Annotated in this window: 52 protein-coding genes, 1 pseudogene and 3 riboswitches (2 of these 56 cut by a window edge); of the genes and pseudogenes, 25 read left to right on the top strand and 28 right to left on the bottom strand. The window is 39.4% G+C overall.

Annotation, left to right across the window (positions count from 1 at the left end):
* Together AC4E8C_RS03410 and AC4E8C_RS03405 are read left to right on the top strand one after the other, a co-directional pair.
* Positions 1–511: the 3' end of an ArsR/SmtB family transcription factor gene (locus AC4E8C_RS03410; RefSeq protein WP_490210262.1), read on the top strand. The gene continues 578 nt to the left of window position 1, outside the view; only the last 511 of its 1,089 coding nucleotides appear in the window; the start codon falls outside the window, past its left edge; its stop codon occupies positions 509–511.
* Between the two features lie 261 nt (positions 512–772).
* Positions 773–1,048, top strand: coding sequence for a GNAT family N-acetyltransferase (locus AC4E8C_RS03405; protein WP_490210260.1), 276 nt, complete (start codon positions 773–775; stop codon positions 1,046–1,048).
* 815 nt (positions 1,049–1,863) lie between these two features.
* On the opposite strand, the gene AC4E8C_RS03400 is transcribed toward AC4E8C_RS03405, so the two are convergent.
* Both AC4E8C_RS03400 and AC4E8C_RS03395 read right to left on the bottom strand, forming a co-directional pair.
* Positions 1,864–3,234 (bottom strand): amidohydrolase, encoded by a 1,371-nt coding sequence (locus AC4E8C_RS03400; protein WP_490212458.1) that lies wholly within the window; start codon positions 3,232–3,234, stop codon positions 1,864–1,866.
* Between the two features lie 105 nt (positions 3,235–3,339).
* Positions 3,340–4,587 (bottom strand): MFS transporter, encoded by a 1,248-nt coding sequence (locus tag AC4E8C_RS03395; protein WP_490210259.1) that lies wholly within the window; start codon positions 4,585–4,587, stop codon positions 3,340–3,342.
* Positions 4,588–4,846: 259 nt separating this feature from the next.
* Between AC4E8C_RS03395 and AC4E8C_RS03390 the strand changes: the two genes are divergently transcribed.
* The 5 genes from AC4E8C_RS03390 (at position 4,847) to AC4E8C_RS03370 (ending at position 10,894) form a co-directional block, all read left to right on the top strand.
* The gene (locus tag AC4E8C_RS03390) at positions 4,847–6,661 is read left to right on the top strand and encodes a helix-turn-helix domain-containing protein (RefSeq protein ID WP_490210258.1); all 1,815 of its coding nucleotides are present in this window, start codon (positions 4,847–4,849) and stop codon (positions 6,659–6,661) included.
* Positions 6,662–6,822: 161 nt separating this feature from the next.
* Positions 6,823–6,923, top strand: a riboswitch (SAM riboswitch).
* A gap of 136 nt (positions 6,924–7,059) precedes the next feature.
* Complete coding sequence (locus AC4E8C_RS03385) at positions 7,060–8,091, top strand: methionine ABC transporter ATP-binding protein (RefSeq protein ID WP_490210256.1); 1,032 nt, start codon at positions 7,060–7,062, stop codon at positions 8,089–8,091.
* On the top strand, positions 8,081–8,731 hold the full coding sequence (locus AC4E8C_RS03380) for a methionine ABC transporter permease (protein WP_490210254.1): 651 nt from the start codon (positions 8,081–8,083) through the stop codon (positions 8,729–8,731). The genes AC4E8C_RS03385 and AC4E8C_RS03380 overlap by 11 nt, the downstream gene beginning before the upstream one ends.
* 17 nt (positions 8,732–8,748) lie before the next feature.
* Positions 8,749–9,591: a MetQ/NlpA family ABC transporter substrate-binding protein gene (locus AC4E8C_RS03375; RefSeq protein WP_490210253.1), complete on the top strand. Its 843-nt coding sequence runs from the start codon at positions 8,749–8,751 to the stop codon at positions 9,589–9,591.
* Positions 9,592–9,682: 91 nt separating this feature from the next.
* Entirely contained in the window at positions 9,683–10,894 is a 1,212-nt protein-coding gene (locus AC4E8C_RS03370) for a M20 family metallopeptidase (RefSeq protein WP_490210251.1), read from the top strand.
* A 35-nt stretch (positions 10,895–10,929) separates the two neighbouring features.
* Here AC4E8C_RS03370 and AC4E8C_RS03365 read toward each other — a convergent pair whose 3' ends face one another.
* Positions 10,930–11,493, bottom strand: coding sequence for an NUDIX hydrolase (locus AC4E8C_RS03365; protein ID WP_490210250.1), 564 nt, complete (start codon positions 11,491–11,493; stop codon positions 10,930–10,932).
* Positions 11,494–11,689: 196 nt separating this feature from the next.
* Here AC4E8C_RS03365 and AC4E8C_RS03360 point away from each other — a divergent pair, with 196 nt between their 5' ends.
* Positions 11,690–12,472: a CPBP family intramembrane glutamic endopeptidase gene (locus AC4E8C_RS03360; protein ID WP_490210248.1), complete on the top strand. Its 783-nt coding sequence runs from the start codon at positions 11,690–11,692 to the stop codon at positions 12,470–12,472.
* Between the two features lie 99 nt (positions 12,473–12,571).
* Here AC4E8C_RS03360 and AC4E8C_RS03355 read toward each other — a convergent pair whose 3' ends face one another.
* Entirely contained in the window at positions 12,572–13,423 is an 852-nt protein-coding gene (locus AC4E8C_RS03355) for a hydrogenase small subunit (protein WP_490210246.1), read from the bottom strand.
* A gap of 400 nt (positions 13,424–13,823) precedes the next feature.
* On the opposite strand from AC4E8C_RS03355, the gene AC4E8C_RS03350 reads away from it, so the two are divergent.
* The 4 genes from AC4E8C_RS03350 to AC4E8C_RS03335 all read left to right on the top strand — a co-directional run bounded on the left by AC4E8C_RS03350 (position 13,824) and on the right by AC4E8C_RS03335 (position 18,211).
* Positions 13,824–14,699 (top strand): DMT family transporter, encoded by an 876-nt coding sequence (locus AC4E8C_RS03350; RefSeq protein ID WP_490210244.1) that lies wholly within the window; start codon positions 13,824–13,826, stop codon positions 14,697–14,699.
* A 413-nt stretch (positions 14,700–15,112) separates the two neighbouring features.
* A complete protein-coding gene (locus tag AC4E8C_RS03345) occupies positions 15,113–16,132 on the top strand; it encodes a DUF3231 family protein (protein ID WP_490210243.1) in 1,020 nt (339 codons plus the stop codon).
* A gap of 64 nt (positions 16,133–16,196) precedes the next feature.
* Complete coding sequence (locus tag AC4E8C_RS03340; protein WP_490210241.1) at positions 16,197–16,322, top strand: hypothetical protein; 126 nt, start codon at positions 16,197–16,199, stop codon at positions 16,320–16,322.
* A 236-nt stretch (positions 16,323–16,558) separates the two neighbouring features.
* The gene (locus AC4E8C_RS03335; RefSeq protein WP_490210240.1) at positions 16,559–18,211 is read left to right on the top strand and encodes a M20/M25/M40 family metallo-hydrolase; all 1,653 of its coding nucleotides are present in this window, start codon (positions 16,559–16,561) and stop codon (positions 18,209–18,211) included.
* A gap of 235 nt (positions 18,212–18,446) precedes the next feature.
* Here AC4E8C_RS03335 and AC4E8C_RS03330 read toward each other — a convergent pair whose 3' ends face one another.
* From AC4E8C_RS03330 to yeiL, 5 genes are all read right to left on the bottom strand, one after another.
* A complete protein-coding gene (locus AC4E8C_RS03330; RefSeq protein ID WP_490210238.1) occupies positions 18,447–18,938 on the bottom strand; it encodes a PTS sugar transporter subunit IIA in 492 nt (163 codons plus the stop codon).
* An 86-nt stretch (positions 18,939–19,024) separates the two neighbouring features.
* Positions 19,025–20,350, bottom strand: a complete 1,326-nt coding sequence (locus AC4E8C_RS03325; RefSeq protein WP_490210237.1) for a 6-phospho-alpha-glucosidase — start codon at positions 20,348–20,350, stop codon at positions 19,025–19,027.
* Positions 20,351–20,412: 62 nt separating this feature from the next.
* Positions 20,413–22,014 carry a PTS transporter subunit EIIC gene (locus tag AC4E8C_RS03320; protein WP_490210236.1) on the bottom strand — a complete coding sequence of 534 codons (1,602 nt, stop codon included), beginning with the start codon at positions 22,012–22,014 and terminating at the stop codon, positions 20,413–20,415.
* Positions 22,015–22,141: 127 nt separating this feature from the next.
* Positions 22,142–22,915 (bottom strand): MurR/RpiR family transcriptional regulator, encoded by a 774-nt coding sequence (locus AC4E8C_RS03315; RefSeq protein WP_490210235.1) that lies wholly within the window; start codon positions 22,913–22,915, stop codon positions 22,142–22,144.
* 194 nt (positions 22,916–23,109) lie between these two features.
* Complete coding sequence (yeiL, locus tag AC4E8C_RS03310; protein WP_490210234.1) at positions 23,110–23,781, bottom strand: transcriptional regulator YeiL; 672 nt, start codon at positions 23,779–23,781, stop codon at positions 23,110–23,112.
* 80 nt (positions 23,782–23,861) lie between these two features.
* Here yeiL and AC4E8C_RS03305 point away from each other — a divergent pair, with 80 nt between their 5' ends.
* Positions 23,862–25,049, top strand: a complete 1,188-nt coding sequence (locus AC4E8C_RS03305) for an MFS transporter (protein WP_490210233.1) — start codon at positions 23,862–23,864, stop codon at positions 25,047–25,049.
* A gap of 80 nt (positions 25,050–25,129) precedes the next feature.
* On the opposite strand, the gene AC4E8C_RS03300 is transcribed toward AC4E8C_RS03305, so the two are convergent.
* The 7 genes from AC4E8C_RS03300 to trpB all read right to left on the bottom strand — a co-directional run bounded on the left by AC4E8C_RS03300 (position 25,130) and on the right by trpB (position 32,501).
* The gene (locus AC4E8C_RS03300) at positions 25,130–25,729 is read right to left on the bottom strand and encodes a hypothetical protein (RefSeq protein ID WP_490210232.1); all 600 of its coding nucleotides are present in this window, start codon (positions 25,727–25,729) and stop codon (positions 25,130–25,132) included.
* A gap of 177 nt (positions 25,730–25,906) precedes the next feature.
* Positions 25,907–26,347 carry a YaiI/YqxD family protein gene (locus AC4E8C_RS03295; protein WP_490210230.1) on the bottom strand — a complete coding sequence of 147 codons (441 nt, stop codon included), beginning with the start codon at positions 26,345–26,347 and terminating at the stop codon, positions 25,907–25,909.
* Positions 26,348–26,372: 25 nt separating this feature from the next.
* On the bottom strand, positions 26,373–27,233 hold the full coding sequence (locus tag AC4E8C_RS03290) for an alpha/beta hydrolase (protein WP_490210228.1): 861 nt from the start codon (positions 27,231–27,233) through the stop codon (positions 26,373–26,375).
* A gap of 283 nt (positions 27,234–27,516) precedes the next feature.
* Positions 27,517–29,016 (bottom strand): malate:quinone oxidoreductase, encoded by a 1,500-nt coding sequence (locus AC4E8C_RS03285; RefSeq protein ID WP_490210227.1) that lies wholly within the window; start codon positions 29,014–29,016, stop codon positions 27,517–27,519.
* 437 nt (positions 29,017–29,453) lie between these two features.
* A complete protein-coding gene (locus AC4E8C_RS03280) occupies positions 29,454–29,591 on the bottom strand; it encodes a hypothetical protein (protein WP_490210225.1) in 138 nt (45 codons plus the stop codon).
* Between the two features lie 163 nt (positions 29,592–29,754).
* Positions 29,755–30,954, bottom strand: coding sequence for a phosphoglycerate dehydrogenase (locus AC4E8C_RS03275; protein WP_490210223.1), 1,200 nt, complete (start codon positions 30,952–30,954; stop codon positions 29,755–29,757).
* A gap of 137 nt (positions 30,955–31,091) precedes the next feature.
* Positions 31,092–31,169: riboswitch (ZMP/ZTP riboswitch) on the bottom strand.
* Between the two features lie 162 nt (positions 31,170–31,331).
* Positions 31,332–32,501 carry a tryptophan synthase subunit beta gene (gene trpB, locus AC4E8C_RS03270; RefSeq protein ID WP_490210221.1) on the bottom strand — a complete coding sequence of 390 codons (1,170 nt, stop codon included), beginning with the start codon at positions 32,499–32,501 and terminating at the stop codon, positions 31,332–31,334.
* A gap of 197 nt (positions 32,502–32,698) precedes the next feature.
* Positions 32,699–32,806: riboswitch (SAM riboswitch) on the top strand.
* Positions 32,807–32,902: 96 nt separating this feature from the next.
* Between trpB and AC4E8C_RS03265 the strand changes: the two genes are divergently transcribed.
* Positions 32,903–34,006 carry a 5-methyltetrahydropteroyltriglutamate--homocysteine S-methyltransferase gene (locus AC4E8C_RS03265; protein ID WP_490210219.1) on the top strand — a complete coding sequence of 368 codons (1,104 nt, stop codon included), beginning with the start codon at positions 32,903–32,905 and terminating at the stop codon, positions 34,004–34,006.
* 57 nt (positions 34,007–34,063) lie between these two features.
* On the opposite strand, the gene AC4E8C_RS03260 is transcribed toward AC4E8C_RS03265, so the two are convergent.
* Positions 34,064–34,771 (bottom strand): DNA alkylation repair protein, encoded by a 708-nt coding sequence (locus AC4E8C_RS03260; RefSeq protein ID WP_490210217.1) that lies wholly within the window; start codon positions 34,769–34,771, stop codon positions 34,064–34,066.
* 275 nt (positions 34,772–35,046) lie between these two features.
* Here AC4E8C_RS03260 and AC4E8C_RS03255 point away from each other — a divergent pair, with 275 nt between their 5' ends.
* Entirely contained in the window at positions 35,047–36,222 is a 1,176-nt protein-coding gene (locus tag AC4E8C_RS03255) for an MFS transporter (protein WP_490210215.1), read from the top strand.
* Positions 36,223–36,289: 67 nt separating this feature from the next.
* Here AC4E8C_RS03255 and fabF read toward each other — a convergent pair whose 3' ends face one another.
* Positions 36,290–37,528 (bottom strand): beta-ketoacyl-ACP synthase II, encoded by a 1,239-nt coding sequence (fabF, locus tag AC4E8C_RS03250; RefSeq protein WP_490210213.1) that lies wholly within the window; start codon positions 37,526–37,528, stop codon positions 36,290–36,292.
* A gap of 221 nt (positions 37,529–37,749) precedes the next feature.
* Between fabF and AC4E8C_RS03245 the strand changes: the two genes are divergently transcribed.
* The 3 genes from AC4E8C_RS03245 to AC4E8C_RS03235 all read left to right on the top strand — a co-directional run bounded on the left by AC4E8C_RS03245 (position 37,750) and on the right by AC4E8C_RS03235 (position 39,758).
* Positions 37,750–38,658, top strand: coding sequence for a Gfo/Idh/MocA family protein (locus AC4E8C_RS03245; protein WP_490210211.1), 909 nt, complete (start codon positions 37,750–37,752; stop codon positions 38,656–38,658).
* Between the two features lie 86 nt (positions 38,659–38,744).
* On the top strand, positions 38,745–39,449 hold the full coding sequence (locus AC4E8C_RS03240; protein WP_490210209.1) for a DUF421 domain-containing protein: 705 nt from the start codon (positions 38,745–38,747) through the stop codon (positions 39,447–39,449).
* A gap of 99 nt (positions 39,450–39,548) precedes the next feature.
* On the top strand, positions 39,549–39,758 hold the full coding sequence (locus AC4E8C_RS03235; RefSeq protein ID WP_490210207.1) for a cation transporter: 210 nt from the start codon (positions 39,549–39,551) through the stop codon (positions 39,756–39,758).
* A gap of 46 nt (positions 39,759–39,804) precedes the next feature.
* On the opposite strand, the pseudogene AC4E8C_RS03230 reads toward AC4E8C_RS03235, so the two are convergent.
* Both AC4E8C_RS03230 and AC4E8C_RS03225 read right to left on the bottom strand, forming a co-directional pair.
* Positions 39,805–40,308 (bottom strand): annotated as a pseudogene (locus tag AC4E8C_RS03230) (PTS sugar transporter subunit IIA); the annotation flags it as partial.
* A 234-nt stretch (positions 40,309–40,542) separates the two neighbouring features.
* Positions 40,543–40,995, bottom strand: a complete 453-nt coding sequence (locus AC4E8C_RS03225; protein WP_490210205.1) for an NUDIX hydrolase — start codon at positions 40,993–40,995, stop codon at positions 40,543–40,545.
* A 288-nt stretch (positions 40,996–41,283) separates the two neighbouring features.
* Here AC4E8C_RS03225 and AC4E8C_RS03220 point away from each other — a divergent pair, with 288 nt between their 5' ends.
* Together AC4E8C_RS03220 and rlmN are read left to right on the top strand one after the other, a co-directional pair.
* Entirely contained in the window at positions 41,284–42,249 is a 966-nt protein-coding gene (locus AC4E8C_RS03220) for an RNA methyltransferase (protein ID WP_490210203.1), read from the top strand.
* A gap of 50 nt (positions 42,250–42,299) precedes the next feature.
* Complete coding sequence (rlmN, locus tag AC4E8C_RS03215; protein WP_490210201.1) at positions 42,300–43,367, top strand: dual-specificity RNA methyltransferase RlmN; 1,068 nt, start codon at positions 42,300–42,302, stop codon at positions 43,365–43,367.
* A gap of 331 nt (positions 43,368–43,698) precedes the next feature.
* Here rlmN and AC4E8C_RS03210 read toward each other — a convergent pair whose 3' ends face one another.
* The 3 genes from AC4E8C_RS03210 to AC4E8C_RS03200 are packed head-to-tail and all read right to left on the bottom strand — an operon-like array spanning position 43,699 to position 46,024.
* On the bottom strand, positions 43,699–45,015 hold the full coding sequence (locus tag AC4E8C_RS03210) for a TolB family protein (protein ID WP_490210199.1): 1,317 nt from the start codon (positions 45,013–45,015) through the stop codon (positions 43,699–43,701).
* A gap of 32 nt (positions 45,016–45,047) precedes the next feature.
* A complete protein-coding gene (locus tag AC4E8C_RS03205; RefSeq protein WP_490210197.1) occupies positions 45,048–45,701 on the bottom strand; it encodes a permease prefix domain 1-containing protein in 654 nt (217 codons plus the stop codon).
* Positions 45,698–46,024, bottom strand: a complete 327-nt coding sequence (locus tag AC4E8C_RS03200; protein ID WP_490210195.1) for a PadR family transcriptional regulator — start codon at positions 46,022–46,024, stop codon at positions 45,698–45,700. Before AC4E8C_RS03200 ends, AC4E8C_RS03205 begins: the two co-directional genes overlap by 4 nt.
* Before the next feature lie 352 nt (positions 46,025–46,376).
* Here AC4E8C_RS03200 and AC4E8C_RS03195 point away from each other — a divergent pair, with 352 nt between their 5' ends.
* A complete protein-coding gene (locus AC4E8C_RS03195) occupies positions 46,377–46,949 on the top strand; it encodes a M15 family metallopeptidase (protein WP_490210193.1) in 573 nt (190 codons plus the stop codon).
* A gap of 44 nt (positions 46,950–46,993) precedes the next feature.
* On the opposite strand, the gene AC4E8C_RS03190 is transcribed toward AC4E8C_RS03195, so the two are convergent.
* Both AC4E8C_RS03190 and AC4E8C_RS03185 read right to left on the bottom strand, forming a co-directional pair.
* A complete protein-coding gene (locus AC4E8C_RS03190) occupies positions 46,994–48,193 on the bottom strand; it encodes a hypothetical protein (protein ID WP_490210191.1) in 1,200 nt (399 codons plus the stop codon).
* 133 nt (positions 48,194–48,326) lie between these two features.
* Complete coding sequence (locus tag AC4E8C_RS03185; RefSeq protein WP_490212457.1) at positions 48,327–49,037, bottom strand: YiiX/YebB-like N1pC/P60 family cysteine hydrolase; 711 nt, start codon at positions 49,035–49,037, stop codon at positions 48,327–48,329.
* Between the two features lie 405 nt (positions 49,038–49,442).
* Here AC4E8C_RS03185 and AC4E8C_RS03180 point away from each other — a divergent pair, with 405 nt between their 5' ends.
* The gene (locus AC4E8C_RS03180; RefSeq protein WP_490210189.1) at positions 49,443–50,207 is read left to right on the top strand and encodes a TraR/DksA C4-type zinc finger protein; all 765 of its coding nucleotides are present in this window, start codon (positions 49,443–49,445) and stop codon (positions 50,205–50,207) included.
* Between the two features lie 24 nt (positions 50,208–50,231).
* The gene (locus tag AC4E8C_RS03175) at positions 50,232–51,302 is read left to right on the top strand and encodes an AI-2E family transporter (RefSeq protein WP_490210188.1); all 1,071 of its coding nucleotides are present in this window, start codon (positions 50,232–50,234) and stop codon (positions 51,300–51,302) included.
* A 65-nt stretch (positions 51,303–51,367) separates the two neighbouring features.
* Here the strand turns inward: AC4E8C_RS03175 and AC4E8C_RS03170 are convergent, their stop codons facing one another.
* Positions 51,368–53,287, bottom strand: a complete 1,920-nt coding sequence (locus AC4E8C_RS03170; protein ID WP_490212456.1) for a catalase — start codon at positions 53,285–53,287, stop codon at positions 51,368–51,370.
* Positions 53,288–53,601: 314 nt separating this feature from the next.
* Between AC4E8C_RS03170 and guaC the strand changes: the two genes are divergently transcribed.
* Both guaC and AC4E8C_RS03160 read left to right on the top strand, forming a co-directional pair.
* Complete coding sequence (gene guaC, locus AC4E8C_RS03165; protein WP_490210186.1) at positions 53,602–54,585, top strand: GMP reductase; 984 nt, start codon at positions 53,602–53,604, stop codon at positions 54,583–54,585.
* A 194-nt stretch (positions 54,586–54,779) separates the two neighbouring features.
* The gene (locus tag AC4E8C_RS03160) at positions 54,780–55,646 is read left to right on the top strand and encodes a YsnF/AvaK domain-containing protein (protein WP_490210184.1); all 867 of its coding nucleotides are present in this window, start codon (positions 54,780–54,782) and stop codon (positions 55,644–55,646) included.
* 124 nt (positions 55,647–55,770) lie between these two features.
* Here the strand turns inward: AC4E8C_RS03160 and AC4E8C_RS03155 are convergent, their stop codons facing one another.
* Together AC4E8C_RS03155 and AC4E8C_RS03150 are read right to left on the bottom strand one after the other, a co-directional pair.
* Positions 55,771–56,343, bottom strand: a complete 573-nt coding sequence (locus AC4E8C_RS03155; protein WP_490212455.1) for an MOSC domain-containing protein — start codon at positions 56,341–56,343, stop codon at positions 55,771–55,773.
* 575 nt (positions 56,344–56,918) lie between these two features.
* Positions 56,919–57,671, bottom strand: the final stretch of a protein-coding gene (locus tag AC4E8C_RS03150; RefSeq protein ID WP_490210182.1) for an oxidoreductase. It continues 1,230 nt past the right edge of the window; the window shows 753 of its 1,983 coding nt (coding positions 1,231–1,983); its start codon lies beyond the right edge, outside the window; the stop codon is at positions 56,919–56,921.

The following is a 57,671-nucleotide window of genomic DNA, read 5'->3' as shown; positions in this document are numbered from 1 at the left end:
GAATGAGGGGACTTTACAGCTGCTGGCAAGTCTCTCGCAAGAAATTGATATTTATCCACATGAAAACAAGGCGGTCATTAGAAGAATTTCAAAAGAGGATCTTTATTTTGATCAAAATGATGAATTACTTTTAACCCCTTCCTATTTCGCATGGCCTCATTTATTTGTCAATCTCCATCGTTTTATAGGAATTAATTACTCCATTATGGAAAACCAGCGAGATGCGTCAAGGCCCATGCCGCCAGAAGATTTACTAAAGTTCTTCAGCTCATTGGGCGATTTTAGCCGGCTTCAGATCGTTAAATATTTAGCACAAAAACCGCGTTCAACCAGGGAATTGGCAGGATTAATGGGCATGACAGAGGGGGCAATTTCTAAACACATCAAACTGCTTAAGGATGCTGGGTTAGTTGCTTCCAAACGTGAAAGTTACTATGTCTTCTATTATTTGCAGGAAAAACCCTTTCGTGAATTTCCGCTGGGATTGTTGGAATATATTCAGGGGACATGAATTTGATAGGGTGATGGCTGTCACCTTGTCTTATTCAAATTTCATTATGCAGTGACTTTTATCTTGATTGCCATGCCCACTTGTTCAATCAGTTTCTTGTTTGCTCCAATACCCCTGCCATATCCGTTTGTGTTTTTTTTATATTCTCGAGGGTAATATATTAGTATTAATATGGAAAAGAAGTAATCGACTTGTGTCCAAGTAACGCGCTCTCTTACAATAGGGATACAGCAAAAATAAATGATATAGGAGAGGATTAATATGACAGACATTCAATCCGGAAAAAATGAATTTTTTATTGAAGAATCAGGGAAGGTAATTGCAAGAATCCAATATGAACCTAGTGGAAAAGATTTAATCACTGTAACCCATACTCTTGTTAACGAAGGTCACAACGGCAAAGGATTGGGAAAAAAATTGGTCGATAGAATCGCACAATATGCAAGGGAAGAAAATAAATATATTGTTCCCGAATGTTCCTATGCAAAAAGTATCCTTCAAAGTAAGGAAGAATATAAAGCTGTTCTAGCAGATTGAAGGGTCAAACTAATTCAACATTACCCTTTTAGGAACAGCTTTAAAAGTTTAAACCATTCCCCCAGATCGCACTCAGCGCTCCTTGTAAAGCAGGCTTGATTCTTTCACTAATTTTAGTGATACATTTTAGAGACAAAAACAGCACCTTCCTGTTATTTGGAGAAGGTGCTGTACTATTTTTCAAAAAGGACATTTTGCAGGTTGCTAAAGAAAAACCTTACCTTGGTGGGAAAAACCAGTGATTCCTATTATATATAAATTTGTTTTAAAGGAAGATTGGTATTTGTTCGGACAAATTCATATTTTTTTTGGGACCCTTGTCCGAAGTTCACTCACCTTCGGACATCACCTCTTCTTTTTGGTCTTACCTTGTCCGATGTTTACTCAGCTTCGGACACCACTTCATCTTTTCGGCCTTGCCTTGTCCAAAGTTCACTCACCTTCGGACATCACCTTTTCTTTTTGGTCTTGCCTTGTCGGATGTTTACTCACCTTCGGACATCACCTCTTCTTTTTCGTCTTGCCTTGTCGGATGTTTACTCACCTTCGGACATCACCTCTTCTTTTTGGTCTTACCTTGTCCGAAGTTCACTTGACTTCGGACATCACTTCTTCCTATTGGACTTACCTTGTCCGAAGTTCACTCGACTTCGGACACCACTTCATCTTTTCAGCCTTGCCTTGTCGATGTTTACTACGCCTTCTAAATCTAAATAACGAACCCCCCCAAGAACTGAAGTTGGAGAACTACTAACAAAAAAGTTTAAAGGGAGATTAGAAAATTCTAATCCCCCTTTTCCCTATTAAAACCTAGCCTAAATAGTTGCTTTATCCTTCATGGTATAAGACTTTAGCTCTTTAACCGGAGGCATCACATCCTCTGGAATTCCTGGTTCATAGGTTTTTCCATTCGTACTTTCCTCAAATTCCTTTTTTGCCTTTTCCAGGACTTGATCTTTATTTAACAGCAGGTCGTAAGCCGACAAGGCCATCGTTTTTGCTGCAAGATGCATCCCCTTAAAACCAATGGAAGAGCCGAAGCTTGCGGTAGCCTGCCAGGTATGAAATTGGACACCGACTGGTGCACACGTTGTAGAGATTTGTCCAACAGGAATTATCCAACAAACATCACCTACATCTGTCGAAGCACCGAATGAAGTTCCTAATTGGAGTTTATTGTTCTGATAAGAGCAAGGCAGCAAATCTTCTATCCTATCCTTTTTTGTTGATATTCTGCTAGGATTTAAGGTTGTGACTATTTCTTTTGCAAATAAGACTTCCTCATCGGTGAACTCCTGGCTTTCCATCTGCAGCATATTCTCATACATCAAATCATTTAATATTTGATTAGGCAGGGTTTCATAGGGATTCGCTAATACCTCCCAATCCACGGTTGTTTCGGTCATCATCGCAGCACCCTGTGCTATTTTCATTAATCTAGTTTGCATCTTTTGGACTAGTTCTTTTGTTGCTCCCCGCAAATAATACCAAACACTTGCCTCATCAGGGACAATGTTAGGGGCTAATCCTCCATTTGTAATAACGTAATGAATTCTTGATCCATCAGGAACATGTTCCCGCAAATAGTTGGATCCCACGTTCATTAGTTCTACTGCATCTAGCGCACTTCTTCCGGTGTGTGGTGCTGCACCGGCATGCGCGGAAATCCCTTTAAAATAAAATTTCATCGAAATCATCGCTTGTAAACTATAATTGGTTACTTCATTTGAAGTACCTGGATGCCAGGTCAAGGCACAGTCTAAATCATCAAAGGCAGCGGCTCTGGCCATAAACGTTTTTCCTGATAACTCTTCCTCTGCTGGGCAGCCATAATAGCGAATCGTTCCACCTAGGCCATCTTGGTCCATGGCATTTTTTAAAGCAAGGACTGCTTCCACTCCGGCAGTCCCGAGCAAATTGTGACCGCATCCATGACCCGGCCCGTTTGGAATCACTTGGTCTCGCGAGCTGCTTACCTTTTGTGATAATCCCGGCAGGGCGTCGTATTCTCCTAAAATGCCGATGATGGGTTTACCGGATCCGTATTCCGCCACAAAAGCGGTGGGCAGGTTACCTATATTTCTTTTAATCTTAAAACCTTCATCCGATAGTTTCTCGATCTGTAATTCTGAAGCAAATGTTTCGCTAAATGCCACCTCAGGGTGCTCCCAGATCTCTTGCGCCATATTGGTGAAAATAAGCTGGTGCTCATTCAACCATTGTAGAATATCCTGCTTACTCAGAACGACTCACTCCTTTTCATGCGAAGGTATTTTTGAACGGACGCAACATTACATTGATTTTCCTCCAGGTACCGTCTCAATCCTTTCGAAGTTAAGTTCCTTTCTAGAGTTAATAAACAAAGCTGCAATAATACTGACTACAGCACAACAGATTAAATAAATAAAAGAAGCGCTATACGATCCATTAAAGGCTTCAATTAAATATCCCATAACCATCGGTGCAAAGAACGCGCCAATCATTCCCCCTAGGTTTATAATCCCGATTGCGGAACCGATATTGTTTTTCGAAATGACTTTATGAGGCAATGCCATGACGGTCGCAAAAACAGTACCGTGGAAGAACAAACAAATGGATTGATAGAAAATAACTAAAGTGACGGAGGGTGCGTTAAATAATAAGTAGAGAAAGAGAATAACTAAAATGGAACTGATAATGGCAACTATTTTTTCCTTTCCACTTAAGTAGGATTGGAAAAGCTGCCCCGCAACTACCGTACCTATCGCTCCCGTTAACGCTGGAATGGAGGTAAGCATGCCCATCGACATCAGATCAAGACCTCTAACTCCTACCAGATAAGGAGGCATCCAAGAAATAAGACCCCAGACAACCGTGCTCATTCCAAACCAAATGACAGCTAATTTCCATGTAATGGGCAGCTTGATTACATCTTTAAACGAAGCTTTTTCAATGACTTCTTCTTCTGAATTGTCTTTAACCATATTCTCCGGCTTAAGATATTTCCAAAGAATCCAGGCAATAAGTACTCCGAAAATACCAATTGAAATAAACAGGTGTTTCCACCCAATCCATACGAGCAATGGAGTTGCGATCAGAGGTGCGATGACGCCTCCAAGTGAATTGGAAGACATCATAATGGTTTGGGCACCAGGACGTTCCTTCTTTGGAAAAACGTTCGCAATTGCTTTTGAGCTTGCTGCCGGATATGCACCTTCTCCAAGCCCAAACAGAAAACGGATGGTAACCATACTCATCAGCGACCAAGCCATTCCCGTTAATACCGTAAATAAAGACCAGAAAATAATAGCAATGGTAATTACTTTTCTAGAACCGAATTTATCCGCAAGAAAACCGCCAGGTACCTGCATCAATGCGTAGCCAGCAAAAAAACTGCTTAGAACAACCCCCATCACAGTCGGACTTAGTTTAAAATCCTTCGCTATTTCCACAATGCCAATATTCATGGCCATTCGATCTAGATAGGATAAACACCAACCAATAAATAAAAACGCCAAAATAATATACCTTTTCTTATTTACATTTATGCTGTTTTGCATACCCTTCCCCCTTATCATGTTCTTGTACAATTTACCGTTCTGGCTAAACACAATGGACAGAAACAAAATGGTTGATGAGTAAAAAAATTTAAATTCCGATCCCTCCTCCTCTACAATGAAAACGCATTCATTAATAGTTTGAATTTTTTAACTATTCAGTACTATGTAAATGATATAAAATATGAAGTGGATAAACAATGTGGATTTCAACACTGTTTATTTAACCTAGTTGTTACAATCCACAGTGGAGGTTTTGTAAATGGAAAAGGGTTCCTTTCTTAAAGAGTTAAAGCTGGAAAATCAGAATGCCCAACATGCTCTGATCAATATGATTGAAAGTTTTCAAGCCATTAACTCTTCACTTGAATTAGACGAAGTTTTGAAAAAAATAATCCACTCCGCCATCAATATTGTCCAGAACGCCGATGCCGGATATATCCAACTCTATGACAAAATTCTAAATAAGCTCGTGATCAAGTCCTTCGTTGGTTTTAACGATCATATCCAATTTTTCAAGGTAAATGTGGGTGAGTCCATTACAGGAAGAGTCTATCGGGACAGTAGTGTAAGTTTGATAGGAACAAAAGCAAAAATCTATGAAAGTATGTTTGACTTAAGAAAAGAGAATATTGACTGTCTTGAGATCGCACATGAGCATCGAAATATTAAGTCTATATTATCCGTTCCCATTTCTTTTAGAAGCAATAAAATTGGCGTCATGACGCTTCACTGCTTTGATAAAGAGGATGGTCTCAACGAAACAGACCTCCTTTTTTTGCAGAGTTTTGCTTCTCAAGCGGCTATTGCCATCCATAATGCTCAATTACATATGGAGGTCCAAAAAAGCCTGGATGAAGTCACGTTTTTATCAAAAAAGCTCACGGATGCCAATAGTTTGTTGGCAAAGAGAACAGACATTCACAATCTCCTAACCAGGTTGTCGATGCAAAACCGAGGACTGGATTCCATTATCGTTGAAATGAATAAATTGATGGATAAGAAACTATTCTTCTTAGATTATCTTTCGGGAGAATGCAAACCCGATCATACTATTTCCTTCCACAAAAGCTTAGACGATCTCTTACTTCTTTTTACCAATAAAACCAAGCCAGCCTATGTTTCCATCTATGATTCCATCCAAACAGACTTCTATATTTACCCGATTAGGTCCGGATCCATTTTTTTAGGATGCCTAATCGTTGAAGCCCCTAGCGGCATTTCACCGCTTGACTGCTTAATCCTTGAACAAGGGGCCCCTATTCTCTCTTTAGAAATTATGAAGCTGCGGTCACAAACGGAGATTATGTATAAAAAGACCTATGAAGCCTATCAACAATATCTAAAGACAAAAAATCTCCAACAATTAGAAATACTTGCAGAAGATTTAGGTATTCAACCCCATTCTTTTCACATGACGGCTTTAATCGAGCTTGATGGCATTCCCGATCTGCAATCACTTGAAAACCACGCCATGCTGCTGCTCACACACCTGAAGAAGAAGTTACCTATAAAAAACAGGCTTCTTTTTAACTATAATAACAAAATTACCATTTTTTCCACCTCACTTAACGGAGACAATGAAGGCCACTTTATTGAGATGGTGGAGAGTGCCATTAGTTGGTGGAATCAGCAGTTTCCAGTATCAGCTAGAGCGGGGCTCTGCACAGGACATTATTATCCAGAACAAGCAGAAGAAAATCACGGAAAAGCCGAAAAGGCCCTTCTTCAATTAAAAAAACAAAAGAAAAAGGGCGTCCTGCATTACAGGGATATCGGGATCAGCCGGCTATTTTTGCATCACCACTCAGAAGAAATCACCTCGTTTCTAGAAGAAACGTTTTCTGAAGTTTGGAAGGATCAACATAAATACGGGGAACTTTTTCATACTCTTTTATCGTTTATCCAAAATAATCGTTCTATGACCAATACGGCTATCGACTTACATATTCATGTAAATACACTCTATAACCGGATTAAAAAAATCGAGGAAATTCTTCAATTAGATTTTAATCATTTTGAAGACTATTTAAAGGTGCAAATGGCCGTCTATCTCTATAAATCCTATATTAAATAAGATCAAGCGCGGCCCCAAAAATAGCCCAAAATATATAGTAAGCCATGCATCAGGGGGCAGGTATCAAAAATATTTTTTCAAAAACACTAGACATTTTTACTATAGTGCGATAAATTAATAAACAAGTTAAATTACTTAAAAAAGTGAATAAATTATAAATTTTCTTATCCAGAGAGGTGGAGGGACTGGCCCTTTGAAGCCTCGGCAGCGGAATCATATTGATTCTGTGCCAATTCCAGCAAGTGTACTTGAAAGATAAGAAGAGGATCTCCAGTTATTTAAATTCGCCCTCTTCTTATGTCTGAAGAGGGCTTTTATTATTTGTTGAATAATATTGGTTTTCACTCCCTGCTTGAAGTTTTACATAAAGGGATACTTCCCTCAAAGGAGATTACAGCATGATCGAATTTCAGAATCTTAAAAAGATTTACAAAAGCAACGGCCAACAAGTTGCCGCGTTGAATGGAATTGATTTAAAAATTAATAAAGGGGAGATATTTGGGGTCATTGGATTCAGTGGTGCGGGGAAAAGCTCACTTATCCGCTGTGTAAACTTACTAGAGCGTCCGACTTCAGGTAATGTGATTGTCGATGGTCATGACCTCACATCTCTTTCCGTAAAAGAAGTGCGGAAGATTAAGAAAAACATCGGGATGGTCTTCCAACATTTTAACCTATTAAACTCTAAAACAGTCTTTGCAAACGTGGCAATGCCCCTCGTGCTTGAAAAGCAGCCAAAGGAAATCATCAAAAAACGGGTTCAGGAATTATTAGAATTTGTTGGCTTGGCTGATAAAGCCGACTATTATCCTGACCAGCTTTCCGGAGGACAAAAGCAAAGAATTGGGATTGCTAGGGCACTGGCAACCCAGCCATCTATTCTCCTTTGTGATGAAGCTACATCAGCTCTCGACCCGCAAACCACGAGTTCAATTCTTCAGCTTTTGAAGAAAATTAATCAGGAATACAACATTACGATTCTCCTCATCACGCACGAAATGGCGGTAATCAGAGAAATCTGCGACCGAGTCGCAGTGATTGAAGCGGGAAAAATTATTGAAGAGGGGACAGTATTTGACGTCTTCTCAGCACCAAAGACACAAACAGCCAAGAACTTTGTCAGCACTGTCATGAACGACCAGCTGCCAGATTCAATCCTAAAAGTCATTGAAAAACATGAAGGAATGAACAAGGTTTTTCGTATCAATTTTGTCGGCAATTCTGCCGGCCAGCCGCTGCTTTCCGAGCTTGCGAAGCAATTTGATATCCATATCAATGTTTTGTTTGGCAACATTACCGAACTTCAAGGTACCCCATTTGGAAACTTAATCGTAGAGTTCCAGGGGGATGACAACGAAGTCATTCGGGCACTAACCTATATCAACGAGAAGAACATCAGTGTGAAGGAAGTGATTGCACATGCTAGTTAGTTCAGATCAAATCATTACAGCTTTAATGGAAACCATTCAGATGGTTGCCTTCTCGCTAGTATTTTCCGCCATTCTTGGATTACCGCTTGGAATTTTACTAGTTGTCACGAGGAAGGGCCACATTCTTGAGAATATCCCGTTTTTCACGATCTTAAGTGGGATTATTAATATTTTTCGCTCAGTTCCGTTCATTATTCTATTAGTGGCGATCATTCCGATTACACGCTTTATTGTCCATACGTCCATCGGAACGGCGGCCGCCATTGTACCGCTCGTCTTCTATGCAGGTCCTTACATTGCAAGATTAGTAGAGAATTGCTTGTTAGAAGTTGATCCTGGTGTCATTGAAGCAGCTGAGGCCATGGGTGCAACCCCGTGGCAAATTATTACGAAGTTTCTTGTTCCAGAGGCACTCGGTTCCCTCGTTCTCGCGCTTACCATTGCGACCATCGGGCTAGTCGGTGCCACCGCCATGGCTGGCACAGTCGGTGGCGGCGGAATCGGTGATCTAGCGATTACATATGGTTACCAGCGTTTTGATACGATCACGATGATTATAACCGTAGTCATTCTGATTGTGATTGTTCAAGGATTACAGTCATTAGGCAATATAGCAGCAAAGAAATTAAGACGTAGATAACGTAGGAGGAAAACAACATGAAAAAATTTTTATTCACCATTATTATTGTTGCATTAGCCGTATTGGGGGCTGGATGCTCTAGTCAATCAAAAGATAAAGCAGCTTCTGGTAAAGAGTCCGTAACGGTCAAGCTTGGGATTAGTGGAACGGATACGCGCCAGTGGGATTATGTAGCCAAGAAAGCAAAGAAAGAGGGCATCAATATTGAAATTGTAAAATTCTCTGATTATGTTGCTCCAAACACCGCTCTTGCTGAAGGTGAGCTTGATGCGAATGCATTCCAGACAGTGGCATATTTCGATGTCTTCATTAAAGAACATAAACTCGATCTTGTACCAATTGCCACAACGGTTCTTGCTCCAATGGGGATCTACTCTGACAAATATAAAGATGTAAAGGATATTCCGGATGGTGCCAAAATTGCTGTACCAAATGACGCATCTAACCAAGGCCGTGCATTACTGCTTCTTCAAGAAGCTGGCCTAATTAAGTTACCTAAAGACTTTGATCCAAATGGCTCACTTGACCAAGTGAAAGAAAATCCAAAAAATATTAAATTCGTTCCAGTGGTTCCGGCCCAAACGCCGCGCGTATTACCAGACGTAGCCGCTTCTGTTATCAATAATGGTGTTGCAAATGATGCCGGTCTTAAGCCTTTAAAAGATGCCATTTTCCATGAAAGTGAAACAGCTACACCATACATTAATATTATTGCTGTAAATAAAAAAGACAAAAACAACAAGACCCTTAAGCGAATTGCAGAACTTTTCCAAGAAGAGGACACAGCGAAATTTATTGAAAAAGAATACGATGGGAATTTAATCCCGACTTTTGTTCCTTTAAAAAATATCGGTTGGTAGGATGATCATACTTTTAAAACTACTAACTAACAATCTTAAGAGGTTTTTGCTCAAGCAGCAGGAACCTCTTTAAAAATGGAGGAGAGACAACATGACCGTATCAGTGCCATCATTCACAGCATTAAAAGAAACCATTATTACTAATGTAGAAAGCAATAAAGAGCGTTACCTTTCCACAAGCCACCAAATTCATGAAAAGCCGGAAATCGGCAATGAGGAATTTTTTGCATCCGGCTTATTAACGGACATTCTTGAAAGCGAAGGATTTGAGGTTGAAAAGGCTGTTGCCGGACATGAAACTTCATTTGTTGCTCGGAAAAAATCCTCCAAGCCAGGTCCTTCCATCGCATTCCTTGCCGAATATGATGCCCTCCCAGGATTGGGACATGGATGCGGCCATAATATTATTGGAACAACCAGTGTCGCAGCAGCGATTGCCTTAAGTAAAGTGTTAGAAGAAACCGGCGGCGAAGCGGTTGTTTTCGGTACACCCGCTGAAGAAGGCGGTCCAAACGGCAGTGCAAAAGGGAGCTTTGTCAAACATGGATTAGTAGAAGGAATTGACGCCGCACTTATGGTTCATCCTCACGGCCAAACCAGACTGACGAGTACATCGCTTGCGGTTGACCCGCTCGACTTTGAGTACATTGGAAAACCGGCCCATGCGGCAGCTTCTCCTCATGAAGGAATTAATGCCTTAGATGCTGTTATTCAGCTTTTTAATGGCATCAATGCTTTAAGACAGCAGCTCCAAGATGATGTCCGTATCCACGGCATTATCACACATGGCGGTGATGCACCGAATATTATCCCTGAATATGCTAAAGCTAGATTCTATATTCGAGCTGCTACGAGAACAAGATTAAATGAAGTCACACGTAAGGTGAAAGCTGTAGCCGAAGCAGCCGCTTTAGCCACAGGCGCAAAGGTCAACATCATCGCTTTTCAAAATGAAGTCGATAATCTTGTATTAAATAAACGTTTTGATTCTGTATTTAAGAAAGTCGTCGAAGAATTGGGCGAAACGATTGCGGTGGATGACAAAGGTATTGGCTCCACAGATGCCGGGAATATCAGTCAAGTGGTTCCGACCATCCATCCTTATATTAAAATTGGTGCAGACGAAATTGTCCCACATACCGTCCCTTTCAAAGAAGCAGCCGCTTCTCCAACAGGCGACCACGGACTGCTCACTGGGGCAAAAGCATTGGCATTAACTGCCTTACACCTTTTAACAGACGCGGATACATTGGCAAAAATTAAAACCGAATTTAAGGAAAGAAAAGCCCTAGAGGCAAAATAAGAAAAAGAGGTGCCATTTCGCATCTCTTTTTCTTATTAATAATCGTTTAGCTTTAGTTTTTCATTCAACTTCTGATATACCACTTTCATTTCGGGCTCTGTACTCGCTTCTATTGCTTCTTGAAGACCCATCCATTTAATAGCACTATTTTCATCAGGTTTGATGTGTGTCTCTTCATCTTCATCTGCTTCTATTAAATAAGTTAGATTCAAATGCACATGGGTAGCCACGTGTTTTCCTTTTTTTACGTGAGCAGGAACTCCTAAAATTTCCACCGAATAAATTTCTTTCGATACAGGCGTAATATTAGTCAATCCGGTTTCCTCTTCCGTCTCCTTCATGGCCACATGCAGTAAGTCCGCATCACCATCAGCATGACCGCCAACCCATGACCAGGATTGGTAAATATTATGATAGGCCATTAACACTTTCGTACGGCTATGATTGACAACCCACGACGAGGAAGTAAAATGAGCAAATTCATTTTCTCTCGTTAATAAGTTATCAAATGTGTCCATATATCGTAAGATTACCTCTTGGTCTTTAGCTTCTTGAGCATTGTATGGAACATAATGAATGATTTGATCTCTCAAATCCATGGCAGTTATCTCCTTTGATCTATTAAAAATATTCTTTATTATATAACAACTAGTGGCTGAACCCTATTTAATTTGCCTTGTCTTATCACAAGTACCCATAGAGGATGAAAAATTTAGTTACAAAAAATAACAATAGTTCAAAATTTTTCTGTAAAATAAAGATATAGTCTTACTTCAAAAGTTTCAGGAGGAGAACATGTTTTTTTTAAAGAAGGGTAATTATTATTATTTTGTTGTAATTTTAGGATATTTTTTGCTGGACATTTATTTAAATGTCTTTATTGCCAAGGCAAGTAATATTGTCCTCCAGCTGCTGCTTGTTATTTTATTTTTCCCGCTATTAAAACTGATTCTCAAAGGAACAAAGTTACATACCTATAAAAGAATTGGTATTGTGTTCCATCAAAAATGGAAGAAAAATGTGATAATAGGATTTAGCATTGGTTTTTCTTTTTGGTTACTAAAGTATATGATTGTCTATTTTTTAAATGGATTTGAAATTGTTGAAGTGAAAAATGTAACGGAATCATTGATATTATTCTTCTTTGTCTTTTTTTCATTTTTTATCGGTTCCTTTTTAAATGACATTATCGTTAGAGGATACGTATTTGGTCATCTAAAAGATAGACTGAATAAAAAATGGATTTTTATGATATCCATCCTATTGTATGCACTGGATGATAGTTGGAATGAAGGCTTTAGCTTTTCTAATCTATTGTTTTCTCTTGTTTTGGGTTTATCGTTAACTTATGCCTTTTATCGTACACAATCGATATGGGCAGACACAGGTATCCATTGGGGCTTAAATGTATGTTATGGAATTTTCAATGGAATGTTAGGGAGTAAAGATGGAGGAATATTTGTAACTGCTGACCATCCGAATCCGCCTGTTTATATAGAACTAATTGGCTATATCTTGCCACTTCTCATGTTTCTATTTCTCTATTTAGTTCGGAGGCATTTAAAAATAAATAAATAGATTCGGATCCTGTTTTGCTTCCTATTTAATAAAAGGCGAGCAGTTACTTTCACTGTTCGCCAAGAAACCCTTAGGAAAGTATCCATATGGTCTTAATATTTACTTTTTCCTATTGCTGCTGCAAAATCCACCTTTATCCCAGAAGCCTTTTTCAGAGCAGCCCATACAGCAGAAACCGGCAGCAATACAACGGTCGTAACCAATCGATTCACATGCATTAAATGCTAGTGTGCCCTTACATCCTAATTTAAACAAGCAATACCCTGCCTTAGCGCCTTCGTCATCGTAAGAGTACGCAAATAGTTTTTGATCAAAAAAGGGCTTTCGGTGACATGTCATATGGACAGTTTTCTGATAGAAAGCTTTGGGCCGAAGTTTTTTGTCAAGCTCTGGGAGCTCTCCATGAAAATGCACATGTAAAAGCGTTCCAATGATTACCTCAGGTATGGGCGGACAGCCTGGTACAATTGCCAAAGGTTTATCTTCGGGAACGACTTTTCTTATCTCAACAGAATTTGTTGGATTACTGCCTGCAGCCGGTATTCCTCCCCAAGCGGAACAGCTTCCCATGGCAATAACTGCTTTCGCATTTCTAGCAGCATGAACAATTTCATCCCTTACAGATTTACCTGCAATCATCAGAAATTCATCACTGCAAGGAATACTCCCTTCAACAACAAGAACATATTCCCCACTATACTTTTCAAAAATTGAGTCTTTATGGCTCTCAGCCTGAAAACCACTCGCCACAGAGAGCAGCTCACTGTATTCTAACGAAATAAAATTCAGAATCGTATCCAATGTAGTTGGTTCAGTGGAACGAGTAAAAGCTTCTTTACAACCTGTGCAATCTAATGCACTTATCCATATGACGGGAAGTCGATGATCCGTTTTTGTAATCATTTCTTCTGTTACATGTAACGTTTCTAACCAATTATAATTCGCCATCATGTTTTCCTTCTTCCTTTAAGAATAAAGAATGAAATGCTACTTCATATTGTTCAGTATTTCACATAACAAACTACTCAGTATCGTAGATAGCTGTGATATTTAGATATTCCGTTCTAAACTCTACGTTACTCTTATGATAATACTATCAACGAAAATATGAAACTAGAAATTGGAATATGGTCCCACTTAACCCATTTAAAATATAAAAATTCATAATATTCTGCTACAATAATTACAGATATTTGTTATTAAATTGGACTAGAGGTGATAGTAACATGTATAGGACTCCCTTATTTGAAAATGATGTACCAGTAGCACACTTCTCTTAATGGAGTGAAGGTGGCTACATCTCTCCGTTAGGGACATTTTGAACTATTTAAAAGACGGAGGGTATATAAAAATGAAAAACACCTTATTAGGTTCTATTTATCTAACTTTGGCCGCCAGTATTTGGGGTGGCATGTACGTTGTTGTTAAGGTTGTCGTGCCAGTCATACCGCCGCTTGAACTTGTATGGATGCGTTATTTAGTCGCTATTGTCGTACTTCTAGTTATTGGCTTCTTAACACGGCAGAAATGGAAAATCGATAAACGTCATATCTTACTAATCATATCCATTGGAATAATCGGTAACGCCATTTCAATTGTTACCCAAGAAACTGGTACAATGCTATCTACAGCACAAATGGGAGCTATTATAACTTCTTCCACACCAGCCTTTATGGTGATCTTTGCTCGCCTGCTTCTTAAAGAACAGTTGACGTTAAAAAAAGTACTCTCCGTTTGTTTAGCGACCATTGGCGTTATTCTCATTGTTGGAGTCGGTGATGTGAATTTGTCCAGTAGACTGGGTGGGATTTCACTTGTTATTGCTGCTTTAACATGGGCACTTATGTCTGTACTTATAAAGCGCGTGCCGAGTGATTATTCACAAATTGTGGTGACCACCTATTCCATATTGGTGGCTCTAATCGTGTTGACCCCCTTTGTTTTGCCACGATTACATGAAATGAACCTCTCCCCATTGACTCATCCGACTATTTGGGGAGGAGTCTTGTATTTGGGGATTATATCAACAGCATGTGGATTTTTACTTTGGAATCGCGGTTTACAAATGCTTAACGCCTCAAGTGGGGGGATCTTTTTCTTCTTTCAACCTGTGGTTGGGACTTTACTCGGTTGGCTTATTCTAGGAGAGAGTATAGGTGTAATGTTTTGGATAGGTTCCATCCTAATTCTTATGGGTGTTTTATTCGTTATGATGGAGAAAAAATAGTATTAAGAGTACCCCTTCAATGTATTTGAAGGGGTTTTACTTGTGTAACAGCATTTACATTGCTAACCTATATTCTTCGCTCTATATAGGAAAATACTACTCCTACAAAATGTTAATACAAGAAATTCTTCCTATAATTTTAATCTTCAACAAAGCATTTTAATATTGGGATAATGGAAGCCTATATTAGCCCTAAATTTAAGCTAATTGGGCTTCGCCTCTTAAACTCTGCCACAGCCTCAAGTAAATGAACTTCAAGCACTTCTTCAATTTCAATGTCATTTTTTCCTTTCAGAGACACACCCATTCCTGTTGACCTCTTTATGGAGAATGCTTTGCCATTAATTCGGATATTCTAGAAATAAATACATATTCGTTTATTTAGATATTTAAATTTATCCGGAGGTTTAGAAATGGTCTTAACAAATCCTATTAACGTATCTGAAGTAGGGTCTCTTTGGCAAACATACCAAGAAAAGACCTTAATTATGAGATTTTTAGAATACTTTATCGAAAAGACTGAAGATACCGAGGCAAGAAATCTTTTAGGAAGCTTGTGGCAGGAGCTCAACTTTTATGTAAAAGAGATTGAAGAAATCTTTTCCGAACAAGGGATGGTTATACCTATTGGTTTTACATCTGATGATGTGAATTTAAAGGCTCCTAAGTTATATGACAATGGATTTGATATCATGTTTGTTCGTATATTAAAGGAAATAAGTATGGGGCTGTACACCCTAAGTATGAATATGACCTACAATAAAAAGGTAATGGCGATCTATGAGGGGCTGACAACTGTTACTCAAAAAATCTATAAGCTCTCGACCCTTTATTTACTTGATAAGGGGATTCTTGCGTTGCCTCCAAAAGTGACCATGCCTAAAAAAAATGAATTTATTACTAGTAAAAAGTTTATGGAGGGTTATAGACTCTCTGGCGATAAAAGGGCTCTAACTGACCTTGAAGTTGGGATTCTTCATCACAACCTGGAAGCAAATAATATTGGAATGCAGCTTATTACAGGTTTTGCACAATGTGCCCAAAACAAGGATGTGAAACAATATTTTATCAAAGGGAAAGAACTTGCAAAGAAGCAAATTAAAATAATGGAAGAGTTACTTCTAGAAGCCGATGTTCAACTTTCCGCTACATCAGGAGCTACGGTAACTTCATCTACAGTGCCGCCTTTTTCTGACCGGTTAATGATGCATTGTATCTACATCCTAAATGGCTTTTCAATTGTTGGCTCTGGAACCGGTACATTTTTTAGTTTAAGAAATGATTTGGTGATGAAATCGTTGTTAATAGCAAAGGATATCTATTTCTATGCTCAAGAAGGAATTGAAATTAAGATTAAACATGGCTGGTTCGAACAACCCCCACAAATGGAGGACCGCTCCCAGCTCATCAAAGGAAATGAATATAGTGATTAACTTTAGCTAAAATTAGACATAGTGTCGGTTTCCGAACACTAATTTCAATGTGGAGGGATACACTTTGAGTGCACTTACCATCTTTGTTAAAACTATTATTACCTTAATGATTAAGGTAAGCTTTTTAATGAAAGTATACAAACAAAGACTGAATTACTTATTAAGTGCAGCCGGTAACTTAAGTTTATAAGTTTCTCAAAATTGTCTAATTCCACATTCGTAACTAATGAGGGTGGTCATTAAGTTTAACTTTAATGACCACCCTTGTATTATCATAAATTTAATATGGTGCCCTTTGTAAATTTTAGTACCTCAATTACTTATGATACGCTGAATTTTTATCCAAATTAAAAGACTTGACGGGTTTTATCTTCTTGAGATACATTTTTTAAAAATACTAATTTATTAGAAAAGAAGGTCAGGCGTATGTTGCAATGTCGTGAGGATGTGCTGGCATTCACGAAACAGCTCGTAAACATTGAAAGTGTCGTTAATACCAATGGCGAAAAGGTCATTGCTCAGTCTTTATATTCTATGATTTCCTCTATGCCCTATTTTTCACAAAACCCCAGCCGCATAGTTTTAGAACAAACGCTCAACGATAATCAAGAGCGCTATAATGTCCTTGCTTTTGTTAAAGGAACAAAGGGAAATAGCAATCGCACGGTGATCCTGATGGGGCATATTGACACGGTTGGGATTGATGATTTTAACCATTTAAAAGACCAGGCTTGCTTCCCAGATGAGCTTATGGAATCACTAAAAGACGAACAGCTGCCAGCTGGGGCTAAAGAACATTTAGATTCGGGGGATTGGTTATTTGGCCGCGGCATCCTTGATATGAAAAGCGGGGTTGCCAGTCACTTATATCTCTTAAACTATTATTCTGAACATCCTGAAGAATTAGATGGAAACATTGTTCTCTTATCGGAATGTGACGAGGAGGACAGTTCACACGGTGTTCTTTCAGCTTTAAAAACATTGAAACGCTGGAGAAGAGAACATGGTTTTGACTATGTAGCCGCTATTAATGCGGATTTCGTTTCACCAAGATATGAAGGCGACGAAAATCGCTATATCTACAAAGGGACCGTCGGAAAGCTGCTGCCATCATTCTTTATTACTGGAGCAGAAACGCATGTAGGATCCGCCTTCGAGGGACTCGATCCAAACTTTATCGCAGCGGAGCTGACCAGGCAAATTAATTACAATCCGGAGCTTTGTAACGAAGCGTTTGGTGAGACGACCGTGCCCCCCGTTTCATTAAAACAAACAGATTTGAAACCGTCTTATACCGTTCAAACTGCCTTAGCTGCCTATGTTTATTACAATTTCTTTATTCATTCTTGGTCTCCAAAGGACGTGCTTGAAAAATTAAGGGAACAAGCTATGATCGCTTTTACTAATGCCCTGACTTCCTTCGAAGAAAGGTATCAACAATACAGCATATTAAGCGGCGAACCCTATGTACAGCACCCTTGGAAACCTAGAGTGATGACGTACGAGGAAATGGAACGATTATTGATCAATGAAAACGGCGAATCGTTTACGGCACATATGAGTCAATTTAAAGAAGAGCTTCTAAAAAATCCCGAACTAGATACGCGTATGTTCGCGGCAAGAGTGGTAGAGGAAGCTTGGAAATGGATGAAGGATAAAAATCCAGCCATTATTTTGTTTTACTCATCCCTGTACTCTCCACGAATTGAATTAACAGGGAAAACAACTGACGAGCTTGCTTTAATTACTTCATTGGATGAAGCAGTGGAAGAACTCCAACCATACTACCATTATCCGATTGTGACACGTAACTTTTTCCCTTATATTTCTGATATGAGCTTTGTTGCTCTTAGTGATGATGAAGCCGGTATTAATGCCGAATCGAACAATAACCCTGGCTGGGGTACCAAACTCTTTGTAGACTATCAAGACATTCGCGATATCAATGTGCCAGTAATTAATATCGGACCTTATGGAGTAGATGCCCACAAAAAACTTGAAAGAATGGAAATGACCTACTCATTTGAAATAGTACCAAATCTAACAAACCTCGTAATTCAAAAACTATTAAATAATTGAACCAAAAAGCCTGTAGACTTGTCTACAGGCTTTTTAGCTATAACTTTTTCATTTGGTCTATATTTGCATTGTAGAATTCGTCTTGATATTTGTAGAATAAATTTTTGAATTGTAGAATTCGTCGTGATGATTTGTAGAATAAATCTAAAAAGTGTAGAATCCACCTCCATATGAGTAATTATGAAATATGCCAGGCTTCTTTACCCTTCTAATATTCCAGGGAGGGAGATATTTTCTATTTCATTTCAACCTGCAACAAAACAGATTCACCACGGTTTACAGCAATTTCCTCTGTTTTTGTTAAAGATGCAATTGCCTCAAAGTTTGTAATCACAACTGGCGAGATGATACTCTCGGCTTTTTCTCTTATCAAATTCAAGTCGAAGGAAACAAGCTTGTCACCAGCCGTTACTTGATCTCCTTGTACGACATGGCCTTTGAAGCCTTCCCCTGCCATAGCAACAGTATCCATACCGATATGAATCAAGATCTCTAAACCATCTTTACCACGAATTCCGACAGCATGGTTTGTGGGGAAAATTTGTACAATCTCTCCATCTATCGGAGCGACAACTATTCCTTCAGAAGGCTCAATCGCTATTCCGTCTCCAATCATTTTTTGACTAAACACCTGGTCGGGAACATCCTCAATTTTGACCACTTTTCCAGTGATTGGAGACATAATTGTCAACGATGTCTCTTTTTTTCCAAACAACTTCTTAAACATTTTGCTTACCTCCCATTAGTAAGTTCAGTAGGAAAAGGCGAAGAAGCTCTTCACTTTTTCGCCTTTTCATTCGTTCAACTATAATACTAGTTTAATTCCGGCCAGTACTCTTTATTGGCTTCAATTAAATCATCCAAAATCTCTTTTGCTACTTTTGCACTAGGTACTGTTTTAGATAGTGTTAAAGCCTGCCACAATTTTTGGTAGCTGCCTTCGATGTAGGCTTGTACGACTAATTTTTCAACCGTTACCTGCTGGTACATTAACGCTCTTTGGAATTCAGGAATTTCCCCTTGGCTTAATGGCTCTGGACCATCGGAACCAACGATACATGGAACTTCTACCATAGCATCCCTATCAAAGTTAGCAATAGTACCATTATTCTCCACAATTAATAACATTCTTTCATGCGTGTTAAAGGCAATAGCACGAGCAAGATCAACTACGAAAGTGGCGTGGGCACCCATCTCAAATTCACAGCCTTCTGCTGTTCCATTTTCAATGATGGTTCTTGCTGTTGAAAAGACTGTCTTTTCTCTGCCAGCGATGACTTCATTTGCCCTTGTGTATTCCGGATTAGAAGTTTTCACCACGTAATCAGGGTATAAATAATATTTTAAATACGTATTTGGCAAGAATCTTGGGTCGACCGCTATTAGGTCTTTTGCTTTTTTATGTGTTTCCTGCCAGCTTGCATCCGTGTGCTGGGTATCTACTTCTTTTTGAGTAAGATAGCCGTTTTCGGCCACATAGTCGCGGATTTGAGGAAGATATTCATTGCCCGCTTTATCTTTGACACTTGTCCACCAGCCAAAATGATTCAATCCGAAATAACGTACTTCGAGATCCTTTGGTTCTTTTCCAATGATATGAGATATTCTACGAAGTGTGCCTACAGGCATATCACAAATATTCAATACCTTTGAATTTGGACGAAGAACACGGCAAGCTTCGGCTACTATCGCTGCAGGATTGGAATAGTTTAACATCCAAGCATCAGGTGAGTATTTTTCCATAATGTCAATCAACTCGATCATGTCACCAATGCTTCTCATTCCATAGGCAATTCCACCAGGACCGCACGTTTCTTGGCCGACGACACCATGCTTCAATGGAATCTTTTCGTCTTTTTCGCGCATTTCATATTTTCCAGTTCTAATATGGGCAAAACAGAAGTCGATATCGGTGAATGCTTCCTCTGGATCAGTTGTAAAAGAGTATTCAATATCAGGTGCATTTTCTTTCATTACAATATCCAGTGCTTCCCCTAAAACAGCTTGTCTTTCTCTGTCATTATCATATAATTTTAATTTCCGAAGCGGGAAACGGTCCAGATTATCCAATAGCATCATCACAATACCCGGTGTATAGGTGCTTCCTCCGCCTGCAATTACTACTGAGAATTTCTTCATGTTCTCCATTCCCTTCTATAATCTGTTTTCTCTTTGTTTTTATAGGTTTCTATCTTTTATGTTTATTCGTTTGTGCTTAATCCCAAGTAGTTGTCTACCGCTTTTCGAATGTTTGTCACCTGTAAGCCATAAACAACCTGAACATTTTTATCTTTGATAATAACTCCGCTGGCGCCTGTTTGTTTTTTCAACACATCTTCATTTACCCTTTCAGGATGGTCCAAAGTTAAACGAAGTCGTGTATAACAATTTGTGACTGTATTAATATTGCTTGCTCCACCTAAAGCATCGACGATCACAGGAGCAATTCCGTCATTTCCCTGCGGCACAGGCACCTCAGCAGTTCCTGTACTTTTCTTTGCTTTATAATCATTCTTCGAATACAATTTCGTCTCATTACCTTCATCTTCTCTACCAATTGTTTTGAAGTTGAATTTAACTATCAAGAAGCGGAAGACCACGTAATAAATCACAAAGAAGATTAATCCGATTAAAATGTACATTGGCCAGTGAGTCTTTTGAATTCCGAGCGGCAGATTGAACAGTAAGAAGTCAATCATACCGTTTGGACCAATCGCTCGTACATCGAATAGATGGAATGTCACCATGGCTAAACCGCTTAAACATGCGTGAACCACAAATAACAATGGTGCTACGAACATAAATGAGAATTCAATTGGTTCAGTGACACCTGCAATAAAGGAAGTAACAGCAGCAGGAATCAGAATCGCTTTTACCTTTGCTTTGTTTTCAGGCTTGGCAGTGTGGTACATTGCTAAACAAGCACCGATTAAGCCAAACATTTTGGAAATCCCGCGCGCATCCCAAACGACACTTGGAGAAAGCTCTTTTACGCTTGGATCAGCAATTTCCGCATAATAAATATTTCTTGCCCCTTCAAATACTTTGCCGCCAACTTCAGCAGCACCGCCCAATTCTGTGTATAAGAATGGTGTATAGATGAGGTGGTGCAATCCTGTAGGAATTAACAATCGTTCTAATGCCCCGTATAAGAAAATTCCGAAGCTTCCACTGTGATTAATCAGTGTTCCAAGCTTATTAATACCAGTTTGGAAATATGGCCAAATAAATGTAAGAGCAATGGATAATAGCACAACGACTGGTATCAGGACGATAAAGACGAATCGTGAGCCGCCGTAAATTTGAAACGCGCCATTAAATTCTGTATCAATAAATTTGTTATGAACCATTGCAGTGATAATTCCGAGAATTAAACCTAGGAACACACCCATGTCCAAGATTTGTACTCCCAAGATAAGCGTTTGTCCGGTTCCCTGCAAGGTATCTCCCTCATAAAGAACACCGCTCAGCTGCATAAATTTATTCATCGCATTGACAAACACTAGGTAGCCTAACAACGCGGTAAATCCAGCAACCGCTTTTTCCTTATTGGCTAAACCGACTGTGATCCCGACACAGAAAATGAGTCCCAAATTACCAAGTATCGAAACCAATGATCCGGTTAAGATGGTCCCGAATCCTGTGGTGATCGGATTATTTAAAAATGGGATAACTTCCAATAATCTTACATTCGTTAATAAGTTTCCCAGGGCAATTAAAATACCAGCAATCGGCAAAATAAGTACCGGAATGAACATCGCTTTTGAAAAGCGCTGCATGCCATCCATGACTTTCGCTTTCATTTTGCCTTCCCCTCCTGTATGTGTTTTTGTATTCGCTTTCGTCGACAGGTTTAGAATACAATGTAACCGTTTTATAGTCGATAGATTCAGCAAGATAAAAAACGTGTTTCACATATTGAAACACGTTTCACACGTTCCTATCTTTTATATTGATTAACGTTTCAACATACTGCCTGACGATAACTTCAAACATCAGCATTAGACTAGGGAAAAAACTATTCGGCAGCATGTTTCGGTCATCTAGTTTATTATGATCGATGATTTTAAAATTTAAATCAGAAAGCCTCGCAATCCGATTATCTATTTCTTTTGTGAAAGACACCGTAAATATATTATGCTCCTTAGCTGCCTGCAATTTATCGATTACCAGCTGTGTTTCACCTGATTTTGAGATGACGACTAAGGCACCGATATCTTCCAGATTATTTTCGAATATGCCAATTGAATCCGTTCCACTCGCAAAGATCGTTTTCCTACCTAACACCAATAACTTTTTATACAAGTATTCAGCTGCAATAGCTGAAAAACCTGTGGCATAAATGAAAATATAGCTTTGACGGAGGTTAAGTACCTGCTTAATAAATGTTTGAACATCTTCCACCGAATTATGGTTAAAAAAATCCTTTTCCCTAATCTCCAAAAAATCTTTGATTGCGCTGCTTTGTGATGCATCCGCTTTTTTGACAAGAGGCAGGAGCTGATAATACATATCAACAAATCCGGCATACCCTAATTTTTTTGACAGGCGTATCACCGTCGCAGGAGAGGTGAAATTTTCCTTAGCTATTTTCCTGACTCCCATTTCCAAGACAGAATCGATGTTATTAATTATATATTGGACAATTTGAACTTCTACTTCTGTTAAATTTTTACCTTGAATAATTTTGCTGATATCAATCATATTTTCATCACTCTCTGGATTCTATACCTTTAAAGCAGAATAGAAATCACGTATCTTTTTTTACATAGTTGCTTGAATAACTGATATTAATTTTACACAATTTTGAAATATTATTCTATAATATAAGCCTCATTCACTTATGGTAATGTCCCCCTATCGTAAAGAGTACTTTTTTAATTCACCATCTCTTTTACCTACTCATTCATCAGCACCCTGGCAAGTCCATATAGTTCGTCGTGCTTTAGTAATCGATAGTGATGTCCTTCTTTTTGTAGATAGCCTTTATCGCAAAATTGAGCCAGCACAAATAATAGATGGCGATAGGACACGCCTAAAAAGTCACAAACTGTCACATGTTTTTCCTTATAGAACTCTCCATCCGCTGTTTGCAGAATAAAATCCGCCAGCCTGTTTTCGAGCGGAAAAGAGAGACTTTGCGTATATTTGGCAACTATTTGTGTTGATTTTATACTTAAAAATAAGGCCAATTCCCGCAGAAATAAAGCATCCTCCAGCAATTGAGTCCGGCAGCTGTGAAATGGAATAGCAAAACAAATGGTTTTAGTGGTCGTCTGAATCCCCTTCGTATAGTAAACCTGATTTAACAATTCCATTTCCCCGATAAAATCATTCGCCTTAATAAAGTTGATTAAGGACACCTTTCCGTTCTGATGAGTGACATAAATCTTTGCTTTTCCCTCAATGACAAAAAATAAGTAATCTGGGCGCATGCCCTCTTGAATAATCCATTCATCACGTTCGTATTCATGGACTTGTACATACTCCTCAATTGAAAAAGAAAATAAATGGCTAATCGAATATTCCTCCAAATAGCGCCGTTTTTTTTCATTTTTATAAATTTTCATAATCCACCCTCAAAATATGAGATATCTCATATTATTGTATAAATCCCCATGATATCATGCAACCATTAGGGGGAATCTGAATGAATTCACAACGCTGGATGGGCGGACAGTTTTTTAGTTTTTATTTCACGTGGGGCATTTTTCTTCCCTTTTGGACGGGGTGGATGATTCATACCAAAGGAATTACAGTCTCACAAGCCAGTCTAATCATGAGTTTAGGTCTTGTGATCCGCGGCCTATCTACTTTATTTATCTTTCCTTATTTTTCACGGAAATTTAGCAATAAAGCTTTATTAAATGGGATGGCAATTGGCTCGGTTTTGGCCATTCTGTCTTGTATACCAGCTGATTCTTTTGCCAGTTTACTTGCAGCAAACTTGATTTTGAATATTTTCTATCCAACATTAATGCCCGTACTAGACAGCACCGCTGGTGTCCTTATGCAAAACAAACTATTAAGAGATTACGGAAAGAGCCGCTCGTGGGGGTCGATCGCATTTGTCATATCTGGTATGCTTATAACAGTCTTTACCGGGGCATTTGGTGATGGAGTAATTTTATGGGCGTTGCTGCTTGGGACGCTGATCTTGCTAGGTCTTAGTTTTATGCCCGCTCCAACGGTACTGATGGAAAAACCGATATTAGGAAAAAGGAAAAAAGACGGCATGCTGCAATTATTTCGCGCCAAACACTTTGGTTTAGTGTTGGTTATCGTGATTTTTCTACAGGCGGCGCATGCTTCTTATTACAGTTATGGCTATATATTTTTACAAGAAATCCATGCACCTGAATACCTAATCGGTATGATTCTTAATATTGCCGTATTTGCCGAGATCATTTTCTTTTTCATGGCTGACCGGTACTTTCACAAGTTTTCAGCTGGCTCGTTACTGACAATTTCCGCAATTGGTTCTACAGTGCGTTGGGTACTAGTATTTTTCTTTCCGAATGTCATTGGTTTCAGTATCTCGCAGACATTGCATGCTTGCTCATTTGCAATGGGGCACTATGCGTTTATGAAATATTTAACCAAGAATCTTCCCCCTGCCCAAATTCCGAATGCTCAAGGCATGTATTCAGCCTTGGCGCTTAGCTGGAGCACAGCGGTGTTCACATTTTTAGGCGGGTATTTATATGAAATAGAACCAAGATACGCCTTTATTGGGATGATTATCTGCACCATCCCATCCATGCTGCTTGCACTCATTTTCCGGAAACTGGAATATAAAAAGGAAACCAAAACTACTAAATTAGTAACTAATCTATAAAACAAAATAAAGGTGCTCTGACTAGGTGTCAGGCACCTTTATTCCTTCTTACACGATGGAAATGGTGGCAGGATGTGCAGTCAGATCCTTCCCTCCTGAATGTGCTTGCGAAACTGGAAAGCAGACAGTAATCTATAGCCTTTAAGTTTAGGAATCATCGCATCAAGCATTGCGACCGCTTCTTCCTTTTTGCCCTCATAAACGGCTTGATCCACATCTAGTGTTTTTAACAGGAAGGGATCTTTTATCTTCTCTTTATTTTGCTTAAAGGCCACTGAATCACCTTCATTCATAGCGATATACGCTGCGGCATACCATTTAGTTTTATTCTCGCTCATTTGCCTTACTAATTCTTTTGCTTTTCCGAATTGTTTTTGCCCCATGAGCAGCATCACTTCCGCGCTCCTTTTTACTTTCTCGGAGCGGATTTCCTCCATTGCACTTTCCGCTTCTGACAAGTCATACTGTAGAAAGTGATAAAGAAAAATCATAAACGGCCTTTTCGACTTTTTTAAAGAAGTCATTATCTTTTCGGTGTCTCTTCCGAATAACATCGGGCTTTGACTTAAAAGAAAAATAAAGATAATAACAATCACACTGTACATGATCCATATCGGAACTTGATAAAATCCCATTAGAAATGCAAATATTATAGTGATAATTAGCAAAAACCAAATCATAAAATCCTCCACCTACAAGTCTTCGTTATATGTCTATCAAAAAATTCGCTATTGCGTTTCAATAATCCTTTCTATTACAGTAAAAAAGTGGCAGCGGCATAGAGAAAGATCATTCCTTTCGGACGGACGCTGGACTTTTTGGCCACAAAAAAACAAGAGAACCGTCGTCCCCTTGCTTCACCGAGAAAGAACTTGTTTAAAAAGCTGCCTAAATTCCTCCCGATCTTCTTCTGTAAAAGGCTTTGGTCCCTTTGTTCGCTTACCGCCTTTTCGAGCCATTGCACTTAAATACCGAGTTTGTAATAATTGATCAATGTTTTCATTTGTATACGTAAACCCTTTATGGTGAAGGACTATACAGCCTTTGGCTAACCCTAGCGATGCAAGGCCATAGTCTTGCGTCACAATGATATCGCCTGCATGAGCTAATTTCATAATCCGATAATCTGCAGCATCTGCTCCATCATCCACATAAATGGTTTCCACTTCAGATGGTTGTTCTGCCGTTGAAAAGTGAGAAAAGCTTGTCACAAGAGTAATGGGAATTCCCGCACTTCTTCCTTCAGAAATAATTATATCTTTTACTGGACAAGCATCTGCATCCACATAGATTTTCAAAATAATCTCTCCTAAAAAAGAATGTTTAGCCACTCTCTCTATAATACAGCTTTTGTTTTTTATCAATCTGCTTGTCTAACCAGCCAGCCAAATCGCCCAAAAACTTCTCTTTTTCCACTCCATCAAACGGGCGGTGTTTAACTAAAGGGTACTCGTATAGCTGTTTATCCTTAGAAGCCACTCGGTGGAAAAATTGTCGCAGCTTTGTTGGCGGAGTAATTTTATCGTCAAGTCCGTATTGCAATAAAAACGGCAGTTTAAGCAACTGTGCCTGATTTTCCACACGTGAAATAGCTTGAATCAATCCACTTCCTAAACCAGGTGTTACAATATTATGGCGCAATTTGTCACTATAATATTTAACATGCATGTCTGATTTTCTTTTCATAAACAATCGATTGGCTGATTTATTAATACGAAAATTCGGTTTGACCTTGCCCATTATGGTAATACCAAACTGCTCAAATGGTGTTACCTGGTAAGAAATAGCAGGGGAAATCACACTAATTCCTGAAATACCTGCACTATAATCTAACACATACTCGAGTGCCATCAAGCCGCCCATACTATGTCCTACTATATACAAAGGCAGTTCAGGTTGATCAATTGTCACGAGTTTGCGAAACTCGTGCAAATCGCCTCTAAATTCATCCCAAGTTCGAATAAATCCCCTGTCACCGGCGCTCTTTCCATGTCCGCGCAAATCATAGGCATAAACTATATAGTCTTTATTGACCAAGCTCGTGCTAAGATTTTTCAGCCCCCCACTATGGTCGCCATGTCCGTGAACTAAAATAACTGCTGCTTTTGGAGCAGATAATGGTTCGATCACTTGAAAAAATAATTCAACACCATCGACACCATTAAATGTCCCTTCCGTTACCATGCTATATAAACCCCCAGTTGTAAACAATATTAAAATGTTGTTTAAGTTCATTTTATTATAAAGCTAGGTGTTACTCGTGTCACGCCATGATGGGGGGTTTTTTTACTATGATAATCTCCAGTTAACAAAAAGTCATGAATTAGACATGAAATGACACCATATTAGCTGATTTGATTTATGGGAGATTCTAAATAGGCAGCCATCTTAGTTTAAATAAAAAAAAGAACAGTTCCCCCGCTTTTTAGAGCAGGAGAACCGTCCCCATGTATCACCCAAGACCCACTCAGCTGTAGGCTAGCTCTTTTTCGCTTAGACCAAGTGCCTTGTCGGTGGAGGTATGAATTTCTTGTATTAACTCTGGGTGTTCCGTTAGTGACACCCCATATGAAGGAATCATTTCTTTTAGTTTTGGTTCCCACTCTTGTATATGTTGTGGGAAGCATTTATTTAAGACCTCCAACATGACGTGAACAGCTGTAGAAGCACCTGGTGAAGCACCGAGCAAAGCAGCAATCGAGCCATCGGAGGCCGTCACTACTTCCGTACCAAATTGCAGCGTTCCTTTTCCGTTGGCCGTATCTTTGATAACTTGTACCCGTTGTCCTGCGGTCACGATATCCCAATCCTCGAGTTTGGCGTTCGGTATAAACTCGCGGAGTTCTTCCATCCGCTTTTCATTCGACAACAGCACTTGCTGAATTAAGTATTTGGTCAGAGATAGCTCTTTTACGCCTGCCGCTAACATGGTTAAGACGTTATTCGGTTTTACCGAACCAATTAAGTCAAAGTTTGAGCCGGTTTTTAAAAACTTTGGCGAGAAGCCGGCAAACGGTCCAAACAGCAAGGTTTTTTTGTTATCGATAAATCTTGTATCAAGATGAGGAACAGACATTGGAGGTGCCCCAACTTTTGCTTTACCGTATACTTTTGCATGATGCCGCTCTACAACCTCGGGATTGTTACATACCATAAATAGGCCGCTAACCGGGAACCCGCCAATATGTTTTGACTCAGGAATACCGGTTTTTTGCAGTAATGGCAGACTTCCGCCCCCTCCGCCGATAAAGACGAATGGCGCAGTATGGTATTCAACATTACCGTTATCGATATCATGAACTTTCACTTCCCACAAACCATCACTAGTACGTTTAATATCCTCCACACTATGCTTGTAGTTGATTTCAACATTTATATCCTTTAAGTGATCAAACAACATGCGTGTTAACGCACCAAAGTTAACATCCGTTCCAGAGTCGGTTTTTGTGGCTGCAATCGGTTCATCCGATGTCCGGCCTTCCATGATAAGCGGAATCCATTCCTTCAGTTTGTCAGGGTCATCTGAATATTCCATTCCTTGAAACAGAGGATGGTTTGACAGCGCTTTAAAACGTTTCTTTAAAAAAGTGACATTCTTTTCCCCTTGTACTAAACTCATATGAGGAATTGGCATGATAAAGTCCTGGGGATTACGAATCAAATTGCTGTTTACAAGATAAGACCAAAACTGTCTTGAAAGCTGAAACTGTTCATTAATACTGATTGCTTTACGAATATCTATCGATCCGTCAGATTTTTCGGAGGTATAGTTAAGCTCGCACAATGCTGAATGGCCCGTGCCCGCATTATTCCATTCGTTAGAGCTTTCCTCTCCTACGTTTGCAAGTTTCTCAAACACTTTGATTTCCCATTCTGGGACTAACTCTTTTAGTAAGGATCCCAAAGTCGCACTCATGACTCCGGCCCCGATTAAGATCACGTCTGTTTTTTTCTGTCTGCTGCTCATTATAACCCTTCCTTATCCCCTATATTGGCAAAAAAGATATAGGCACCAGCTCGGAACACACCTTTTCTGTCTTAAATTCTATCATTTTACTATTATAATTATTAATATATTAAAATATCTACTACTATTCAGATAATTATAAACCATCTGAGGCTAGTAATAAAGTGAAAAGTCCTTCCAAAAGTTCTAATGAACATACAAAAACTTTGACCTCCCCACTAATAATCCCCTATTCCTCTTTTTTGAATCTCTGCAAAAAACAAAAAAAAAGAAAAGACATCCCCACTTATTGTAGAAATGCTCTCCGTTACTTTTATAATATTAGTCATAAGCAAATCCACAGGAACATCGATTTTTTTCAATAAAAGGTGATAGGATGCGGAAATGCATGGGGACGGTTCTTCTGCTCCATAGTGCAAGAGAACTGTCCCCACGTATCATTTTGGTTTTTGTTTTACATTATCCTCTCTTGAATCAATGGTGACTGATTCCAAGCCATAGCCTGTAGAACTTATTTCTAGGCTCTCTTTTGGGTTTTTATTTGAAAAGACTTTATCTTCATTGCTTTTTTCCATCGCCCTGTCCTCCTTCTCTAGTTGATTGCCATCTATAAATTATCTGCTAAAAATCGATTTTTTATTAAAAAGGGGGATTAAAGGTAAGAAATACATCGCATAAAGAAAAAGAGACGGTTCTCTTGCTTCATTTGAAGCAAGAGAACCGTCCCCATGTATCACTTTAAATCACACGTGATGTAACGATACCTTCGATTTGTCCGATTTTTTCTACTAAACCAGGAATGGTTTCGCCATTTATTTTATTATCAATATCGATCATCGTATAGGCGTATTCACCACGGCTTCTGTTCACCATGTCAGCGATGTTCAATTGGTAGCTTGAAATGGCTGAGGTAATTTGTCCCACCATGTTTGGAACGTTTTTGTGAAAAACAGTTACACGGCGCTTTCCTGTATAAGGCAGGGAGGCATTTGGAAAGTTCACCGAGTTTTTGATATTTCCTGTTTCTAAGAATTCTTTAACCTGGCGGGCTGCCATAATGGCACAATTCTCCTCAGATTCGACTGTGGAGGCGCCGAGATGCGGTGTGCAAATGGTATTTTTCATTTTCAACACATTTTCATTTGGAAAGTCTGTAATGTACTTACCAATGATTCCGTCTTCAAGTGCAACCGCCATATCTACTTCATTCACTAACTCCCCACGAGAGAAATTCAAGATATGAGTTCCCGGCTTCATGATGCTGAATGCTTTCTGGTTAAACATTCCGCGTGTATCATTCGTTAACGGCACGTGAACCGTAATATAATCAGATTCAGCAAACAGTTGTTCAAGGCTCATTGCACGCTGTACATTACGAGACAAGTTCCAGGCGGTATCAACAGAGATGAACGGATCAAACCCAATGACATCCATATCTAGGTCAAGTGCATCATTGGCGACTAGCGCACCGATTGCCCCTAAACCGATGACCCCGAGCGTTTTTCCTTTAATCTCTTTCCCCACAAATTGTTTCTTCCCAGCTTCCACAAGCTTGGGTATTTCTTCTGCTTCACCCACTAACGCCTTTGTCCAAGCCACACCAGCAAAAAGGTTACGGGATGAAGCCATTAATGAGGTTAATACGATTTCTTTTACTGCATTCGCATTAGCACCCGGTGTATTAAAAACAACAATTCCTTGTTCCGTACATTTTTCGACTGGAATATTATTGACACCCGCCCCAGCGCGCGCGATCGCTTTTAATTTATTTCCGAACTCTAGTGAATGCATATTAAAACTGCGCACAACGATCGCATCAGGATTTTCACTGTTATTATCGATGGTAAAATGCTCTTTGTTGAATACCTTTAACCCGTTTTCTGCGATATTATTTAATGTTTTAATAGTATTCACTTTGTTTGAAACTAGTGTGCTCATTTTATTTACTCCTCTTTTTGATAGTTTTAAGTTAATAAAGGTACCATCCCGTCATCCAAAGCTAAAATCTACTACACCATTAAAAAGCAGCTGAACTATCTCCTCCTATAGCAGAAAAAGGTAAGGAGTTTTTCCCTTACCTTTGCCCAGGCGAACGGCTCCGACACTATGTGCTCCCTCACGGTGATCCGTGTTCGCCAGTTACACATAGCCTTTTTTTATTTGTTTTACTTTATCAAATTTTCAGATATTTATCAAGAGATTATTTTATTATAAAATCACACCAACGGCCAGGGAACGTTTATATTCAAAACAACTATCTGGGCCAGTTAATAGTTAAAAGCGATTCGTCCTCTAACGAACCGCTAATTCCGTTTTTATTTATCCTGCAACATTTTGAAAACCTGCTCCACGTCTTTATCTCCGCGTCCTGATAAGTTCACAATCAACACATCATCCGGGGTTAATTCTTTTGCTAGTTTAACAGCATAGGCAACGGCATGAGAACTTTCTAATGCCGGTATAATTCCTTCTGTCTTACTTAGCATTAAGAATGCCTCTAACGCCTCTTGCCCTGTAACGGTTACATACTCTCCTCTGCCACTGTTTTTTAAGTAGCTATGCTCAGGACCCACACCTGGATAATCAAGTCCGGCTGCAATTGAGTAGGTTGGCTGCGGCTCGCCATTTTCATCTAATAGCGTCAAACACTTAAATCCATGGATGACGGCTGAAACACCCTGACTTAAGGTCGGAGCTTCCGCTGGTTCTACCCCAATAAGCCGAACATCTTTTTCATCAATATAGTGGGCAAATGCACCAATCGCATTACTTCCACCGCCCGTACAGGCAATCACTGCAGTTGGCAGTTTTCCTTCTTTTTCAAGGACCTGACGTTTGGACTCTTCACTTATAATCGCCTGAAAATGTTTGACCATGGTTGGATAAGGATGTGGTCCGACGGCAGAACCTAATAGATAAAATGTATTATTATAGTTTTGGACTAGGTCTCCTAATGCTTCGTCAACTGCATCTTTTAGACGCCCTTGCCCCTTTGACACCGGAATCACCTTTGCTCCGAGCAATTCCATCCGGAACACATTCAGCGCCTGGCGTTCGGTATCTAACTTGCCCATATAGATGACACATTCCATCCCAAACATGGCACAGGCTGTTGCCGTTGCCACACCGTGTTGCCCAGCTCCTGTTTCCGCAATAATCCGCTTGATGCCCATTCGTTTTGCTAACAAGATTTGTCCCAGCGCATTATTAATTTTGTGGGCTCCTGTATGATTTAAATCTTCCCGTTTTAAGTAAATTTTCGCTCCGCCAATTTGCTTCGTTAAATTCTCGGCAAATGTAAGTGGATTTTCTCTCCCGATATATTCTTTTAAATAGTATTTATACTCCTCAATAAATTTCGGATCGTCTTTATACCGATAAAATTGTTCCTCTAATTCGTTCATGACAATCTGCAAGTCATCTGGAACAAAACTTCCTCCAAACTCACCAAAATACCCTTTGCTCTCTACACTCGTTCTTTCCATCCTCTTCTCGTCTCCTTCTCAACTATATTTTGGTTTAGCCTCAAAAAAATAACCGAATTTTCAAATATATTTTAACACGTTGTTCTTTTCAAGCAAACTATTATGCAAGTCATTTTGTGCGGCTGCCCCCGTTTCCACTTTTTTATTGACATTCTCTTAAAATAGCTTTAGGATAATCATTAATTTAATATTTCAAAATCTTATCCAGAGAGGTGGAGGGACTGGCCCTGCGATACCTCAGCAACAGCCTTATTATGTGGACTGTGCTAATTCCAGAAGCTTATGTGTAAGCTTGAAGATAAGAAGAGTGTATACCTTTTATTTATAATCAAACCTCTTCTTATCTAAGAAGAGGTTTTTATTTTTTTCAATATGAATTACTAGAATAGGAGCGGATTACCTTGACTAAAACATTAGTGAAAGCACCATTTACAGCTGATCATGTGGGAAGTTTTTTAAGACCGGAACGATTGAAAAAAGCGAGACTACAAAAACAAAACGGTGAAATTACGGCCGAACAGTTACGTCAGATTGAAGATGAAGAGATAATCCGCCTGGTAGAAAAACAAAAAGAAGTCGGTTTACAGGCCGTAACGGATGGAGAATTAAGACGCGCTTGGTGGCATTTTGATTTTCTCGGCGGACTTGAAGGGGTTGAGTTTGTCCAAACAGAAAAAGGATTACAATTTAACGGAGTGGAAACGAGAGCACACGGGGTCAAGGTAACAGGAAAAATTGACTTCGGTAACCATCCAATGATAGAGGATTATAAATTCTTACACAGCATTGCCGGTGACCATGTCGCGAAATTTACGATCCCAAGTCCTAATATGTTAATTGTCCGTGGTCAGGGAATTAGTGATGTTTACGAACATCAAGATGAATTTGTAGATGATTTAATTCGTGCCTACCAAAAAGCGATTCAAGCCTTTTATGATGCCGGCTGCCGCTACTTGCAATTAGATGATACTTCATGGGCATCGTTGTTCTCAGAGACAGGCAGAGACAAATTAAAAAAGGATGGTTTTGAGCCTGCCAACTTAGCCCAAACATTGGCTAGAGCGATTAATGAATCGATTGCGAACAAACCCGAAGATTTAGTTATTACGATGCACATTTGCAGAGGAAACTTCCAATCTACTTATACTTCAACAGGCGGATATGATTTTGCCTCTGAAATCATTTTTGGCGGTTTAAATGTGGATGGCTTATTCCTAGAGTTTGATGATGAACGTTCAGGCGGCTTTGAACCCCTTCGTCATGTTAAGCGAAATGACCTGCGAATTGTCTTGGGATTAATTACATCGAAATTCGGCGACCTCGAGAATCCAGAAAAAATAAAAGCAAGAATAAAGGAAGCCAATCAATATCTTCCATTGGATCAACTTTGCTTGAGCCCACAATGCGGCTTCTCTTCCACAGAAGAAGGAAACCTCTTAACAGAAGAACAACAATGGGACAAAGTACGCCATGTGATTAGCATTGCACAGGATGTTTGGAATTAGTTCATGGGGGACGGTTCTTCTGCACCAAATGGTGTAGAAGAACCGTCCCCATGCTTGCTAACACCTGACATATTTGCGTTTAAAACCAATTCTTCCTTTATCTATTCCTTGTTGGATATTTTCTGAAGCAAGCAGTATACTGTTTTTCTTGTTGTCCCGCTTGATTTCGACTGGACCTACTGCCTTTGCGGTTTCAACCGCCTTTTCATGGAGCGGCACGTAGGAAATCCCGACTGTGTAAATAAAATTATTCATAGAAGATTTTGTACGTTCAGGTGAATCTTGAATCGTACTTTCTACCTGATCTAGCATCCTGGCAATTTTGTCTGCACTAAATTCGCTGTCCGGCCGATTACCCAAAAGCCAGCAGTAACAGCTCCAGCCTGCCGACATTTTAAGTTCTTCCCCGCTTGCAATCCATTTATCAGCCACCGCTTGTGCAATATCGGTTTCGGATAGAGTTACGGCCACCACAAAATCTGACAGCATATAAAAATAAGCATCCTCAATCCAACGTTCAAAATCATCCTCTGTCATTGTCTTTGGATCCGCGATAACACCAGCAAAGTACATAGCATCGTAGTTCCCAGTGGCGTAAAGCTGCTCAGCTAAAGGCTGATTTTTCTTGATTTTCTTTGCAAGTGGCTTCATTGCCCCTGTAGCTACCCCAAAAAGCGGCTCGTGTGCACCATTGCTTAGGTAAATCTTTTTCATTCGTTCTTTTCCGAGTGCTTCCAATTCCTGCATAACCGTTTCGAAATCCATCGTTTAGCACTTCCTTCTTTATAAACAAATTGTCTTGAACTTTATATTTATTTTTACAACTTCATATTACCCTTAATGATATGTTTATTTAACCCCAGAAAAAGGAATCTATTTGAATTATATCAAATATTTTTCCAGTTTTAATAAATTCTGGTTTATGATACACTGCGGGTGTCAGGTACCTTTTTATTGTTTAACCCCCTAAACCGTTGTATAATCTTTATCCATACACAATTATTTTTGGTTACGAAATATATGCAGAAAGAGAGACATGAATGAAATCAAATAAATTACCATTGTATTTATTAATGTTTGATATGTTTATTACGTTTAGCGCGGTTGGACTTATCATTCCTGTTATGCCAAGCTATTTGAAAACCTTTGGAGCCGCTGGACAAGCTTTAGGCTTTATCATTGCTATTATTGCTTTTGCTCAGTTTATTTTCTCTCCCATGGCGGGAAATTTATCTGACCGGCATGGACGTAAAAATTTAATCGTCTTCGGACTTTTCGTGAATGGTATTTCCCAAATCTTCTTCGGGTTATCCTCAGAGCTATGGATGCTTTATGTCTGCAGATTCTTTACGGGGATCGGTTCAGCGTTTATCGTCCCACCCGTTATGGCCTATGTGGCTGATATCACCACCCTTAAAGAACGTGGGAAAGCCATGGGTTTGATTGGGGCTGCGATCTCACTAGGATTTATGATTGGACCTGGGATTGGCGGGTTCCTCTCAAATGTAAGCTTGCATTTTCCGTTTTACTTTGGCGGTTCCGCTACCGTAATAGCTGGGATTTTATCTTTCGTCATCCTCCCCTATATCAAACCAGTTTTGAAAGATCAAGGGAAGGGAGAGAACTTATTTAAACAAATGGCCCGTTCCTTTAAAACAAGCTATTTTGTTTTATTAATTGTTGTGTTTGTTTTCTCTTTTGGGATTGCCAACTTCCAATCAACGCTGTCCATGTTTTTGACGTATAAACAACATTTTACTCCAAATGGTATTGCGATTGTCCTGACAGTGGGCGGCTTTGTCGGTGTAATCATTCAAGCCTTCGCACTTAATAAACTATTTGCGATCTTTGGAGAAATGAAAATTATTCTATTTGCTTTACTTCTTGCGGCATTTAGTATGTATGGCATGTTATACGTTAGCGGCTTTTTCATTATTCTATTAGTTGCAACTCTATTCTCGACTGCGACGACCTTAATACGCCCAGCAGTTAATACCTTAATTTCGAAAATTGCCGGCGATGAACAAGGTTATGCTGCGGGAATGAATAATTCCTATATGAGTTTAGGCAATATGATAGGGCCGGCACTAGCCGGAACTCTATTTGACTGGCATATGTCTATACCGTTTACGTTCGGCGCGATTATTTTGATTGGCTGCTTCTTCCTAACTTATAGTTGGGCAAAGAAAAAGAATGCCATCTCGCAACATGCATAAGAATCAAAAAAAGAATCCTGACCCTTTGGCGTCGGGATTCTTTTTTTTATAATATTTTTGATGTCTCTTAAATATACTTTTTAAAAATCAACGTCGCATTATGCCCGCCGAATCCCAATGAGTTTGACAGCACGACCTGAATGTCTTTTTTCCTTGCCACGTTTGGAACATAGTCCAGATCAAGTTCTTCATCTGGTGTTTCATAATTAATCGTTGGGGGAATGATGCCATCCTGTATGGCTAACACTGAAAAAATGGCCTCTATCGCACCCGTTGCCCCCAACAAATGTCCGGTCATTGATTTGGTAGAGCTCACTGCCAGTTGATAGGCATGTTCTTTAAATACTTCTTTAATGGCTAACGTTTCGTACAGATCATTATAATAGGTGGACGTACCATGTGCATTGATATAGTCCACCTGATTGGTGGAGATTCCGGCATCCTCTAATGCTAATTTCATCGCACGCTGAGCCCCTTCTCCTTCCGGTGCAGGTGTCGTAATATGATGGGCATCACCTGTTGCACCATATCCAATCAGCTCCCCATAAATGTGAGCGCCGCGGGCTAACGCGTGCTCTAGCTCTTCTAATATGACGATTCCTGCACCTTCCCCAATGACAAACCCATCACGATTCTTATCAAATGGACGGCTGGCTGTTGTAAGATCGGGATTTTTTGAAAGAGCGGTCATATTTGAAAAACCTGCAACCGTCATCTCTGTAATAGTAGCCTCTGTTCCGCCTGCCACTACCATATCAATATCCCCTTTTTGGATTACGCGGAAGGCATCACCAATGGAATTTGCCCCGGATGCACATGCTGTAACGGAACAATTGTTAATCCCTTTTGCCCCAAGTGCAATCGATACCTGCCCTGCCGCCATATCTGGGATAAACATTGGAATCGTAAACGGATTGACCCTTCTTTGTCCTTTTTCTAAAAACTTCTTATGCTGTTCTTCAAACTCGCCTAAGCCGCCGATTCCTGAGCCAATCCAAACCCCGACACGTTCGGGTGCGATGTCCTCACCGATTTTAATTCCTGCATCTTGTACCGCCATTTGGCTGGCAGCCACAGCAAATTGGCTATAGCGCCCCATTCTTCTTGCTTCTTTTTTATCCATAAAGGTTTCTGGGGTAAAGTCTTTTACTTCAGCTGCAATCTTGACATCGACCTTCTCTACATCAAATATAGTAGCTGGACCAACACCCGACGCACCGTTTTTAATCTGTTCCCATGTTGTTTGAGCATCATTCCCCAAAGGAGTAACGGCTCCAATACCTGTAATCACTACTCTTTTTTTCATATAATGCTCTCTCCCACTATTTATTTAAAAAAATCTGCGAATAATTGACTAGATGATTTTAAAGCTATCTCTTCTATTTTAACCATTTCCAAGTGGTTGGCAAACCCAAATGGGATTATGGTTCCAAAGCCTCATTCGTTCGCCAACTGAAAACATTCATTGTAAAATAACTTTAATCGGCTGTTAGAATTGGTTTTATAAATACTTGCGGGGTGATTTAATTGAAAATTGGTATCATAGGTTTGGGGGATATCGCTAAAAAGGCCTACCTCCCTGTTCTTTCAGAAAAGGAAGGGATTGACCTAGTACTTTGTACAAGAAATATGGACACTCTCAACACCTTATCGAAAAAATATCGGATTCACGAAAAGGTTCAGACTGTCGATGAGCTGATCACCATGAACATCGATGCTGCCATTGTGAGCACTGCCACTGAGGCCCATTTTGAAATAGCCAAGACCTTATTAAAAAGCGGAATAAATGTCTACATTGATAAGCCCATTTCGATGAATTTTGCTGAAACGCTGCAAATTCAACAACTTGCAAAAGAGTCTGGCAAGATCGCTATGGTGGGTTTTAATAGACGGTTTATCCCGCGAGTGAATGAGTTAAAAGAACATGGTAAGCCTAGTTTAATTATCATGCAAAAAAACCGCTTTGCCACTCCGGACTATACAAGAAGATTTGTTGTCGAGGACTTTATCCACGTTGTCGACACTCTCCGATTTCTAATGGCTTCAGAGGTTCATGATGTTAAGGTAGAGTACCTTAAAAAGGGAGAACTGCTCCATCATTTGGTGATCCAGCTCATTGGAGATGGCTGTACGTCAATTGGTATCATGAATAGAAATAGCGGGGTTACGGAAGAAATCATTGAGTATTCGACCAGTCATCATAAATATGTCGTCAATAATCTAGTGGAAACGACTCACTTTCACAACAAGGAAATTAGCCTTACAAAATTCGGGGACTGGGAACCAACCCTCTATAAACGCGGCTTCAATCAAATCATCGATCATTTTATTGATTGTGTTCAAAATAGTAAAACCCCTCATCCATCCATAGATGATTCAGTCATCACCCACGAAATCTGCGAAAGAATCGTAAATCACATTGAATATGGTGCCTGACACCCTTTTTAATGTTGCGATGTTTATTACGATAGGGTCAGTGTTAAACTAAGTGATAGCTTTCTAGGGAGAAGGATGTGTCTTACATGGATTTTCACCAAGGTCAGGAAATGCTTACGATCATGGAGTGGATTCTTCGGGCGGTTGTTGTTTTTGTCTTTCTGTTGATTGTTGCTAGAGTTTTAGGCCAGCGGGCCATCTCCCAATTAAGGCTCCTGGATTTTGTTATTGCTTTAGTGATCGGAAATATTATTGCCCATCCTTTATCAGATGAGCGGATTGGGCTAAAGGGTTCAGTTGTATCTACTATTGTATTGGTTGTTTTGTATCTTAGCGGTATTATGATGAACCTTAAATGGCCCTGGTTTAGAAAGCTAATCAATCATGCTCCAGTCACCATTGTTCAAAACGGAGAAATCCTCTATCAAGGGTTAAAAAAAGCCAGAATTTCCATTGATGTTTTGTTAGAAGAATTACGGGAAGAAAAAGTAGAAGATTTGAAGAAAGTAGTCCTAGCCATTTGGGAAGCAGATGGGAAAATCTCCGTCTTTTTAGATTCAAAATACCAACCGATTACACCAGCGTCTTACCAGATGGAAGTAGACCCTTTTGAATTACCAAGGATCATTATTAAGGAGGGTAAAATTATCTCGAAGGAGCTGCATCAAATTCAAAAGAATGAAGACTGGGTTATTTCCACTTTAGAACGGTTGTACCAAACTAACGTCCGCAACGTACTGCTAGCTACCGTAGATACAAAAGATCATCTTAAGGTCTTTTTTTATAAATAAACCCCTTATTGCGAGACACAAAAGGTTGGAAAAGGCAGGATACCTCTTCTATCTTTGGCTATGCTTTTAATTCAAATAAATCACGGGAGGAAAATTATTATGGCAACCTTAACATTGTATGTGAAAGAAGCTGTTAACGAACAACCCATTCAAACATTAGAAACCACTTTATCGCAAATGGAAGGCATTGAAAGAGCCCTTGTAGACACCAATGATGGTGAAGTAAAAATTGAATATAATGAAAATCAAGTTTCCCCTGAAAAAATTAAAGAAAGAGTTTTACAGCACGGTTTAAACATCCAAGAATAAAACAAAGTGCCTGACACCCACCGGGTGTCAGGCACTATTTCTACTATTATGATATTGTTATGATCCCGCTCTCACCTTGTTTGGCGAATCCTTGTTTTTTCAAGGTAACAGTCTCTCCATTGGTGAATATAACTGGTGTAGTCGTGGAAGGAGCTGATTTTTTAATGAAATCAAGGTCAAATTTCAAGATTTCCTTTCCTTTTGTCACTTTCTCGCCTTCTTCAACAAGAACAGTGAAACCCTCTCCTTTCAAATTGACCGTATCCATGCCAATATGAATGAGAATTTCCAAACCTTGCTTGGATTTAATTCCAATTGCATGTTTAGTCGGGAAGACATTCAAAATTTCTCCATCAACCGGAGAAACAACTGAACCATTTGCTGGGATTACGGCAAATCCATCGCCCATCATTTTCTGCGAGAAAACTTGATCTTCCACCTCAGTGATAGGAATAATTTCTCCCTCAATTGGTAAAACAAAATCTTGTTCACCTAACGCTGCCTGTTCTGTTCCCTCAGTTGTAACGTTTACATCTTCATTAGACTCTACTGATTGATTTGCATTATTTTTATCTTTTCGCTTAAAAAAACCAAACATTTTCTTTCCAACTCCTTTTAAACAAGAATTAATTCATTCTTATAAGAAAAAATATTATCATTGAAAAAGTATAGTTGTCTATACAAACGCATTATAATCCTCGGAAACCTTTCCAACGGATTATCAATCCTTTTATAGTATTGATCGCAAAAAACGAAATCTCCACAACGCTACTTCTTCATAATACTATTTTATCTCTTTATTATATTGTTGAATCAATTTTCTAACCAAAGGAGTAGTATGATCCGGTAATTCCTGTAAAGGAAAGAACCCCGCATCAATGGATTCTTTCCCATCTATCTTGATCGTACTATTCTTAATATCCTTGGTGATATAAGCAATGGTGACTGGATAGAACTCATCCCCATTTGGCAGTTTTCGAAAATATTGTTTTCCTGAAAGTACATCCACTAATTGGAGCTTGCCAATTTCAACTCCTGTCTCTTCAAAAACTTCTCTTCTTCCGGCTTCTTCAGCGGATTCCTCTAATTCTAATAGTCCTCCAGGAAGCCCCCAGACGCCTTCAGGTCTTTTTTGTAAGAGAATTTTCCCCTGCTCATCCATTACAACGACTACAGCACCAACTAATATTAGCGGCCTAGTACCAATTATTCCTCTTATTTCCTCAATATACCCCATTTTGTACCTCCAAAAATTTCAGAATCCTTTCCTCTATCATACGTGAAAGGCAGTTTAATTCCTTCCGACAAACATTTTATCAATAAATTCAACATCCAAACCGTTATCATTATAAGCAAAATAAAAATAAGAGAAACGGTGTCAGGCACCCAATTAAGAACCCAATTAAAGGAAGTTTTTAAAATTGGCTGGTTTCTTGGTATAATAATCAGATAGTGTTCCTTAGAAATTATTGTGGTGTACGTCTTTTACAGATAACGCTTGAGGTGAAGATAAATAAATACATTAATGAATGAACATATATTGGATAAAAGTGCTCAAAAACTACCGACTTATCTATACACATACGCCTTTCATGAGGATGAACGCTCCTTGTGTGCTTTGGAAATTCGATCTTTTTTTGGTGATGTGCAGCCTTCCAACGTTATAGAAAGCTCCATAAAAATCGATCCGTCGCGAAGTCCTTTTATTAAGGAACGGATTCGTGTCATCTATGAAGCGGATAGCCTTGAAGGTCTTTACGAGCTGGTGGAATCTTTATACCTAAACGGGGCAACCTTTAAGGTGATTTTTTTGAAGAGCAACGACTGCACCAAAAAAGAACCTTTCGAAAACAGACGTGCGATTGAGCGAGAAATTGGTTTGCATATCAATGGTAAAGCTGATTTACATCAACCTGACCTATTGTTTGCGGTTTTGTATGTAAATCATAATTGGATATTTGGGGAATATGTGAAGAGTGAATCCGTTTGGTTCCACCATCAAAAGAAACCAAATGGGTACTCTACAGCCCTGAACACACGAGTCGCCCGGGCAGTGGTAAATATCGCTATTCCAAACCCGGACGGTATTAAAGCCATTGACCCATGTTGTGGAATTGGAACTGTCCTAGTTGAAGCCCGCTCAATGGGAATCGATATTATCGGAAGTGACCGAAATAAGCTGATCCTTCCTGGGGCACGGGAAAACATGATACACTTTGGGCTTACCTGTGAAATAAAACCGGCTGATATTCGTGACATCACCTACCACTATGATGTAGCCATTATTGATTTGCCTTATAATTTGTGCTCAGTGATCTCCACTGAAGAACAATTGGACATGCTCCAAAGTGCACGCAGATTTGCCAATAAAGTGGTCGTAGTTACCGTTGAATCAATAGATGAAATTCTTAAACAAGCCGGCTTTTCGATTATTGACCGTGCAATCGCTAAAAAGGGATCTTTTATTCGAGAAGTAATCGTATGTAATTGATTTTATATAAGTTTTGAACAAATATTTACGTTATGAAAAGAGGAGAAAAAATGAATAAACCATCCATTTATGGATTAACCATAGAACAATTGTCAGATTGGCTTTTAGAACGTGGTCATAAAAAATCGAGGGCACAACAAGTCTGGGACTATCTTTATCGCAAACGCGTCACATCTTTCTCTGATATGACGGGGGTAAACCAAGGATGCCTCCAATTATTGGATGATCACTTCGCCATCCAGACCTTACAGGAACATATAAAACAAGAATCCGCTGATGGAACAATTAAATTTTTGTTCAAATTGCAGGATGGTAACTTAATTGAGACGGTCTTAATGCGTCAGAAATATGGTCTGTCAGTTTGTGTGACCACCCAAGTGGGCTGTAACATCGGCTGTAGTTTTTGTGCAAGTGGTTTACTAGCAAAGAGTCGGGATTTAACGAGTGGCGAAATCGTCGAACAGATTATGAACGTTCAACTTCATTTCGACCAAATGGGGAACGGAGAAGTGGTAAGTCATGTGGTTGTCATGGGCATTGGCGAACCATTTGATAATTTCACCAACCTAATAAACTTCATCAAGGTGATTAAAGACGATAAAGGACTTGCGATTGCAGCGAGACGAATCACCGTCTCAACCAGTGGTCTGGCAAGTAAGCTGGTTGAATTTACAGATTTGGGACTGCAGGTCAACCTGGCTGTCTCCCTGCATGCACCTAATAATGAGTTACGCACACGGATTATGAAAATAAACCGTGCGATTCCAATTGAAAAACTAATGAAGGCCATGGAGTACTATGTAGAAAAAACAAATCGCCGCATTACGATTGAATATATTCTATTGAAGGATGTTAATGATCATAAGCAGGAAGCGGAGCAGCTCGCCGACCTTCTAAGTCCGCTGGGGCAGCAAGTCTATGTGAATTTAATACCGTATAATCCTGTGGATGAACATAGTCAATATCAACGAAGCGAACAGGAATCCGTCTTGGCGTTTTATGATACATTGAAAAAGAACGGCGTCAATTGCAAAATCCGTCAGGAACATGGTACTGACATTGATGCTGCCTGTGGACAGTTACGAAGCAAACAAATTAAAAAAGCAAATGCCATGTAACTCTAAAGGCCGGGGGAAACTGTCCCCCGGCCTTTATTTTCCCATTTTTACCGAGGCTGGGAGATATGCAGCCAACTTCTCTTTACCTTCCGGGCTCCTTTTTACATCGAATGGTAAATGCAGCCCTCTTCCTTTTACCTTCTCTACTCGTTTTTACTTCGAACGGTAAATGAAACCCTCTTCCTTTTACCTTCTCTACTCGTTTTTACTTCGAACGGTAAATGAAACCCTCTTCCTTTTACCTTCTTAGCTCGTTTTTACTTCGGACGGTAAATTTAGCCCTCTCGCAATGAATGAAAGCTCCCACACGATCAGTTAACCTAAACGCAAGTTACCTTCTCTTTCCTAATCGATTAAGAATAAATGCATAAATAAAAACGATTATCGTACAGCCTGCCATTACGGCTGCGACTGAACCTATTCCAATTCCGTACCATGGGTTAACACTTATGGCAACGACAATACTGCTAATAAATACGATCACGGCAAGTATCAAACTAATTAGAACTGGTGCATATCGTTTATTCGTTCGATAGAGAAATTGGTAGGTTGTTAATAAACCAACTAAGATGATATAAAGAACAGCCATCGTAATCCCATTAACCAGACGGTCCAGCATCCCTATGAACCAATGGTCCGTTCCTCCCTTTGGCATTGCTAAGCGAATCCTTTGCAGCTTGCCGGTTTCAGGATCAACTGTGTGAAAAACATATTTTCCAGGTACATCTGGCCAGTTGGCATATTTGAAAAAAGCTATCTTATTTTGATTATGAAAAAACCTTGCCGAAGCGACATTGGCGTGAAGGTTCGTCAGTCTGTCGTTCTTACCGCTTTTGATGTCCATTATAAAAAGCTCATATTTATATAGCGAACTATTCATGGATTCCTTCGCGATCGCCGTGTAGACAATTTTCTCCCCGTTTGGAGACAGTTGGAGAGAGTAGCCATCATGGGGTTTCATTCTCTCGAGCGCATCTCTTTCCTCCCCATTTTCAAGCGTAAAGGCCATTAGCTTTTCACCTGTGGCGGTATCCGAATTATAATACAATACTTTGCCATCCGATGAAAACGAAAGTGAATTCATGCTAAATCGATCATTATTTGTTAACTGTTTGCTTCTTTTACTATTCAACCGGATGGAATATAAATCATAGCCTTCCTTTGTCTCCCCTTCTGCTTTATGAAAGTCCTTCGCACTGATTCCACTGTAATAGACGATATCATCTATTGGTGAAAAAACAGCCTCCGAAACATGGAGTTTCTTTGTTGGTAACTGTTTCGCATTACTGCCGTCACGATTTGCCACAAATAATGAATTGATTCCCTTTTCATTTTCAGCTAAAAATAATATTCTATTTCCGTCAGATGAGTACTTGGGATGATGGTGTCTGACTGTAGTCGGATTGGTCAACCGAATCACATTTTTGCCGTTCACATTTGCTTGGTAAATGGCTTCCTTTCCATTCCTATAATATGAAAAAAGATACTGATGATCATCTGGAGAAATATCAAGGGGCTCTCCCAATCCGGTAAAATACTTATACTGGTCGTCATCTCGTAAAATACTGTAGATTAGTGTTCCTACTAGTAGCAGAGCTGACACCATAATGAAGGAAAGCAGACGTTTTCTTTTTTTACTATGATCCATTGATTACCTCACTATAGATTGATATGAAAAGCTTACTTCGCTTTATTTCCCTTAAAGTTTTGTCTGCTATTTACAAAGAAATATGTAAATAGCTGTCTGGATAGTAGATAGGCGAATGCGCCCAGCGGAATCGCAAATAAATCGAGCCACAATCCTTCCTGGTACTGTTCAGGATGTCCAAAGAGAGAAGGTGCCTGGATTCCTCCAAATAGGAGTGATGGAATTAAAAAGAAGATCCAAGGATTGGAAAGCCATTTGGATTTAAATTGATCATTTAACGCCTCATAAATGACCTCACCGGCACCTGCGAGAAGCGCCACGATAAAGAATCCCATTACCATACTGTAGGCAGGTAACCTGTTCTCAAATTCAGGATGGTAGTATTCCATTACTGAATACGAGACAAGACATAAAAAGGCAGTAACAAAGACAATATTCCATATATAACGAATCACTTTATATAGAGGGAAAATCGCCTTTCGTATTTCCCAATTTAATTTCTGCTCACTACCGAATGCTTTGATTACCTGTTGGATTGCCTCATCTTCTGAGAATCCCTTTACCAGCAATTCATTGATATGTTCTTGGAGATGACTATACAGTTCTTCTTTAAACTCCTCTCTTTCATTCTCTTTCATTGGCACATCTGAGAGGATTTCTTTTACATATTGATCAAGATTTTTCATGATAATCCCCCCAACGTCTTATCAATTAGCTGATTAATTTGTTTCCAGTTGCTTAGTTTCTCGGCCAGCACCTTGCGGCCATTTTCTGTTATTGAGTAATATTTTCTTCGGGAGCCATCGAGTCCTTGACTCCAATATGAAGTGACACACTCTTTTTTTTCTAGCCTCTTTAAAGCAGGATATAGGGTTCCCTCGTTCATATGGTAGGCTTCATCACTTAACACTCGTAATTTTTTCGTCATTTCATATCCATAACAATCGACTTCTGCTAACAAAGAGAGCAGTAGGATCTCAATACTGCCTTTAAGCAATTCCCTATCCATGTAATTCCCTCCAATTTTTTCTAATACCATTGTATAACGATGTACACCGTTATACAATGTCTATTTTAACAAATTTTTCAAACTATTACTTTGGGTTATATTTTAGTGTCACCCTAACCTAGTGCCCGTCAACGGACTTTTTTCTTACTCACGGGCACTGTCTACCTTTCACATTGCCCATCATCAGACCTTTTTCTTGCTAATGGGCATTGTCACCTCCACTGTGCCAGTTAGTCATTTATAACAAGTGAAAAAGTTTACAAGTAACCAGATGAACATCATCTGAAACAATACCGCTAAGCTTTTCGTCTTAAATAATGAAATCATTTTTTAGATGAAAGGAAATAACGTTTTGAAACTAAAAAAAGGGATAGGACGGTCATTTATTAGCTTTGTGTTCGGTCTAATTGTTATCCTAGTTTTTTATCAGTTAATTAAAGAACGGTACATGGATCCATCTGGACCGTTACCGACAGAGTTTCACCCAATTGTACAAGAACGAAGCAATCAGTTAATTCAACAAGCAGCGGATAAGGGAATCGTGATGGTCATTACGGATGGCTTTCGAAGTTCAGATGATCAAGATCGTCTTTTTGAAAAAGGCCGTACTGCAGCAGGCACAATTGTCACCAATGCCAAAGGCGGTGAGTCTTATCACAATTACGGCCTTGCCATTGACTTTGCGTTAAAGGCCCCTTCAGGAGAGGTTATCTGGGATATGCAATTTGATGGGAATAAAAATGGGGCAGCTGATTGGACAGAGGTAGTAGAAATGGCAAAAGCCTTGGGCTTCCAATGGGGTGGCGACTGGGTCCAATTTAAAGATTATCCTCATTTAGAAATGGGGTTTGGCTTAACCATAGCCGACCTGCAAAACGGCGAACGACCTGCTGATTCACCCATGACAGCAGATACCAATCCTTAAAAGGCGAACAGTCCATCAGGAGTCACTGCTCGCCTTCTAACAATTTACTTTAACATTTTAAAATCATAAGAATGAACCGATTTTCCTTTTATTGAGGTTAAGATGTCGGATAAATTCTTAAGGGGGATTATATTCTCTCTTTCCCCGGTCTTCAATGAATACTTTTCAATTGTATACTTTTCCTTCTTTTTCTCATCATAGCGGACTGCATATAGATTGTCATCCTGAAAGAACGTGGCTTCACCGTGTCTCACGCCATCCTTAGGAGGGTTTTTTAACGTAAATTCCTGGTTCAGTTCATGCTGATCTTTTTCTAAACGATAAACCTTCCCTAGGCCATCCACATAATAAAAAGAATGATTATGTAAGTGGACAGAATTTTTAATACTATATGGAATGGTTGCGACCAGATTATTATTATTTCGATATTCTGCTAGTTTGATTTGTTCCTGCGCTAATGTCTGTTTATTTATTTTGAAAAGGACGATATCTTCACTTTTGTCATCAATAAACTGTCCAAGTACAAAATAGTAATAGTTATCATCACTGACAATTTGTGATAAATTCGCATACTCTGCGTTTTCCTTATTATCCAAACGAACTATATGTTTCACATTTACCTGATCATTTGAAAATGACACGTCACGCAGGTCATATACGTTTGTTTCAACATCTAGAGTTAAGATGGGAACATTTTGATTGGTCATTCCTGACGTTAGGATATAATGGGGGATATTTCCTTTTTTAAGTCCTGCTTCAGTTCCAAATAAAACATTGGAATCGTATGTACCTGTTTTACTGTTTACTCCGGTATTATAAATACTAAAATATAACTTAGCATCCTTTAGGTATCCTGTTCTCTCACCGGTATATTGAGGTTTTTCTTGTTTAAATTCTTTGTATGTATCTCCAATAATTCTGATTGAATCCCGATCTGCCAATAGGACGCTATCATTCCCTTTAGCTACACTGCCTAATTCGAGCCCCTTCATTTTATAGGCTGCCGCCAAACCCTCATTATCAATAAAGATGGCATAGCTGGCCCCTTTATTATCATAATCCTGGTCCGCTGTAGATGAATAATAAAGAACAGCTTGCTTATCCTGTAAAAAGCTTTGCTTCTCAATCGTATTTGCTTTGACAAGTAATTCAGCATCCATGCTTCCACCGGTATAAATCTTATAGATGAAAACGCCAATACCGATACAAATAATAAAGATTCCTAGCAACAAGGTTTTTTTCATTAGGTTAACTCCCTTTAATTAAAAGAGGATGTCCCCCCTCACTTAATATACCTATGTAGGTCTAAAATAGCACATGTCACTTATGTTGTCATAAGGGGGGGACTCTTTAGTTTCGGACATCCTCTAGATAGATTTAGATGTTTCGGATTAAGGTGGTCTTGCTATCATCCCGGACATCTCTTGGGTATACGCCCAAGCCGCCGTCTTTATCAAGATCAAGATTGCCATTTAATTTATAGGCAGACCAAATTAACTTGGAACAGTTCTTATCTCCATAATAACTTGTAGAGCGATTGGTAGCGAAATTATAAGAATAGTCATCAATTCCAACACGGCTATAAGCCCAATTGGCTGCGTTTGTACGATTCGTAGAACTTGTATCGACAGATTTAACACAGGCTCCTCCCTGATCTACTAACCTGTTAGTTGTAGAAATGGTCCGTACCCCGCTTGAAGGAACAGATTCAACAATGGTGCTGCTAGAATAATAAAGTCCAACGTGACCATGATTTAGGTAAGCAGTTTGGGAATCCGTATAGAAAAAGTTCCCCTTTGAACTAGTTCCGACTGAAACCGTTCCACCAGATCCTCCCATAATATTGACCACTTTTTCTGCTTCTCCTTGTTCACTATCCGCTTTTAGTTCTTTGTAAATTTGCTCTAAAACAGAAGCTTCCGTTTGTCCAGTATTTTCTGCAATGGACTTAACATCTTGTAATAATTCTTCCGCACTTACATCTGGCTGTAATTCTAGGACTTCATTGAGATATGGCTGGTCAACACTTCCATGAATAATTGGCCGATCTACACCTTTAGCAAAAGAAGCACTTGGAACAGACGACATAACAAGTCCTAACACCACTAAACCAGATAATAATTGTTTTTTCAATTTCCTTCACCTCTTAATTAAAGTACGGGTACCCAACTAAAAGATTAATACAAAAGCCCCCTCTTGAATACCATTATTTTCTAAAAATTCTTTCAGTTTCCATATTCAATGTTTTTTGTACTCAATATTTCCCAATGTCTTTTTTCACTTGTATAATCCATAAGTTCTATTTCTTTAATTTTGAATTCAGACTAAATTCCTATGTAGTCAACTATTTGGGAATTTAGTTAAAAATTGAGTATAAAAATTTTCCCAAGCTTACTACCATTTGAAAATTTCTTGAATCAAAGTGAACAAGTTTTTATAAAACGCAGAAAGGGTATTAAGAGAATAATAGTTTAGAAGAGGATGTGAATCATAATGTTATCTACAAATCAACTAGATACATTTAAAAAAAGGCTTGAGGAAGAGAAACAAGCCATTACAGGCCAATTAAATCTTAACGGTAAATACAGCAATAAGGATGAAAGCATGCGGGAAACGGTCGATGAATTATCAGCTTATGACAACCATCCTGCTGATCTAGGTACAGAATTATTTGAGCGCGAACGAGAATTTGCCTTAGAGGAACACAGGAATGAACAACTTGAAAAAATAAGTACTGCACTAGAAGCGATTGAAAAAGGAACATATGGAACGTGCATCGAGTGCGGGGAAGAAATCCCTTTCGAGCGATTGGAAGTTCTGCCTTCCACCTTATACTGTGTCAATCACTCACCTGAAACACCTGGCCGAGATGACCGCCCCGTTGAGGAAGACATCTTAGAGCCGTCCGAGGTGAATTCCTTCAGGCATAGTCCGGAACAAGGTGTGATCGATACTCAAGATAGTTTTGAAGAAGTCGCCAGGTTTGGAACTTCGGAAACTCCTTCCGACCTCGCTGGCGATTTTAATAGCTATAATGATCTTTATTCCAAAGGGAAAAACGAAGAATCCTATGCAGAGGATTACGAAACTTATTCCGCCACAGACATCACTGGTCAGCAAAAAACCGTTCTGCCGTCCAAGAAGATGGAAGAATACAAGGACCTGCTGGATCGTAAAGGAATTGATTCAAAAATTGGCGATATTCCATATAAAAACAGAGACAGCTATATAGATGATAAGAAAGCAGAGACTGAGTAAATTCAGTCTTCTTGGGTGGATGGTATGTGGATTAAGAGACCTTTTTTTAAATATGCAACAGGTATCCTATTAATCTTATTAATTATTTTTCTATTTGGTAAAATTGATTATTTTGTTTGGCCCTTTAAAAAATTCATTGCTACTATATTTTTTCCGATTCTCATCTCTGGAGTGATTTATTATTTAATGAGGCCATTTGTAACCCTATTTTCCAAATATATGAGCAAAAATATAAGTATATTAATTGTTTACTTACTATTCATCGGGGCTGGCTGTCTATTTGTTCATTTTACTAGTACGGCCATTGCACAACAAGTCCAGCAGCTTTCGGAGCAATTTCCAAATAAGGTTGAAAAATTATCCAATGTGTCCCATAACATGGTTAAGGATAATAGCTTCGGAAACAGTTCGTTAAGAATGATTGAAAAAAAAGCTAGTTCCCTCTCAACCTCCTTCTTTCATCATATCGATCAGAATATAACGGATATCATATCCATTATTACCAGTATCGCAACAGTGCTTGGGGTTGTCCCTTTTATTGTTTTTTATTTTTTACGTGATGGCGAGAAACTGAAACCTGCTCTCTTGAAAAATCTTCCCGTTGAACACGTAAAGGAAGGCAATTTGATTCTTGTCGATATAGATAAGACGTTATCCGCATATATTATTGGACAATGTATTATCGCATTATCCGATGGAATTATGCTCTATATCGGATTTCGTATTATCGGTCTAAATAATAGTCTTGTGCTCGCCATTTTCGCCATGTGTATGACAATTGTTCCCTTTATTGGCCCTGTGATTGGAATGGTTCCAGCCGTTCTTGTCGCCCTTTTACAAGGTCCGTTTATGGTTTTGAAAGTGGTTTTAGTGGTAATTGTCGCCCAGCAGCTAGATGGAAATATTGTTACACCGAAAGTTATGGGAGAAAAACTAAATCTTCATCCTTTAACGGTCATTTTCATTTTGTTAATCGCAGGGGCTATTTATGGATTTATTGGCATTATTATCGCCATTCCACTCTACTCGGTTGTAAAAGTTACCCTTAAAAATGTCATTCGTTTTTATAAGCTAAGGAAAATTGAGAATATGTAGCCATCCAACTAAAAACAGTGTGCCTCTGATAGGAGACACACTGTTTTTATATTTCTTTAAAGGTATCATAGCTGCCGGTCCCAGAACCGATCCTGGGCTAGTCCCTCAATAAAAGGAGTAATCTCCGTTTGAGTTAAATCGAAAACTCCTGGTGCATCTAGTTGGACGCGGCTTCTCTCTAAGGCTTTATCCTCAATAAAAGCTAAAGCCAGCGGTTTAAAGTGTTTGTATGTTGTTTCCATAAATTCTAACACCGGCGGTTCAAGTTCAGGCTGACTGCTAATCACTATTGCTGCATCGAAAAGACTGGAATCGGCAGTATCAAAGGTATCGGTTACTTTTAATACCGCATTCAGCGAAGTAATCTTTTTAGCAACAATACTATAATTTACGTTATACTGCGCTAATGCTTTAATCCATTCGGTTAATTTGTCGTCCTCTACAGTCCCATTCAATAGAATCGCCACACATTTTGTATCCGGTTTGCTAACCGTATTGGCCATACTAAGTGCAGGCGATTTTTTATCTGACTTCACTTCGAGATTTTCTTCCGGAAGTTCTGCACCAATGTTGTCAGCCACTGCTGCTGCTACTTGTCGGTCAATGTGATTGATAAGGGCTACCGCATTATTTTTTACCATGACTGATTTACATTTGCCCAGTTCAAAGCTAAAGGCATCAATTACGTGCTGCTGCTCAACCGGCGTGAGGCTGTTGTAGAATAACTTGGCCTGAGAATAAAAGTCTAGGAAACTCTCACTTCGGCCTCTAATTTTACGCCCCTCGATTTTTTCCTGATAGGATTCATAACCTCCCAGTTCTACTGGCACAGGTTCAGGCTGATTGGCATTTAACCCATTTCGATGGTAACTTGTTTGTCCCTGGTGGATCGTCATTTGGTGCATTCCATCCCGTTGATTGTTATGGAATGGGCACACAGGCTGATTAATCGGGATTTGATGAAAGTTAGGACCGCCAAGACGGGTTAATTGTGTATCTGTATATGAAAATAAACGCCCTTGCAGTAGTGGATCATTGGAAAAGTCGATACCCGGCACAACATGACCTGGGTGGAAGGCAACTTGTTCCGTTTCCGCAAAGAAATTATTTACATTCCGGTTCAATGTCATTTTACCAACAATTTTAACAGGAACCTCTTCCTCCGGCCATAATTTGGTCGGGTCTAAAATATCAAAATCAAAGTTGAATTCATCTTCTTCAGGAATGACTTGTAAACCAAGTTCCCATTCAGGAAAATCTCCTTTATCAATGGCTTCGTATAAATCTAAACGGTGAAAATCGGGGTTTTTACCTGCGGTTCTTTGTGCTTCATCCCAAACTTGTGAATGGATGCCAAGTACAGGCTTCCAGTGGAATTTTACAAAATGGGCTTCTCCATCAGCATTGATCAGCCGGAACGTATGAACACCAAACCCTTCCATCATCCGATAGCTGCGCGGAATCGCGCGGTCACTCATTAACCACATAATCATATGAGCCGATTCAGGATTTTGCCCAATGAAATCCCAAAATGTATCGTGAGCGCTGGCACCCTGCGGAGTTTCATTATGTGGTTCGGGCTTAAGCGCATGAACAAAGTCAGGAAATTTAATCGCATCTTGAATAAAAAAGACAGGCATATTATTCCCAACTAAATCAAAGTTGCCTTCATCCGTATAAAATTTTGTCGCAAAACCACGAACATCACGGACGGTATCGCTTGATCCTCTTGAACCCTGCACTGTTGAAATACGTACAAACACAGGGGTAGTCTTAGAGGTATCATTTAGAAAATCAGCTTTCGTGTATGCTGCTTGAGATTCGTAGAGTTGAAAAATGCCATGAGCCCCCGTCCCTCGTGCATGGACCACGCGTTCAGGAATTCGTTCATGGTCAAAGTGTGTCATTTTTTCTCTAAAATGAAAGTCCTCCATCAGCGTCGGTCCTCTTACACCAGCTTTTAAAGAAAACTCATCTTCAGCCATTTTTAAACCTTGATTTGTGGTTAAACCGGCTTCTTGTTCAGTGTCAATGGTGTATTTCTGTAATTGGACTGCCTTTTTATTTACCACAGGCGAACCTCCTCACGAAAATATGTAATCTCTTAAAATAAATTTATTACCCACTCACTCGTTACCCTTTCTACCTTTTAATAAAACATTTTAATAGGTTCTACAGGCGGTCATAAATACATAAGTTTCAAAAAACTTTGACATACTGTTAAAAACAATGTAAATTACATATGTACGAACAATTTAAATTAAATTAACTATAACATTCGTGTTTGGGAGTGTATTTCATGGATAATGTATTTGATTATGAAGATATTCAACTGATTCCAGCCAAATCTGTCGTTAACAGTCGGTCGGAATGTGATACATCGGTTACATTTGGGGGACGTACGTTCAAATTACCAGTTGTGCCTGCTAATATGCAGACCATCATTGATGAAAAAATTGCGATTTTTTTAGCCGAAAATAATTATTTCTATATCATGCATCGTTTTGAACCGGAAAAGAGATTATCGTTCGTTCGAGATATGCAAGACCGCGGACTTTATGCTTCTATTAGTGTGGGCGTAAAAGAGGGCGAATATGAATTCATCCGGCAGTTAGCTGCTGAACAGTTAACACCGGAATACATTACAATTGATATTGCCCATGGACATTCCAATGCTGTCATTGAGATGATTCAGCATATTAAAAAACTTATACCTGCAAGCTTTGTCATTGCGGGAAATGTGGGAACACCGGAAGCCGTTAGAGAATTAGAACATGCAGGTGCAGATGCCACTAAAGTGGGAATTGGACCAGGAAAAGTTTGTATAACAAAAATCAAAACAGGATTTGGTACAGGCGGCTGGCAATTAGCTGCGCTGCGTTGGTGTGCCAAGGCCGCAAGCAAGCCAATTATTGCTGACGGTGGTATTCGTACACATGGTGATATTGCGAAATCCGTTCGTTTTGGTGCCTCCATGGTCATGATTGGTTCATTATTTGCCGGACACGAAGAATCACCAGGTGAAACGTATGAGAAGGATGGGAAATGCTATAAAGAGTATTTCGGTTCTGCTTCTGAATTCCAAAAAGGTGAAAAAAGAAATGTAGAAGGCAAAAAGATGTATGTGGAGTATAAAGGATCATTAAAAGATACTTTAATTGAAATGGAACAAGACCTTCAATCCTCTATTTCATACGCTGGCGGGAACAAGTTATCTGCTATCCGCAATGTGGATTACGTTGTCGTTAAGAATTCTATCTTTAATGGTGATAAAATCTATTAAGATATTTACCACTTACTGATTTTGTTTAGGGTGTCAGGCACCATGTGAGTTCTCACATGGTGCCTGACACCTTTTCTATTCTTTTGGTAGTGCATTCCGGGTATTTGCTGAATGAATGTTTTATCCTGTTTTAGCCGGGTATGTATGAAGAATAGGCCTGACAAGGTAATCAAAAAAATCGGAGGTATTAGTCTATGAATAAAAAAGTTCTAGGTGTTTATAATTCGAGTGATGACTTGATTCGTGCCGTAGAGGAATACAAAAATGAAGGATATTCTGTAAATCAATTGTCCATTATTGCCAATACAAGGGATTTCCCTACTTCCCTTCAAAATGAAATAGGGATACCTTCTGAGAATGTGAGCGAAACAGGTCATACCCAAACAAATGAGCCTAAAGGGTTCATGGAGAGTCTGGTTTCCGCCTTTGAAGTCAATTCCAATACAGATGGAAGCGAAACGTCATATTACGATTATCTGACAGGTCTTGGCATTGAGGAAGCCGCTGCCCGTGAGTATGAAGAGGATATCAATTCCGGTAGAATTTTACTACTTGCCGAGGCTGGGGCAGGAACAGCCACTAATACTTCAAGGGATGGGTTCACAGGAAATGCTGTAAGTGACCAAACAGATCTTGATACGGATGACGAGCGTACCCTGAAGCTTCGCGAAGAACAGCTTGATGTTTCTAAAGAACGTGTCCAGACTGGTGAAGTGAACGTTCACAAAGAAGTAGTGGAAGAAGAAAAAACAGTCCATGTTCCGGTTACCCATGAAGAAGTTTATGTGGAAAGGCGGGCAGTGAACGATGCTTCAACAGACACAACTACTCCAGTTGGCGAAGATGAAACGATTCGTGTTCCAATTGTCGAGGAAAAGGTCGAAGTAACGAAAAAGCCTGTGGTTACAGAGGAATTAGTGATTGGGAAAAGGCAGGCTACGGAAACCGAACAGGTTACCGAAAAAGTCCAGCGTGAAAAAGCAACGGTGGAAACAGACGGTGATGCAACTGTTGATGAATCTGTTATGGAACATAATCGAACAAATAGTGGCCGATTATAATTTAAAACACAGATTAAAGCCCCAAAAACCTAGTTTTTGGGGCTTTCTTTAATAAGCGCAATAAAACCGCTCCTTTTGGAATTATTAAGTACACCACACCCCCATCATCAAAAAGGAAATCCATCTATTGCATAGGATTGGAAAAATCGTTCATAAGAACTTGGACCTGGTCATTTTCAAAGATTTCCCCTGGCCTTTCCACAGCACAAACAATACCACGACGTTTATAACCTGCTTTTACAAACCGGAAGGCAAGTTTTTCGTGATCTTGATAATGCTGTTGAATTTCTTCCCCAGGCAGTGTACACGGTGTATTTTCCCCCATACAGATTAAGCCTGCCCCACTTGGAAATATGATTCTTGACCCCATCGTCAGTTTTGTGAATTCCGAAAACCCTTTTATCAAAAGATTTGCCCCTAACCACTCAGGCTTAACCGTTTCAATCCCTAACTCTTCGGCAATCTGACCTAGCTCTTCTTCTGAAATTATCGTAATTTGCCGACGGTTCATAATCTCTGTTCCTCTAGGATACATTGGCTGTCTCGAATCAGCTTTACTCGTGATGCCGAAATGCCGGTCCCCTTTGATTCCCCCAAATTCAAGATTCACCTTGGAGATTCTTCTCGTTACAAATGATTCTGGGGTATCAGCTATTAATATTGCCTTTATCTCTGCTGTTGCTTTCTCCAAAAAAATAACCTCCACTCAGCTCGCTTCAAAAACATTATTGTTTGATTCGCTGATAAAATAGGTAAATCCGCTGATATATTTGTGAATTCGCCGATAAATCTTCACAGTCCGCTGTTATAGCCATTCACCTTGTCAATAAAGTTTATTTTACACAGGATTTTGACTATTTAGAAGCTTAAGCAAAGGCAATAACACCAAAATTCACCAAAAAGCTTAATAATAAAGGTTATTGACAGACATAATTTTTCATTTTTTGACTTTATTATGAGACATATAAATAGAAGTAACTGAATATATATCAGTATAAAGCCATTTCACTGGAAAGGAGCATCTTACCTATGGATACTTGCATTTCTTGTGGAAAAGAATTATCGACTATGGAGAGAAACCGGAGCGAGTGCTGGGAGTGCAGAGATACAACAACTGAAGCTTACGAAGAAGATGAATAATTATTATTTAATAGCTGAGCACCATCCAACTGGATGATGCTCTTTTACCGAATTTAAATGGTGCTGCAATTTCTCCTATGAGGACCGCCGTGACTCCTTTCCCCGACCCAAGAGTACAATTACCTCTTTTTATCAAACAAGTTCGATTATATCTTTCACCGCTTTATTCATCACCAGTGACTCCAGTACAAATGCCTTTTCAAACCCATCTTTAATGGCATGTGTGATCGAACCTGGATTAATGGCGTCGCCAATGACAAAGACATTAGGAAATTCCTTTCGATACGACTCTTCTAATGGATTGTGAGATTGTGTGCCCATTGAAAAGACGACATAATCCGTTTCCAGTTCAACCTGTTCTTCAGACCGTTCAGCCGCCGTAATAACAGCATTAGGAAGAATCCTAACTACTTGATGACCTTCGATGATCTCGACATTTAACGATTTTAGACGATGTAAGAGCATCATTTTGGTCGGTGCTGATACCTTTTCACCAGTTGCAGTCGGTACGTCAATCAATCTGACATCATTGCCTTTCTCTGCAAGCTGACGTGTCACACTATAACAAACCATCCCGCTTCCAATCACAGTCACCCGCTTATTCACAAATGGTTTGCGCTCTAATAGGACATCTTCATAATCACAAACATTGACCAAATCATTGCCCTCTATCCGAGGAATGATTGGCTTGGCACCCGTTGCAATCAACACAGCATAAGGATCCAATGCCTCAATTTTTTCAATTGAAGCCTCTGTATTTAAGCGCACATCTACATCCAATCTTTCCATTTCATTGCGGTGATATTGAATGATCCAATCCATTTTTTCTTTTGCAGCTGGTGTATTTACTAAGTTCAATTGCCCGCCCAGTTTATCGTCTTTTTC

It is taken from the genome of Neobacillus sp. SRL179 (assembly GCF_984799095.1).
This window is presented reverse-complemented; position numbering and strand designations above follow the sequence as displayed.

Excerpts from the sequence above, each read along its gene's own strand:
- AC4E8C_RS03365 (WP_490210250.1), bottom strand. The coding sequence starts at position 11,493 with ATGGATTTGAGAGATCAAATCATTCATTATGTTCCATACAATGCTCAA.
- AC4E8C_RS03175 (WP_490210188.1), top strand. The coding sequence starts at position 50,232 with ATGTGGATTAAGAGACCTTTTTTTAAATATGCAACAGGTATCCTATTA.
- AC4E8C_RS03360 (WP_490210248.1), top strand. The coding sequence starts at position 11,690 with ATGTTTTTTTTAAAGAAGGGTAATTATTATTATTTTGTTGTAATTTTA.
- AC4E8C_RS03370 (WP_490210251.1), top strand. The coding sequence starts at position 9,683 with ATGACCGTATCAGTGCCATCATTCACAGCATTAAAAGAAACCATTATT.
- AC4E8C_RS03355 (WP_490210246.1), bottom strand. The coding sequence starts at position 13,423 with ATGATGGCGAATTATAATTGGTTAGAAACGTTACATGTAACAGAAGAA.
- AC4E8C_RS03380 (WP_490210254.1), top strand. The coding sequence starts at position 8,081 with ATGCTAGTTAGTTCAGATCAAATCATTACAGCTTTAATGGAAACCATT.
- AC4E8C_RS03220 (WP_490210203.1), top strand. The coding sequence starts at position 41,284 with ATGAATGAACATATATTGGATAAAAGTGCTCAAAAACTACCGACTTAT.
- fabF (WP_490210213.1), bottom strand. The coding sequence starts at position 37,528 with ATGAAAAAAAGAGTAGTGATTACAGGTATTGGAGCCGTTACTCCTTTG.
- AC4E8C_RS03385 (WP_490210256.1), top strand. The coding sequence starts at position 7,060 with ATGATCGAATTTCAGAATCTTAAAAAGATTTACAAAAGCAACGGCCAA.
- AC4E8C_RS03300 (WP_490210232.1), bottom strand. The coding sequence starts at position 25,729 with ATGATTTGGTTTTTGCTAATTATCACTATAATATTTGCATTTCTAATG.
- AC4E8C_RS03350 (WP_490210244.1), top strand. The coding sequence starts at position 13,824 with ATGAAAAACACCTTATTAGGTTCTATTTATCTAACTTTGGCCGCCAGT.
- AC4E8C_RS03170 (WP_490212456.1), bottom strand. The coding sequence starts at position 53,287 with ATGGCTGAAGATGAGTTTTCTTTAAAAGCTGGTGTAAGAGGACCGACG.
- AC4E8C_RS03405 (WP_490210260.1), top strand. The coding sequence starts at position 773 with ATGACAGACATTCAATCCGGAAAAAATGAATTTTTTATTGAAGAATCA.
- AC4E8C_RS03255 (WP_490210215.1), top strand. The coding sequence starts at position 35,047 with ATGAAATCAAATAAATTACCATTGTATTTATTAATGTTTGATATGTTT.
- AC4E8C_RS03205 (WP_490210197.1), bottom strand. The coding sequence starts at position 45,701 with ATGAAAAATCTTGATCAATATGTAAAAGAAATCCTCTCAGATGTGCCA.
- yeiL (WP_490210234.1), bottom strand. The coding sequence starts at position 23,781 with ATGAAAATTTATAAAAATGAAAAAAAACGGCGCTATTTGGAGGAATAT.
- AC4E8C_RS03225 (WP_490210205.1), bottom strand. The coding sequence starts at position 40,995 with ATGGGGTATATTGAGGAAATAAGAGGAATAATTGGTACTAGGCCGCTA.
- AC4E8C_RS03260 (WP_490210217.1), bottom strand. The coding sequence starts at position 34,771 with ATGGATTTCGAAACGGTTATGCAGGAATTGGAAGCACTCGGAAAAGAA.
- AC4E8C_RS03180 (WP_490210189.1), top strand. The coding sequence starts at position 49,443 with ATGTTATCTACAAATCAACTAGATACATTTAAAAAAAGGCTTGAGGAA.
- AC4E8C_RS03275 (WP_490210223.1), bottom strand. The coding sequence starts at position 30,954 with ATGAGCACACTAGTTTCAAACAAAGTGAATACTATTAAAACATTAAAT.
- AC4E8C_RS03185 (WP_490212457.1), bottom strand. The coding sequence starts at position 49,037 with ATGTCGTCTGTTCCAAGTGCTTCTTTTGCTAAAGGTGTAGATCGGCCA.
- AC4E8C_RS03395 (WP_490210259.1), bottom strand. The coding sequence starts at position 4,587 with ATGCAAAACAGCATAAATGTAAATAAGAAAAGGTATATTATTTTGGCG.
- AC4E8C_RS03240 (WP_490210209.1), top strand. The coding sequence starts at position 38,745 with ATGGATTTTCACCAAGGTCAGGAAATGCTTACGATCATGGAGTGGATT.
- AC4E8C_RS03390 (WP_490210258.1), top strand. The coding sequence starts at position 4,847 with ATGGAAAAGGGTTCCTTTCTTAAAGAGTTAAAGCTGGAAAATCAGAAT.
- guaC (WP_490210186.1), top strand. The coding sequence starts at position 53,602 with ATGGATAATGTATTTGATTATGAAGATATTCAACTGATTCCAGCCAAA.
- AC4E8C_RS03315 (WP_490210235.1), bottom strand. The coding sequence starts at position 22,915 with ATGATTGATATCAGCAAAATTATTCAAGGTAAAAATTTAACAGAAGTA.
- AC4E8C_RS03200 (WP_490210195.1), bottom strand. The coding sequence starts at position 46,024 with ATGGATAGGGAATTGCTTAAAGGCAGTATTGAGATCCTACTGCTCTCT.
- AC4E8C_RS03325 (WP_490210237.1), bottom strand. The coding sequence starts at position 20,350 with ATGAAGAAATTCTCAGTAGTAATTGCAGGCGGAGGAAGCACCTATACA.
- AC4E8C_RS03400 (WP_490212458.1), bottom strand. The coding sequence starts at position 3,234 with ATGGCGCAAGAGATCTGGGAGCACCCTGAGGTGGCATTTAGCGAAACA.
- AC4E8C_RS03345 (WP_490210243.1), top strand. The coding sequence starts at position 15,113 with ATGGTCTTAACAAATCCTATTAACGTATCTGAAGTAGGGTCTCTTTGG.
- AC4E8C_RS03290 (WP_490210228.1), bottom strand. The coding sequence starts at position 27,233 with ATGGTAACGGAAGGGACATTTAATGGTGTCGATGGTGTTGAATTATTT.
- AC4E8C_RS03285 (WP_490210227.1), bottom strand. The coding sequence starts at position 29,016 with ATGAGCAGCAGACAGAAAAAAACAGACGTGATCTTAATCGGGGCCGGA.
- AC4E8C_RS03190 (WP_490210191.1), bottom strand. The coding sequence starts at position 48,193 with ATGAAAAAAACCTTGTTGCTAGGAATCTTTATTATTTGTATCGGTATT.
- AC4E8C_RS03210 (WP_490210199.1), bottom strand. The coding sequence starts at position 45,015 with ATGGATCATAGTAAAAAAAGAAAACGTCTGCTTTCCTTCATTATGGTG.
- AC4E8C_RS03375 (WP_490210253.1), top strand. The coding sequence starts at position 8,749 with ATGAAAAAATTTTTATTCACCATTATTATTGTTGCATTAGCCGTATTG.
- rlmN (WP_490210201.1), top strand. The coding sequence starts at position 42,300 with ATGAATAAACCATCCATTTATGGATTAACCATAGAACAATTGTCAGAT.
- AC4E8C_RS03330 (WP_490210238.1), bottom strand. The coding sequence starts at position 18,938 with ATGTTTAAGAAGTTGTTTGGAAAAAAAGAGACATCGTTGACAATTATG.
- AC4E8C_RS03305 (WP_490210233.1), top strand. The coding sequence starts at position 23,862 with ATGAATTCACAACGCTGGATGGGCGGACAGTTTTTTAGTTTTTATTTC.
- AC4E8C_RS03160 (WP_490210184.1), top strand. The coding sequence starts at position 54,780 with ATGAATAAAAAAGTTCTAGGTGTTTATAATTCGAGTGATGACTTGATT.
- AC4E8C_RS03280 (WP_490210225.1), bottom strand. The coding sequence starts at position 29,591 with ATGGAAAAAAGCAATGAAGATAAAGTCTTTTCAAATAAAAACCCAAAA.
- AC4E8C_RS03235 (WP_490210207.1), top strand. The coding sequence starts at position 39,549 with ATGGCAACCTTAACATTGTATGTGAAAGAAGCTGTTAACGAACAACCC.
- AC4E8C_RS03320 (WP_490210236.1), bottom strand. The coding sequence starts at position 22,014 with ATGAAAGCGAAAGTCATGGATGGCATGCAGCGCTTTTCAAAAGCGATG.
- trpB (WP_490210221.1), bottom strand. The coding sequence starts at position 32,501 with ATGGAAAGAACGAGTGTAGAGAGCAAAGGGTATTTTGGTGAGTTTGGA.
- AC4E8C_RS03335 (WP_490210240.1), top strand. The coding sequence starts at position 16,559 with ATGTTGCAATGTCGTGAGGATGTGCTGGCATTCACGAAACAGCTCGTA.